General features: G+C 70.1%; 53 protein-coding genes and 1 pseudogene. 20 read left to right on the top strand and 34 right to left on the bottom strand.

The features are described from left to right. Positions 1-176: 176 nt before the first annotated feature. From tyrS to ON29_RS11205, 6 genes are all read right to left on the bottom strand, one after another. Complete coding sequence (gene tyrS, locus ON29_RS11230; protein ID WP_040866148.1) at positions 177-1466, bottom strand: tyrosine--tRNA ligase; 1290 nt, start codon at positions 1464-1466, stop codon at positions 177-179. 163 nt (positions 1467-1629) lie between these two features. Continuing rightward, positions 1630-1908 carry a DoxX family protein gene (locus tag ON29_RS36980; protein ID WP_245548906.1) on the bottom strand — a complete coding sequence of 93 codons (279 nt, stop codon included), beginning with the start codon at positions 1906-1908 and terminating at the stop codon, positions 1630-1632. Positions 1909-2165: 257 nt separating this feature from the next. Then, positions 2166-2807 (bottom strand): DNA-3-methyladenine glycosylase, encoded by a 642-nt coding sequence (locus ON29_RS11220; RefSeq protein WP_040866147.1) that lies wholly within the window; start codon positions 2805-2807, stop codon positions 2166-2168. Positions 2808-3157: 350 nt separating this feature from the next. Further along, a complete protein-coding gene (locus ON29_RS11215; RefSeq protein WP_040866146.1) occupies positions 3158-4303 on the bottom strand; it encodes a low temperature requirement protein A in 1146 nt (381 codons plus the stop codon). Between the two features lie 24 nt (positions 4304-4327). Then, positions 4328-5218 (bottom strand): RNA polymerase sigma-70 factor, encoded by an 891-nt coding sequence (locus tag ON29_RS11210; protein ID WP_040866145.1) that lies wholly within the window; start codon positions 5216-5218, stop codon positions 4328-4330. A 2-nt stretch (positions 5219-5220) separates the two neighbouring features. Beyond that, a complete protein-coding gene (locus tag ON29_RS11205) occupies positions 5221-6393 on the bottom strand; it encodes an NAD(P)/FAD-dependent oxidoreductase (RefSeq protein ID WP_040866144.1) in 1173 nt (390 codons plus the stop codon). A 244-nt stretch (positions 6394-6637) separates the two neighbouring features. Between ON29_RS11205 and ON29_RS11200 the strand changes: the two genes are divergently transcribed. From ON29_RS11200 to ON29_RS11185, 4 genes are all read left to right on the top strand, one after another. Next, entirely contained in the window at positions 6638-8152 is a 1515-nt protein-coding gene (locus ON29_RS11200) for a multicopper oxidase family protein (RefSeq protein WP_040866143.1), read from the top strand. An 88-nt stretch (positions 8153-8240) separates the two neighbouring features. Continuing rightward, the gene (locus tag ON29_RS11195) at positions 8241-8972 is read left to right on the top strand and encodes an ABC transporter ATP-binding protein (RefSeq protein ID WP_040866142.1); all 732 of its coding nucleotides are present in this window, start codon (positions 8241-8243) and stop codon (positions 8970-8972) included. After that, the gene (locus ON29_RS11190; protein WP_051175091.1) at positions 8969-9763 is read left to right on the top strand and encodes an ABC transporter permease; all 795 of its coding nucleotides are present in this window, start codon (positions 8969-8971) and stop codon (positions 9761-9763) included. Before ON29_RS11195 ends, ON29_RS11190 begins: the two co-directional genes overlap by 4 nt. Beyond that, positions 9760-10404, top strand: coding sequence for a TetR/AcrR family transcriptional regulator (locus tag ON29_RS11185; protein ID WP_040866141.1), 645 nt, complete (start codon positions 9760-9762; stop codon positions 10402-10404). The genes ON29_RS11190 and ON29_RS11185 overlap by 4 nt, the downstream gene beginning before the upstream one ends. A 31-nt stretch (positions 10405-10435) precedes the next feature. On the opposite strand, the gene ON29_RS11180 is transcribed toward ON29_RS11185, so the two are convergent. The 6 genes from ON29_RS11180 to ON29_RS11155 form a co-directional block, all read right to left on the bottom strand. Continuing rightward, a complete protein-coding gene (locus ON29_RS11180; protein WP_051175090.1) occupies positions 10436-10945 on the bottom strand; it encodes a L,D-transpeptidase in 510 nt (169 codons plus the stop codon). A gap of 200 nt (positions 10946-11145) precedes the next feature. After that, a complete protein-coding gene (locus ON29_RS11175) occupies positions 11146-11376 on the bottom strand; it encodes a Trm112 family protein (protein ID WP_040866139.1) in 231 nt (76 codons plus the stop codon). A gap of 9 nt (positions 11377-11385) precedes the next feature. Further along, the gene (locus ON29_RS11170; protein WP_083863364.1) at positions 11386-11967 is read right to left on the bottom strand and encodes a GtrA family protein; all 582 of its coding nucleotides are present in this window, start codon (positions 11965-11967) and stop codon (positions 11386-11388) included. Continuing rightward, a complete protein-coding gene (locus tag ON29_RS11165) occupies positions 11964-14216 on the bottom strand; it encodes a membrane protein (protein WP_040866138.1) in 2253 nt (750 codons plus the stop codon). Before ON29_RS11165 ends, ON29_RS11170 begins: the two co-directional genes overlap by 4 nt. A 71-nt stretch (positions 14217-14287) precedes the next feature. Continuing rightward, a complete protein-coding gene (locus ON29_RS11160) occupies positions 14288-14773 on the bottom strand; it encodes a GtrA family protein (RefSeq protein ID WP_040866137.1) in 486 nt (161 codons plus the stop codon). A gap of 2 nt (positions 14774-14775) precedes the next feature. Beyond that, positions 14776-16947: a hypothetical protein gene (locus ON29_RS11155; RefSeq protein WP_063825294.1), complete on the bottom strand. Its 2172-nt coding sequence runs from the start codon at positions 16945-16947 to the stop codon at positions 14776-14778. Between the two features lie 269 nt (positions 16948-17216). On the opposite strand from ON29_RS11155, the gene ON29_RS11150 reads away from it, so the two are divergent. Together ON29_RS11150 and rffA are read left to right on the top strand one after the other, a co-directional pair. Further along, entirely contained in the window at positions 17217-18317 is a 1101-nt protein-coding gene (locus ON29_RS11150) for a glycosyltransferase (RefSeq protein ID WP_083863363.1), read from the top strand. Then, on the top strand, positions 18307-19446 hold the full coding sequence (gene rffA, locus ON29_RS11145; RefSeq protein WP_040866136.1) for a dTDP-4-amino-4,6-dideoxygalactose transaminase: 1140 nt from the start codon (positions 18307-18309) through the stop codon (positions 19444-19446). Before ON29_RS11150 ends, rffA begins: the two co-directional genes overlap by 11 nt. Before the next feature lie 30 nt (positions 19447-19476). On the opposite strand, the gene ON29_RS11140 is transcribed toward rffA, so the two are convergent. Further along, complete coding sequence (locus tag ON29_RS11140; RefSeq protein ID WP_040866135.1) at positions 19477-20076, bottom strand: class I SAM-dependent methyltransferase; 600 nt, start codon at positions 20074-20076, stop codon at positions 19477-19479. A 56-nt stretch (positions 20077-20132) separates the two neighbouring features. Then, positions 20133-23084 (bottom strand): acyl-CoA synthetase, encoded by a 2952-nt coding sequence (locus ON29_RS11135; RefSeq protein ID WP_040866134.1) that lies wholly within the window; start codon positions 23082-23084, stop codon positions 20133-20135. Positions 23085-23903: 819 nt separating this feature from the next. On the opposite strand from ON29_RS11135, the gene ON29_RS11130 reads away from it, so the two are divergent. The 6 genes and pseudogenes from ON29_RS11130 (at position 23904) to ilvA (ending at position 30355) form a co-directional block, all read left to right on the top strand. Next, positions 23904-25274 carry a family 2B encapsulin nanocompartment shell protein gene (locus tag ON29_RS11130; protein ID WP_245548905.1) on the top strand — a complete coding sequence of 457 codons (1371 nt, stop codon included), beginning with the start codon at positions 23904-23906 and terminating at the stop codon, positions 25272-25274. Between the two features lie 14 nt (positions 25275-25288). Further along, positions 25289-26809, top strand: a complete 1521-nt coding sequence (locus ON29_RS11125) for a family 2 encapsulin nanocompartment cargo protein terpene cyclase (protein ID WP_083863367.1) — start codon at positions 25289-25291, stop codon at positions 26807-26809. 41 nt (positions 26810-26850) lie between these two features. Next, a complete protein-coding gene (locus ON29_RS11120; protein ID WP_040866131.1) occupies positions 26851-27723 on the top strand; it encodes a geranyl diphosphate 2-C-methyltransferase in 873 nt (290 codons plus the stop codon). Next, the gene (idi, locus tag ON29_RS11115; RefSeq protein WP_040866130.1) at positions 27720-28295 is read left to right on the top strand and encodes an isopentenyl-diphosphate Delta-isomerase; all 576 of its coding nucleotides are present in this window, start codon (positions 27720-27722) and stop codon (positions 28293-28295) included. Before ON29_RS11120 ends, idi begins: the two co-directional genes overlap by 4 nt. 294 nt (positions 28296-28589) lie before the next feature. Beyond that, entirely contained in the window at positions 28590-28940 is a 351-nt protein-coding gene (locus ON29_RS11110; protein WP_040866157.1) for a hypothetical protein, read from the top strand. Between the two features lie 195 nt (positions 28941-29135). Then, a pseudogene (gene ilvA / locus ON29_RS11105) lies at positions 29136-30355 on the top strand (threonine ammonia-lyase). 99 nt (positions 30356-30454) lie between these two features. On the opposite strand, the gene ON29_RS11100 reads toward ilvA, so the two are convergent. Further along, positions 30455-30778, bottom strand: coding sequence for a DMT family transporter (locus ON29_RS11100; protein WP_040866129.1), 324 nt, complete (start codon positions 30776-30778; stop codon positions 30455-30457). Between the two features lie 123 nt (positions 30779-30901). Here ON29_RS11100 and ON29_RS11095 point away from each other — a divergent pair, with 123 nt between their 5' ends. Then, positions 30902-32164: a cytochrome P450 family protein gene (locus ON29_RS11095; RefSeq protein WP_157172740.1), complete on the top strand. Its 1263-nt coding sequence runs from the start codon at positions 30902-30904 to the stop codon at positions 32162-32164. A 27-nt stretch (positions 32165-32191) separates the two neighbouring features. Here the strand turns inward: ON29_RS11095 and argH are convergent, their stop codons facing one another. The 9 genes from argH to ON29_RS11050 all read right to left on the bottom strand — a co-directional run bounded on the left by argH (position 32192) and on the right by ON29_RS11050 (position 42002). Then, on the bottom strand, positions 32192-33607 hold the full coding sequence (gene argH / locus ON29_RS11090; RefSeq protein ID WP_040866127.1) for an argininosuccinate lyase: 1416 nt from the start codon (positions 33605-33607) through the stop codon (positions 32192-32194). Positions 33608-33774: 167 nt separating this feature from the next. Then, entirely contained in the window at positions 33775-34977 is a 1203-nt protein-coding gene (locus tag ON29_RS11085) for an argininosuccinate synthase (RefSeq protein ID WP_040866126.1), read from the bottom strand. 340 nt (positions 34978-35317) lie between these two features. Further along, positions 35318-35833, bottom strand: coding sequence for an arginine repressor (locus ON29_RS11080; protein ID WP_373283866.1), 516 nt, complete (start codon positions 35831-35833; stop codon positions 35318-35320). Then, the gene (gene argF / locus ON29_RS11075) at positions 35815-36759 is read right to left on the bottom strand and encodes an ornithine carbamoyltransferase (RefSeq protein WP_040866124.1); all 945 of its coding nucleotides are present in this window, start codon (positions 36757-36759) and stop codon (positions 35815-35817) included. The genes ON29_RS11080 and argF overlap by 19 nt, the downstream gene beginning before the upstream one ends. Then, positions 36756-37958 (bottom strand): acetylornithine transaminase, encoded by a 1203-nt coding sequence (locus tag ON29_RS11070; RefSeq protein ID WP_040866123.1) that lies wholly within the window; start codon positions 37956-37958, stop codon positions 36756-36758. Before ON29_RS11070 ends, argF begins: the two co-directional genes overlap by 4 nt. Beyond that, a complete protein-coding gene (gene argB, locus ON29_RS11065) occupies positions 37955-38890 on the bottom strand; it encodes an acetylglutamate kinase (RefSeq protein WP_040866122.1) in 936 nt (311 codons plus the stop codon). The genes ON29_RS11070 and argB overlap by 4 nt, the downstream gene beginning before the upstream one ends. Next, on the bottom strand, positions 38887-40104 hold the full coding sequence (argJ, locus tag ON29_RS11060) for a bifunctional glutamate N-acetyltransferase/amino-acid acetyltransferase ArgJ (protein ID WP_040866121.1): 1218 nt from the start codon (positions 40102-40104) through the stop codon (positions 38887-38889). The genes argB and argJ overlap by 4 nt, the downstream gene beginning before the upstream one ends. Next, positions 40101-41159, bottom strand: a complete 1059-nt coding sequence (argC, locus tag ON29_RS11055) for an N-acetyl-gamma-glutamyl-phosphate reductase (RefSeq protein WP_040866120.1) — start codon at positions 41157-41159, stop codon at positions 40101-40103. The genes argJ and argC overlap by 4 nt, the downstream gene beginning before the upstream one ends. A gap of 135 nt (positions 41160-41294) precedes the next feature. Further along, entirely contained in the window at positions 41295-42002 is a 708-nt protein-coding gene (locus ON29_RS11050) for an ArsR/SmtB family transcription factor (RefSeq protein WP_040866156.1), read from the bottom strand. 64 nt (positions 42003-42066) lie between these two features. Here ON29_RS11050 and ON29_RS11045 point away from each other — a divergent pair, with 64 nt between their 5' ends. The 5 genes from ON29_RS11045 to ON29_RS11025 all read left to right on the top strand — a co-directional run bounded on the left by ON29_RS11045 (position 42067) and on the right by ON29_RS11025 (position 45489). Further along, complete coding sequence (locus ON29_RS11045) at positions 42067-42903, top strand: isocitrate lyase/PEP mutase family protein (RefSeq protein WP_083863362.1); 837 nt, start codon at positions 42067-42069, stop codon at positions 42901-42903. A 91-nt stretch (positions 42904-42994) separates the two neighbouring features. Then, positions 42995-43579 carry a dihydrofolate reductase family protein gene (locus ON29_RS11040; RefSeq protein ID WP_040866119.1) on the top strand — a complete coding sequence of 195 codons (585 nt, stop codon included), beginning with the start codon at positions 42995-42997 and terminating at the stop codon, positions 43577-43579. 13 nt (positions 43580-43592) lie between these two features. Continuing rightward, on the top strand, positions 43593-43928 hold the full coding sequence (locus tag ON29_RS11035) for a YciI family protein (RefSeq protein ID WP_040866118.1): 336 nt from the start codon (positions 43593-43595) through the stop codon (positions 43926-43928). A 3-nt stretch (positions 43929-43931) separates the two neighbouring features. Continuing rightward, positions 43932-45173 (top strand): RNA polymerase sigma factor, encoded by a 1242-nt coding sequence (locus ON29_RS11030; protein WP_174371806.1) that lies wholly within the window; start codon positions 43932-43934, stop codon positions 45171-45173. Then, entirely contained in the window at positions 45157-45489 is a 333-nt protein-coding gene (locus tag ON29_RS11025; RefSeq protein WP_157172739.1) for a hypothetical protein, read from the top strand. Before ON29_RS11030 ends, ON29_RS11025 begins: the two co-directional genes overlap by 17 nt. 37 nt (positions 45490-45526) lie before the next feature. Here ON29_RS11025 and ON29_RS11020 read toward each other — a convergent pair whose 3' ends face one another. Next, positions 45527-46018: a pyridoxamine 5'-phosphate oxidase family protein gene (locus ON29_RS11020; RefSeq protein ID WP_040866116.1), complete on the bottom strand. Its 492-nt coding sequence runs from the start codon at positions 46016-46018 to the stop codon at positions 45527-45529. A gap of 63 nt (positions 46019-46081) precedes the next feature. On the opposite strand from ON29_RS11020, the gene ON29_RS11015 reads away from it, so the two are divergent. Beyond that, positions 46082-47092 carry a helix-turn-helix transcriptional regulator gene (locus ON29_RS11015; RefSeq protein ID WP_051175089.1) on the top strand — a complete coding sequence of 337 codons (1011 nt, stop codon included), beginning with the start codon at positions 46082-46084 and terminating at the stop codon, positions 47090-47092. A gap of 10 nt (positions 47093-47102) precedes the next feature. Here ON29_RS11015 and ON29_RS11010 read toward each other — a convergent pair whose 3' ends face one another. Then, positions 47103-48359, bottom strand: coding sequence for an epoxide hydrolase family protein (locus ON29_RS11010; RefSeq protein ID WP_040866152.1), 1257 nt, complete (start codon positions 48357-48359; stop codon positions 47103-47105). Between the two features lie 62 nt (positions 48360-48421). Here ON29_RS11010 and ON29_RS11005 point away from each other — a divergent pair, with 62 nt between their 5' ends. Continuing rightward, complete coding sequence (locus ON29_RS11005; protein ID WP_040866115.1) at positions 48422-49399, top strand: helix-turn-helix transcriptional regulator; 978 nt, start codon at positions 48422-48424, stop codon at positions 49397-49399. On the opposite strand, the gene ON29_RS11000 is transcribed toward ON29_RS11005, so the two are convergent. The 8 genes from ON29_RS11000 to ON29_RS10965 form a co-directional block, all read right to left on the bottom strand. Beyond that, positions 49396-49620, bottom strand: a complete 225-nt coding sequence (locus tag ON29_RS11000) for a hypothetical protein (protein WP_040866114.1) — start codon at positions 49618-49620, stop codon at positions 49396-49398. The genes ON29_RS11005 and ON29_RS11000 overlap by 4 nt on opposite strands. A gap of 43 nt (positions 49621-49663) precedes the next feature. Further along, positions 49664-50959, bottom strand: coding sequence for a type III PLP-dependent enzyme domain-containing protein (locus ON29_RS10995; RefSeq protein WP_444543621.1), 1296 nt, complete (start codon positions 50957-50959; stop codon positions 49664-49666). A 38-nt stretch (positions 50960-50997) separates the two neighbouring features. Then, positions 50998-53769 carry a phosphoenolpyruvate carboxylase gene (gene ppc / locus ON29_RS10990; RefSeq protein WP_373283865.1) on the bottom strand — a complete coding sequence of 924 codons (2772 nt, stop codon included), beginning with the start codon at positions 53767-53769 and terminating at the stop codon, positions 50998-51000. Positions 53770-53835: 66 nt separating this feature from the next. Beyond that, entirely contained in the window at positions 53836-54255 is a 420-nt protein-coding gene (locus ON29_RS10985; protein WP_040866112.1) for a VOC family protein, read from the bottom strand. A gap of 114 nt (positions 54256-54369) precedes the next feature. Continuing rightward, the gene (locus ON29_RS10980; RefSeq protein WP_040866111.1) at positions 54370-54939 is read right to left on the bottom strand and encodes a GTP-binding protein; all 570 of its coding nucleotides are present in this window, start codon (positions 54937-54939) and stop codon (positions 54370-54372) included. A gap of 16 nt (positions 54940-54955) precedes the next feature. Further along, a complete protein-coding gene (locus tag ON29_RS10975) occupies positions 54956-55300 on the bottom strand; it encodes a DUF742 domain-containing protein (protein ID WP_040866110.1) in 345 nt (114 codons plus the stop codon). Beyond that, on the bottom strand, positions 55297-55725 hold the full coding sequence (locus tag ON29_RS10970; RefSeq protein ID WP_051175088.1) for a roadblock/LC7 domain-containing protein: 429 nt from the start codon (positions 55723-55725) through the stop codon (positions 55297-55299). Before ON29_RS10970 ends, ON29_RS10975 begins: the two co-directional genes overlap by 4 nt. Beyond that, the coding region (locus ON29_RS10965; protein ID WP_051175087.1) for a sensor histidine kinase at positions 55722-57671 on the bottom strand (1950 nt) is incomplete at its 5' end. The genes ON29_RS10970 and ON29_RS10965, both read right to left, overlap by 4 nt.

The raw sequence follows: 57671 nt of genomic DNA, 5'->3' as shown, positions 1-57671 counted from the left end.
CGCCTCGCTTCGGCTCCGGGTTGGTGTCCGTGTCGCTCTGACTTGGATAAAGTTACGCGGCGGAAAACGCTACGTCAAATCGCCTGGACAAGCTGGCGCTTCCGCAGGTCAGGAGCATGGGATCGCGGTGATGGCCGGCTTGAATCACACGGATGTGATTCAAGCCACCGCGATCTTCATGCACCTGCCCGCAGAACCCCCGCGAGGTTCTTCTTCCCGCGCCGCAGGACGAGCCAGCGTCCGTGCAGGTAGTCGGCGTCCGCCGGGGTCCACTCGATATCGGAGATCTTCACGTTGTTCACCGAGGCGCCGCCTTCGTTCACCGCACGCCGCGCGGCGCCGCGGCTTTCGGACAGGCCCGTGGCGACGAGCAGATCCACGATGGTGCTCGGCTCGCCGGCTTTGATCTGCGCGACCTCACCGTCGACCGCCGCTTCGCGCAGGGCCGCGCCGAGCGTCGCCTCGTCGAGTTCGCGGAGTTCACCGCGACCGAACAACGCCTGGCTGGCCAGCTGCACCGCGCGGGTATGGGCCTCCCCGTGTACCAGGGTCGTCATCTCGGCGGCGAGCCTGCGCTGCGCTTCCCTGGCATGCGGGCGCTCCGCGGTCGCCCGCTCGAGTTCGTCGAGTTCCTCGCGGGACAGGAAGGTGAACCAGCGCAGGTACCGCACCACGTCGGCGTCGGCCGTGTTCACGAAGTACTGGTACCAGGCGTAGGGGCTGGTCATCTCGGGATCGAGCCACAGGCTGCCGCCGCCGGTGGACTTGCCGAACTTCTTGCCGTCCGCGGAGGTCACCAGCGGAACGGTCAGTGCGTGCACGGACGCGCCGTCCACCCGGCGGTTGAGTTCGACGCCCGCGATGATGTTGCCCCACTGGTCGGAGCCGCCTACCTGGAGCGTGCAGCCGTAGTCGCGGCGTAACTGCAAGTAGTCGTTGGCCTGCAGGAGCATGTAGCTGAACTCGGTGTAGGAGATGCCCTCGCCGTCCAGCCGCCGCTTGATGGTGTCGCGCGCCAGCATGACGTTCACCGAGAAGTGCTTGCCGATATCGCGCAGGAAGTCGACCGCGGACAGCCGCCCGGTCCAGTCCATATTGTCGACGACCACCGCTCCGGTCGGCGAGTCGTCCAGGTCGACGAAGCGCTCCAGCTGAGAGCGGATCCGGTCGGCCCAGCCCGCGACGGTGTCGGTGGAATTCATGGTCCGCTCGCCGACGTCGCGCGGGTCACCGATCAGACCCGTGGCGCCACCGGCCAGCACGACGGGGCGATGTCCGGCGCGCTGGAAACGCTTCAGGGCGAGCAACGGCACCAGGTGTCCCGCGTGCAAGCTGGCTGCGGTGGGATCGAAGCCCGCATACAGGGTCAGCGGCCCGGCGGCCGCCGCCGCGCGCAGGGCATCCAGATCGGTGGACTGCGCGATCAGTCCCCGCCAGGTCAGTTCGTCGATGATGTCGCCGCTCACGCTGTCCTATCTTTCCGCACCGGATCCGGGGCTTCGTGCGCACCTCGGTGTCGCGGCGCGGCGCGGCGTGAGTCGAACGAATCTGCTGTGCACCGACGACCCTGCCGGGGGGCACGACGGTCGGCGGACCGAAGTCCACCGGCCGTGCACGGGGCGCGAGCGCTCACCGCGACAGGGCTTCCCGCACCGCGCCGATGCTGTCGCGCCGCTGGTAGGCGATCCAGGCGAACACCGCGGCCAGTACCAGCGGGAACGGCGCCAAAGCCGGGGCGCCCAGGAGGAAGGCCTGGGTGGCGGCGGCCAGCACCATGGTGATCGACAGTCCGGACGCGGCCGGGCCGCTCAGCCGCGGCACCAGCAGACCGGCGCCGCCTGCGACCTCGACCAGGCCGGTGAGGTAGCGGAACCAGTCGCCGAAGCCGATCTCGTGGAAGATGCGCACGGCGTCGGACTGACCGGCCAGTTTCGGCAGGCCCCGAGGCGATGACCAGGAACAGGCCGAGCAGGATCTGCATCGTCCACAGGGTGCGATCGAGAACCTTGCCCGGCCGGGCGGCGACGGGGGCGGTGCTGGTGGGGGCGACGGCGGTCATGTTTCTGTCCTTCAGCTCGGTCGCGCCGGGGTCAGAGGCGCGTGCACCTGACAGGACGAGGAGCTTCGCGAGAATTCATCGCCGCGGCGAAACCTCCGCAGAGTGCTCAGGCCGACTTCTCGGTGGGCAGTGGAGCACGCGGACTGCGCCGGTAGACCGACACCGCGCGCGAACTCGGAAGCCAGAAACGCCATGGCAGGTCCGCCGCGCTGCTGACCCCGACCCGGGGACCACTGGCGATCTCGGCGTCCGCGATCGGATCGTGCAACTCGAGCCGAATCGGTGACGCCGGATCGAACAGCGGGGTTCCGTAGTCGCTCAACGTGATTCCCAGCGCACTGCCGAGGTTGCCCGGGCCGCGGGCCGAGTCGAGGTCGCTTCGAGCTCCAGGGCGCCGTTCGCGCACCGTCTCCAGCCCCTCGACAACCTCGCCGGAGCGGATCAGCGCGGCGCTGGCGACCCCATCCGGGCCGCTCGTCACGTTGATGCAGGTGTGCATGCCGTAGCTGAGGTAGACGTAAAGCACGCCGGCGGGACCGAACATCACGTCGTTGCGCTTGGTCCGGCCCCGCCCGGAATGCGATGCAGGGTCCGGCCATGGCCCGGCCGGGTCTCCCCCGTAGGCCTCGACTTCGACTATTCGGACACCGACCGGGCCTGACCACAAGGTCGCCCCGAGCAGACGCCGGGCGGCAGCGGGTGGTTCGACCGCGAGTTCCTCGACAGGCTGGGCACACACAGCCGCCATTGTCCTCGACCGCGGCACGGGCGAGTGGCAAGGCTGTCGGTCAGGGCCGTTCCTCGCCTCAGCGCAGGCTGCGGCCCGGCGGCCGCAGGCGCACCGGGTAGTCCGGCGCCGGCCCCGACGAGCGCGATCCACAGCCGCTCGGCGACCGTACCGCCCTCGGCGCGGGCGATCGCGCGGGCAGAAGCAACGCCGAGTGCGCGCACGCGTTCGCGCGCGCAGGCCAGGACACCCGGTGCGGGTAGAAGCGACGCCGAGTGCGCGCACGCGTTCGCGCGCAGGCCGGGACACCCGGTTACGAGCCGAAAACGCAAGTCCGCCCGAAGAAGCCGGACGGACGGCGACCACGGCACTCAGAAGTACGCGCTGTGCTCACCGGACCGCAATGTGAGCAGGTCGTCGGCGATGACCGCGGCGTAGCCCACGCCGACGATCGCGACCAATTGGGCCCACGACACCCAGAAAATGCCGATCGGCGTTGTCGCCGCCACCGCGAGCGCCGCGAGCAAGCGAGCCCATGGGCGCGGCAGCCGCAGGGTCAGGCGGAAGAAGAACTGGCCGAGGAAGTACAGCGCGACGCCGCCGGAGAGCGCGGCGGCCACGGCGACCGAGGTCGCTTCGTCGCCGTGGGCGACGCTCATCTGAATGCCCGCCGCGGCCACGATGACGCCGATGAGCAGCGGGTACAGCGAGTAGCCGTAGGCCAGCACGGCAGGCCGGGAGCGTTCCCGGTCCGGTACCGCGGCCAGCGCGTGCTCGCCACGCTCGTCGTCGACGCCGAAGTACGCCCACCATAGGACGTAGGCCAAGCCGAGACCCAGGCCCACGGTAGCGATCAACTGCGGTGTGATCTTCTCGCCGGCCAGCCCGGCGCCGACGGCGACGATGGATTCGCCGATCGCGACGATCACGACCAGCCCGTGCCGCTCGCAGAAGTGGCCGGCTCGGATCACGAAGTCGCTCGTGTCGACCAGATACGGGCTGAGGATCTGCACCGCGAATGCCACGGCCCAGCAGGCATACTGCATCCAGCCGTGCACGAATCCGCCTGCCAGTACGAACGCCGCGGCCAGGACGTTGAGCGGGCCGTACCGCCGGATCGCGATCGCCGCCGATGCTCCGCCCGCCGAGGCGAACAGCGCGGTGTGCACGGCGATGACCAGGACGTATCCGAAGCCGAACGCGATGCCGGTGCCGTGGAACGCATCCGGGATCGCCAAGGCGAGGACGAAGAACGCGAACATGCCCACCAGCAGCCAGGTCCGCCTGCTGGAACTGTTCGGGGCGACCTCGTTGGTGAGCCAGACGTAGCCGGAGTACATCCACCAGACCAGTCCGAACAGCAGCGCGACCTGGACGAGCGCCGGGAAGCCCGGATGATGCGTGTAGACGTGCGAGAGCTGGGTGATGGTGAGGACGAAGACGAGATCGAAGAACAGTTCGAGCGTCGAGGCCCGCAGCTGCCCGCCGTCGGCGGACAGGGCGCTCTGGTTGGTCACGGCTGGAGCCTAGAACGACCGCCGTCACCCCAGCGTGTCGGTGCCCATGGAGAGGCCCTTCAGCTTGTACGGGTTGACCTGGAACCGGAGGTTCTGGATCCGTCCGTCGGCGATGTCGTAGGTGAACACGGCCACCGGATTCCCATCGATGAGCGCCAGCGCGCCGAGTTCACCGTTGATGTGCGCGGGTTCGAGCACGAACCCGGCGACGATCGGCTTGGCCAGCACGCCGAGTATCCAGCGCGCCACGTGATCGGGTCCGTACAACGGCCTGCGCGCCGCGGTGACCACGCCGCCGCCGTCCGACCACGAGGTGACATCCGGGGCGAGCAGGTCCATCAGCGCGTTGAGGTCGCCGCCGGAACAGGCGGCCATGAACCGGGCGGTGACATGGTCGCGCTCCGCCTTGTCGGTGTCGAAACGCGGTCGGCGGGATTGCACGTGCCGCTTGGCGCGGTGCGCGATCTGCCGGATCGCGGGCTCCGGCCGGTCCAGGGTCTCGGCGATCTCGGCGTGCGTGTAGCCGAAGACCTCGCGCAGCAGGAAGACCGCGCGTTCGACGGGACCGAGTGTTTCCAGGACCACCAGCATCGCCGTGGAGACGGTGTCGGCCAATTCGGTCTCCTCGGCGACGTTCGGTGAGGTGAGCAACGGCTCGGGAAGCCAGGGCCCGACATAGCTCTCGCGAGTGGCCCTGGTCGAGGTGAGCCGGTTGAGCGACAGGTTGGTGACCGCCCGCACCAGGTAGGACTTGGGCTGACGCACCGTGGAGTGGTCGGTCTCGTTCCACTTCAGCCAGGCGTCTTGGAGGACGTCCTCCGCGTCGGTGACGGTGCCCAGCATCCGGTACGCGGTGGCGAACAACAGCCGCCGGTGCTCGAGAAAAGGGTCCTGCTCGGATGTCGGGTCGGTCATGGCTAGATTCTCCTGGTTGCCCGGCCACCTTTGGACAGGGTCACCGACACCGTCATCCGCTTGCTCAGCGTGAAGACCGGCACCGGGCTGCCGCTGACGGCCTCCTTGTAGCGCACGGCGGCGCGTCCGGCCAGGTAGCCGCGGCGCGGACGGTCGTCGGCCTTGGTGAACTGGATGACCGCGTCCTTGCGCCCGATGCTGACCGGCTGGTGGAAATATCCGAAGCGGAACGGCCGCACCCGCTTACCGCGCAGCTGCCGCGCGATGACGTCCGCGGTGTAGGCGGCGGTCGGCATCCCGCTCTGGCAGGTGCCGTGGATCCGCCCCCACGCCTGGCGGACCGCGGCGGCGTCGCCGATGGCGTGAATCGTAGGGTGCGACACCGACTTCAGGGTCGGGTCGACTACGATCAACCCGTGCGGGTCGGTCTCGATCCCAGCCTGCGCGGCCAGTGGGGAGACGCGGACACCGGCTGTCCACAGCGTCAGATCGGTGTGCACGAGTTCGCCGCCGGCCAGTTCGACCGCGTCGGGCAGCACCTTCACCACGGTCCGGCCGGTCTGCCGGGTGACACCGAGCCGATCGAGTGCCCGATGCAGGTAGGCGCGGGCCTTCGTGCCCATCATGGCGCCGGGCTCACCGCTGCTGATCAGGGTGACGCGCGCGCCGGGATGGCTCTCGGCGATCTCGGCCGCCGCCTCGATGCCGGTCAAGCCGCCGCCGCAGACCGCGACCGTGCCGCCGCGCGCCGCCACCTCGGCGAGGCGGCGGCCGAATCGGTGTGCGGTAGCGGGGTTGTCCAGGGTCCACGCGTGGTCGGCGGCGCCGGGCACGATGCTCGTGTCGGCGGTGCTGCCCAGCGCGTAGATCAACTCGTCATAGGGAAGGCGAGTGGTGCCGTCGACGGTGACCTCTCGAGCCATCGGGTCGATGGCCGTGGCCCAGCCCTGGACGAAGGCGACGCCGGTGCCTTCCAGCAGCGCGGGGATCCGGTGGTCCGCCAGCTCTTGGCCCGCGGCCACCTGGTGCATGCGCAGGCGCTCGGTGAAGCGCGCGGAGGGGTTGACCAGCGTGATCCGGACGTCCAGCGCACGGGTGCGCCGGGCCAGCCGCACGGCGGCCAGCATGCCGGTGTAGCCGCCGCCGAGGATGACGATCCGATGTGCGGTGTTCATGACAGTGCTCCAATGGTCGGGTCACCGAGGCAGGGTTGGCGGATGGTGACGACCATGGGACAGCTGAGCGGTCCGGAACGTGACACCCCACTGTGTGTTCCGGGTCACATTCGACGGGCGCGGCCGGACGAGCGAATCCCGCGCGCACCCTGAGGCCGCGGCACGGGTATCAGGGGCGGGATCGGGGAGGAAATCGGGACGCTTCCGGATGTGTTGTGGCACCGCGGATTTCTACCGTCGGTCCATGTCTTCGGATTCCCGGCCGCGCAGGCGGTTGTTCCTCGTTCTCGGCTGCCTCGCGGCACTGCCGGTCCTGATCCTCGGTGGTGTCGCCTGGGTGTACGCCGGGGCGGCCGTATCCACCGTGGGCAAGACGGAATTCCGCAACGAACTGGCCGTACCCGCGCTGGCTCCGTCGCGGGTCGGCGCCGACGGCACGCGCACGTTCGAACTCGACATGCGCGCCGGACAACACGAGTTCCTTCCCGGCCGGGCCACGCCGACCTGGGGGTTCAACGGCGACTATCTCGGTCCGACACTGCGGGCGCGGCGCGGGGAGAAGGTGGCGGTGACCGTGCGCAACACCCTGCCGGAGGCCTCCACCGTGCACTGGCACGGCATGCACCTGCCCGCCGCGATGGATGGCGGCCCGCACCAGACGGTGGCGCCCGGCGCCGCGTGGACGCCGCAGTGGACCGTCGATCAACCCGCCGCGACGCTGTGGTACCACCCGCATCCGCACGGCGCGACCGAAACCCACGTGCGCCGCGGGTTGGCGGGCATGTTCCTGCTCGACGACGACGTGTCCACCTCCCTGGCGCTCCCGTCCACCTACGGCGTGGACGATCTGCCGGTGATCGTGCAGGACGTGAAGTTCAACGGCGCGACGCTGGACTCCTCGCACGGAATGTTCCGCGATGTCGGTTTCCTCGGCGACCGGACGATGGTCAACGGCACGCTCGCGCCGTACCGGAACGTCGGCGACGAACTGGTCCGGCTGCGCCTGCTCAACGCCTCCACCGCGCGGATCTACACCTTCGAATTCTCCGGCGGGCGACCGTTCGCGCTCGTCGCCACCGACGGCGGCTTCACCGAACGGCCGAGCACCCAGGATCGGCTGCGGCTGTCGCCGGGTGAGCGCGCCGAGATCGTGGTGCGGATGCGACCGGGCGAGCGCACCGTACTGCGCTCCGGCGAACTCGACGCCGGACTCGACTTCTGGACACAGCGTTTCGCCGGGGGTGACGACACCTTCGACGTCCTGGAACTGCGCGCGGCCGAGACGCTGCGGCCGTCACCGGAGCTGCCCGCGGCCCTGGCTCCTCCCAGCACCCCGGACGGCGGCGATTCGGTCCGGGAACGGAATTTCGACCTGAACCTCGCCGGGATCAACGGCACCCCGATGGTCATGGACCGGATCGATTTCGCGGTGACGCGCGGCACCACGGAGACGTGGGTGGTGCGCAACGGCGACGGCATGCCGCACAACTTCCACATCCACGACGTGCGATTCCGCGTACTCGCGGTGGACGACGGCCCGCCACCGGCGGCGCTGACCGGCCCGAAGGACACCGTCTTCCTGCCGCCGGGCAGCACGGTGCGATTGGCCATGCGCTTCGACGGCCCGGCCGATCCGGACGCGCCCTACATGTACCACTGCCACCTGCTCTGGCACGAGGACCTCGGAATGATGGGCCAGTTCGTCGTCGTGAACCCGGGCCAGGCACCGGGAACCCCGCCGGCGCACCACGGCCACTGACTCTCCCGACCGACACTCTTGCCTGTTCAGCGCGGGCGCGCTAAATTCATCACATAGTGAATTCAACACTCGATGAATTGAGGCGACCGTGTCGCAAGCCATCCCATCCCCCGCCGTCGAGGTGCGGAACCTGCGGGTCCGTCGCGGCGGCCGCGAAGTACTGCGCGACGTCTCGCTGACCATCCCGCGCGGCTCGATCACCGGGCTGCTGGGCCCGTCGGGCTGCGGCAAGACCACGCTGATGCGCAGCATCGTCGGCACGCAGATCATCGAATCGGGCGACGTCAGCGCGCTCGGACGCCCGGCGGGCTCCGCGGCGCTGCGCCACCTGATCGGCTACGTCACCCAGGCGCCGAGCATCTACAACGACATCAGCGTCCGTGAGAACGTCGCGTACTTCGCCGCGCTCTACGGCCGCGACCGCGCCGACGTCGACGACGCGATCACGGCGGTCGGTCTGACCGATCACGCCCACCAGCGCGGCGACGAGCTCTCCGGCGGGCAGAAGACGCGCGCGTCCCTGGCGTGCGCGCTCGTCGCCCAGCCCGATCTGCTGGTTCTGGACGAACCGACCGTCGGCCTCGATCCCGTGCTGCGCGTCGAGCTGTGGAAGCAGTTCCACGAACTGGCCTCGAACGGGACGACGCTGCTGGTGTCCAGCCACGTCATGGACGAGGCCGAGCACTGCGACCGGCTGTTGCTGATGCGCGAGGGGCAGTTGCTCGCCCAGCTCAGCCCCGACGAACTGCGCGCGCAGACCGGCGAGCAGAACCTGGAGACCGCCTTCCTCACCCTGATCACGATGGGACAGAACGCATGACCGCCACCATGGAGGCCGCGCCCCGGCGGACGCCGACACTGCGCCCCTACGCCGCTACCACCGGCCGCATCCTGCGCCAGCTGCGCAACGACCACCGCACCGTCGCCATGATCCTGGTGGTCCCCGCGCTGCTGATGGCGCTGCTGTATTTCATCTACAGGGACACCCCGACCAACCCGCTGAACCCCGTCTCGCTGTTCGACCGGGTCGGCATCAGCATGCTCGGCATCCTGCCGTTCATCGTGATGTTCCTGATCACCGCGATCGCCATGCAGCGCGAACGCACCTCGGGCACGCTGGAGCGGCTGCTGTCGACGCCGCTGTCGAAACTCGACCTGCTCGCCGGCTACGGCACCGCGTTCTCGCTGGCCGCGGCCGCGCAGGCCGTCGTCGCCTGCCTGGTCTCCTTCGGGCTGCTCGGGCTCGACGCGGCGGGCAGTCCGAGCTGGGTGGTGCTGATCGCGGTGGTCGACGCGGTGTGCGGGGTGGCGCTGGGTCTGCTGGCAAGCGCGTTCGCGCGCACCGAATTCCAGGCCGTACAGTTCATGCCGGTCGTTGTCGCGCCGCAGATCTTCCTGTGCGGCCTGCTCGTTCCCCGCGGCCAGCTGCCCGATTGGCTGGAGGTGATCAGCAACGTGATGCCGTTGAGCTACGCGGTCGACGCGCTGCAGCAGGTTTCGACGCATCCGGAGGTCACCGGCCAGATGTGGCGTGATCTTGCCGTTGTCGCCGGGTTCGCGATCGTCGCCCTGTGCCTGGGCGCTGCCACGCTACGACGGCGGACCACGTGACGGCAGGCAACGGCTCCGGCGGCGCCGAGCGGCCTACCCGCACGGGCCGCCGACCGGGGCAATCGGGCGCCCGCGAGGCCATCCTCGCGGCCGCCCGCGCGCGTTTCGCCGACGCGGGCTTCGACAAGACCTCGGTGCGCGCGGTCGCCACCGACGCGGGGGTGGATCCGGCCCTCGTGCATCACTACTTCGGCACCAAGCAGCAACTTTTCGCCGCGGTGGTGGAATTCCCGGTGAATCCCGAGACGACACTGCGCATCGTCGACGCCGCGCCGCTGGATCGCTTGGGCGAGACCATCATTCGCGCGGTGGTCGGGGTGTGGGACTCCCCCGCGGGGCCCGGCGTCGTCGCCGTGGTGCGCAGCATCCTGGCCGGCAACGACGACCCGTCCCTGGCCAGGAGATTCCTGTTGGAGGTGGTGCTGGAGCGCGTCCGCCTGCGCATCGCCACCCCGGAGGACGACGGCCGGGTCCGGATCGGCCTGGTCGCCTCGCAGATGCTCGGTGTGCTGGTGGGCCGCAAGATCGTCGGGGTCGAACCGCTGGCCTCGATGCCCGTGGCCGACCTGGTCACCGCGGTGGGCCCGACGCTGCAGCGCTATCTCACCGGAGACATCGGCCGGGGACCGGCGTCCCCATGACCGCGGCGATCACCGGGGCACACCGGAGCCGTCACTCCACGACTTCGACGACGTCACCGGGCCAGAGGTATTCGTAGAACGCCTTGGCTCCCTCGTGGGTCATCCGGACGCAGCCGTGCGATTTCTTCTCGATCGGGCCGACGTGGAAGGCGATGTCGCCGTTGAAGAAGGTCGCGTACGGCATCGGAGCGTTGTGCATGGTGCTCCAGTGGAATTCCTTCTTGAACGACACGTGGAAGACTCCGGGCGGTGTCTCGTACCCCGGCATCCCGTGCGAGATCGGCGTGGGGCCGTAGACCACCTTGCCCTCGTCCATCAGCCAGGCTTCGTCGGTGGACAGCCGCATGCACGCGCGGGCCGCCGTGGAGCACGGCGCTACGGGCGGCGGGGGCGGAATCAGCGCGGGCATACCGGGGATGTCCGGGCCGCCCGGCCAGAGCGGTTCGGCCTGGGCCGGCACCGCCATGGCGAATGCCGCCGCCGCGACTCCGCAGGCGATCGCACATCGAGCCGTCCAGTTACGTAAACGCGAAGCGCTCATTACGTTCCCGACCTCTCTCCCATACGCCACCTGTGCCGCTCATCAGGTCGGCCGCAGCGCCCCTTCGCTGGAGCGCGTGGACCGTCGCGAAGTGCAAATGATCATGGCGGACCCGGCTCCAAACGGTCAATGGCCGCAAAACGACCGTGACGCATCCGTTGCCCGGCGGCGGGCGAGTCGTGAGAAGAGAGGTCGGCGGGTCAGGCGTCGGGCTGGGCGGTGAACGCGTCGTGCTCGGCGTCGGTGACGTCCCTCGCCTCGTCGACGAGCAGGACCGGGATGCCGTTCTCGATCGGGTATGCCCGGCGCAGGCGCGGGTTGTAGAGCAGCGCGCTGCCGTCGGCGGCGCGGACCAGCCGCAGCGGGCCCTTGTCCTGCGGGCAGGCCAGCAGGCTCAGCAGTGTGGCGTCCAAAGTGGTGTGCTCAGGCATACGAGGAACCTACCTGCCTGGCGTTCCGGACCGGGAACCGTCCGCGTCGAGTGCGGGCGCGCGGCGAAACGAGATGTGGCGATGCCCGAAGAAGCTGGCGCCCGCCACCAGCGCCATCACCGCGACCGCCGACGGGATGCTCGGCAGGTGCAGCAGCGACACCCCCAGCTGGAGCAGCACCATGTTCAGCACCAGCCCGCCGGAGTTCACCGCGACGAACGCGGCGAAATCCCGCATCAGCCGCCCACGCACGCGGAACACCAGGGTGCGGTGCAGGACGAACGCGACGACCACGCTGATGCTGTAGGCCAGGGCGGGCGCGAGCGCGGCGGGCGCCCGGTTGCCGAGCACCGCCAGCCACATCACCGTCAGCGCCATGCCCAGACCCGTGTTCACCACGCCGACGACGGCGAAGGCGATCTCCTGACGACGCACCAAGCGCAGCAGCGGGCCGGGGTCGGCGGGGAGTTCCGCGGCACGGGGAAGCGGGGCATCCGCCTCGGCGGGCGGTGGCGTGCTCGTCGCGGCCGCGGCATCGCAGGGCCGCACCTCCGATGCCGCCCCCGCTGCGTCCCCCGCGCCCACGCTCATCGGACGACGTCGGCCAAGTCGGTTTCCGGTGTCACGGCGGCATCGGAGGCGGACGGCTCGCCGCTCTCGCTGATCGGCCGGTCGAGCCGCCGCCTGCCACGCAGGTACACCCACTCCAGCAGACCGAGGCCGAGCAGCCCGAGCAGTGCCGCGGCGACGCCGATCCACCAGCCCGGCGGCTGCCAGGACAACTCCAGCTCACCGGAGGCACGGGGCGGGAGATCGACGGCCACGAAGGTTTTCCCTACCAGCGTGGTGGGGATCTCCCGGCCGTCGAGCGTCGCCCGGTAACCGGGCCACCCGAGCCGGGCGAACACGATCCGCCCGCCGTCCGGCGAACTCACCCGCACCCGGCTGGTCGTATCCGATTCGCCGATCGATGTGGCCGTCACGCCCTGGGTGGCCGCCACCCGGCCGTCACGGGTCGAGATCAGGCCGTCGGTGCGCTCCAGGACCGAGATGTACTTCTCGTGCCCCGGATAGTCGACCCATTTCCAGCCGGGGGGCGCGGGCTGGTCGCGTGCGTCCGGGTACAAGGCGCGATGCAGCACCACCCGGTCGACCTTCATCAGGTCGACGATGGTCCGGCCGGTGGTCGGCTCGGTCGCGAACGCGCGGCGGTAGGCATCGGGGCAGACGCTGGTGTCCCAGCGCATGCACAACGTCTCGCCGAACCAGTAGTGCCCGTTGGGGGTGTATCCGCTGACGTAGGTCAGCTCGAGATCCTTCGCGTAGTTGCCGAAGACCAGCGATCCGTACGCCCCGGAAAGGTTCCGTTCCGGCGGCGGGATGAGCATCCGATCCGCGAGTTGCAGCGTGGTGCCGGGGAAATCCGGGAAGGCGGCCTTCATCTCCGACCGCTTCTCCGGCAGATTCCACCCCATCGGAGTCGGTTGCGCGTCCCACACCTGCAGATACGCGATCGGGAACACCGAAACGACGATCAGCGCGCACGCGGCGGCCGCGCCACGGCTGCGACCGAGCCATACCGCGACGGCGCCGAGCGCCGCCACACCGAACGCCGCGATGACATGCCTGATCACCTCGTGGGGTGCGGCCGAGAAGGAGCGCACCCACAGTAGACCGATCAGCACCGCGGCCGCGATGCCGCGCCGCCGCCAGTCCTGAACGGTCGCGAAGCGGCCGAGCAGCACGCAGACGAGCACCAGCAGGCCGAGCGCGACCATCGGCAGCACACGGACGGGCCAGCGCAACGGTCCGATGGCGCCGGGACCGGCCGTCCACATCAGCGCCATCACCGCGAACAGGGCGGGCGCGACGAATTCGCGCGCCGAGCCGAGCGCCCTGCGCCAATCGACGAAGGCCAGCGCCGGAACCAGGAACCACGCGATGTAGACCACCGGCATCGGCTGCACGTAGCCCCACCACGAATTGAACGCGGGCAACGTGCTGGGCAGGCTGGCGTTCAGCGACTCCGACCACGGCACTGTGAGGAACTGGTCGTTGTTGATCTGCGCGGTGCCACGCCAGGTCACCTTCGCCGACAACATGCTCGGCAGGTAGGTCGCCGATCCGGCCACCGCCGCACACGCGGCGACCGTGAGCAGGCGCAGCGACGGGCGCCACACCTTCTGATGGACGAGTTCGCCGATCGCGACGGCACCCACCATCAAACCGGCCTCCACCGCGGGGAAGACGTATTGCACCGAAATGGCCAGATACAAGAAGACGAAGGCGGGAATCGGCCCGCTGCGCCCGCGGGCGTAGCGCACCCCGGAGGCCCACGCGTGCGCCATCCAAGCCGTCCCGGTGAACGCCGTCATCCAGCTGGCCTCGTCGAAGAACAGCAGCCATCCGCTGAACGGTATGGCGGCGCCCGCCACCGCCGCCCACGGCGCCTTCGCTCCGTAGGCCAGGCAGATGCGGTAGACGCCGAGCGCGAGGATGATCGCGAAGATCAGTTTCACCACGGTGGCGTACAGCGCGAGGTTGTCCACCGAGGGCGCGATCAGGTCGATCAGCAGTTGCGGCGGATTCAGCAGCCCGGCTTCTTCGATGGTGTAATTTCCCGCCATCCAGTGCTCGGGCACGAGTGCCGGGAACCGTCCTTCGCGGAGGTAGCGCCCCAGCATCACCCACAGCGGCGCGTACTGCGATTCGGTGTCGTCGGTATAGAAGTGCCGGACGTTGGCCACTAGAACCGCACCGTATCCCGCGATCACCCCGAGCGCCGTGATGACGCCCCAGGTGCGGACTTCTCGCGAAGAAATGGTGCTACGTTCGGCCACGAGTCCCAGACCCTACCCGCACCGGTCCGCCCGTCGGGCAAGCCAGTGCCGGGATGCGGTCCGCGACCGCGCTATCCGGCCCCGCTCGCGGACCCGGCCTCGGGCCCGCGGCGGAACGAGATGTAGCGATGGCCGAAGAAACTGGCGACCGCGACCAAGCCCATCACCACGACCGCCGACGGGATACGCGGCAGGTGCAGCACCGAGACGGCCAGCGACAGCAGCACCGTATTCATCAGCAAGCCACCGGAATTCACCACGACGAAGCCCGCGAAGTCGCGCAACAGCCTGCCGCGGACCCGGAATACGAGGGTCCGGTGCAGGACGAAGGCGACGACGATGCCCACGGCGTAGGCCAGCACCACCGCGACGGCGGGCGGCCACGCGTCACCCAGCACCGCCAGCCACGCGACGGTCAGCCCGATGCCGAGCAGGGTGTTGCACGCGCCGACCATGGCGAACGCGACCTCCTGGCGCCGGACCATCCGAAGCAGAAGCCCCGCCGCAGGCCCGTCGCCCGTCGCGTCGGAATCCACGTCGACCGGCCGCGCGTTCATCTTCACGAAACGACGTCCGCCAGCTCACGATCCGGCTCGGCGCCCGCGGCGTCGCCGGGCTCCTCCGGTTCGTCGCGGCGCCGCGACCGGACCTGGAACCATTGCAGGACGCCGATGCCCAGCACGCCCGCCACCGCGGCGGCGATGCCGATCTTCCACCCGGGCGGGCGCCAGGTCAGCACGAGCTCGGCGTCCTGGGTGCCCGCGGGAACGTCGACCGCGATGAACGATTTGGCGACCGTGGTGATCGGCAGCGACTTCCCGTTCAGCGTGACCCGATATCCCGGCCAGCCCAGCCGGGCGAACACGATCCGGCCGCCTTCGGCCGAGGACACGCGCACGCGGCTGGTGGTGTCGGTCTCGGAGATCGATGTCGCACGCATCTTCGCCGCATCCGTCACGCGGCCGTTGGTCGTCGAGATGGGGCCGCCCACGCGTTCCAGCACCGCGATGAAACGTTCGTGCCCGGGGTAGTCGGCCCACTTCCAGCCCTCGGGCGCCGCCTGGTTCGGCGCGTCCGGGAACAGCGCTCGTTGCAGCACCACGCGGTCCAGGTTCATCAGGTCCACCAGCGGCCGCCCGGTGGTTGGCTCCGGTGCGAACATCCGCCGGTAGGCGTCCGGGCAGACGCTGCCGTCCCAGCGCATGCACAGCAGCTCACCGAAGTAGAAATGGCCGCTGGGGGTGTAGCCGTTGACGTAGTCCAGTTCGAGTCCGCGGGCGTAGTTGCCGAAGACGAGCGACCCGTAGGCGCCCTCGATGCTCTTGTCCTGCGGCTGCAACAGTCCGCGATCGCCCAGCTGGATGGTGTTGCCCGCGAAATCCGGGAACGCCTCTTTCGCCACCGAGCGCTGCACGGGCAGGTTCCACGACATCGGCGTGGGTTGCGCGGCTTCGACCTGGAAATAGGCGATCGGGAACATCGCGACGATGGTCAGCGCGCACGCCGCCGCGGTCCCCTTCGCGCGCCCGAGCCACACCGCCCCGGCCACCAGCGCGGCCAGCGCGAACGCCGCGATCACGTGCCAGATCGCGTCGTGCGGGTCGGCGGAGAACGAGCGCACCCACAGCAGACCGATCAGCACGCCCGCCGCGACGGCGCGATTCTTCGGATCGCGCACCGTCCCGTAGCGGCCGAGCAGCACGCACACCAGCACGAGCAGGCCGATGGCCAGCATCGGGAGTACGCGCGCCGGCCAGCGCAGCGGTCCGATCGAACCGGGGCCCGCGGTCCACATCAGCATCATGATCGCGAAGATCGCGACGGCGCTCAGTTCCCGCCATGCCTCCCTGGCACGGCGCCAGTCGACGAACGCCAGCGCGGGGATCAGGAACCAGGCGATGTAGGTGACCGGCAGCGGCTGCACGTATCCCCACCACGAGCTGAACGCGGGCAGCGAGCTGGGCAGGCTGGCGTTCAGCGACTCCGACCACGGCACCGTGAGGAACTGGTCGTTGTTGATCTGCGCGGTGCCGCGCCAAGTCACCTTCGCCGACAGCATGCTCGGCAGGAACGTCAGCAGGCCGGCGAGCCCGGCGCAGCCCGCCGCGACGGTCAGCCGGAGCACGGGCTGCCACTTGCGCTGGTAGACGAGTTCACCCACGGCCACCGCCAGCAGCATCAGCACCGCTTCGACCGCCGGGAAGATGTACTGCGTCGAGATGGTCAGATACAGGTAGACGAAGACCGGGATGGGGCCGCCCTGTCCTCGCGTGTACCGCACCGAGGCCGCCCAGGCGTGCACCATCCACGCGGTGCCGGTGAGCGCGGTCATCCAGCTGGCTTCGTCGAAGAACAGGAAGAAGCCCGACAGCGGCAGCGCGATACCCGCCACCGCCGACCACGCGGGCCGCCCGCCGTAGACCAGGCAGATCCGGTAGACGCCGAGTGCGGCGATGATCGAGAAGATCAGCTTCACGACGGTGGCGTACAGCGCGACGTTGTCCACCGAGGGCGCGATCAGATCGATCAGCAGCTGCGGCGGGTTGAACAGGCCCGCGTCGTCCATCGTGTTGTTGCCCGACATCCACTGCTCGGGAACCATGACCGGGAACTCACCGGCGCGCAGCGCGCGGCCGAGGCCCACCCACAGCGACGTGTACTGGGATTCGGTGTCGTCGGTGAAGAAATGGCGGGCGTTGGCGAGCAGGACAGCGAGGTAACCCGCGACCACTCCGAGCGCGGTGATGACCCCCCACCGGTAGACCTCTCGCCGCGAATAGACATCCGGCCGCGAGCCGGGCACTGCACTGTCCGTCACGAGTTCCAAACCCTACAGGGCGGCTCTCCGCTTGGCATGGGTCGTGGACGCCACCAAGATGAGGGCATGATCAGCTGCTCCGGTAGCCGGATATCGCACCGTGCTAAAGTCCACACCGGTTCGGGCTCCGCAGTTCCGCGACGAGTACCGGCACGCACCGTCATCGAAAGTCGATCCAGCTGATGCCGATTCCCTCTGCCCGCGCACTCCGTTCCGGCGCCTCCGCGACGAACGGCGCCCCGGCACGGCCCGGCGTGGACCGGCCGCACCGGGTGTCGGTGGTCGTGCCGGTGTATCGGGGCGAGGACACGATCGCCGGTCTGGTCGCCGAGCTGCACGATCTCACCCGCCCCGCCGAGACCCCCGGCGGCACCACGTTCGCCGTCACCGAGATCATCCTGGTGCACGACCACGGTCCCGACCGCTCCGATGTGGTCCTGCAGGAACTGCAACGGACCTATCCCACGGTGCGCGCCGTCTGGCTCAGCCGAAATTTCGGTCAGGACGCCGCGACGATCGCCGGAATGTCCGTCGCGGCCGGTGACTGGATCGTCACCATGGACGAGGACGGCCAGCACGATCCCGGCTTCATCAGCACGTTCCTGGACACGGCCCTGGCGCAGCGAGCCGATCTGGTCTACTCCAAGCCGACCAACACCAGACCCCACGGATTCCTGCGCAATCTGACCTCGCGCGGAGCCAAGCTGGTGCTCGCGACGCTGTTCGCCTTCCCGGATTCCACCCGGTTCGAAAGCTACCGGCTGATCCGCGGGGACATCGGCAGGCAGCTGGCCGAGGTCGCCTCCAACGGCGTCTACCTGGACGTCGCGCTGACCTGGGTGGTCGGCGCCGTCGCGCAGGCACCGGTGACGTTGCGCGCCGAGGGCAGGGAGGAATCCGGCTACAACTACCGCCGCCTGTTCTCCTTGTTCTGGAAGATGGTGCTGTGCAGCGGGACCCGCGGGCTGCGGCTGGTCAGCATGCTCGGCGTCACGCTGGCGCTGGCCGGTGGCGTGATGGCCGCGATCGTCGTGTTCGAAGCGCTGACCACCGACGGCTGGGCGCCCGAGGGCTGGGCGTCCACCATCGTGGTGCTGCTGCTGTGCTCCGGCGCCGTGCTGTTCTCCCTCGGGCTCATCGCCGAGTACCTGGGCGTCGCGTTGCACATCCTGGTGGGCAAGCCGCTCTATCTCACCGTCGAGACGCCGACACCGCGTCCGGCCGACACTTCGGAACCGACCGCGACCGCAGCCAGCAGGGGGACCGACCGGGTTGAGCACTGACCGCGTCATCTTCAGCCGCCCGTACCGGGCGCGCCGGGAATTAGCGAACCTGGAGGCCGTGCTCGCCTCCGATCACAGCCACGGCGACGGACAGTTCACCGCGTCGGCCACCGCGAAGCTGAAGGCGATCACGGGCGCGCCGCACGCCCTGCTCACCACCTCCTGCACGTCCGCGCTGGAAATGGCGGGCCTGCTGCTGGAGCTGGGCCCCGACGACGAAGTGATCGTGCCCAGCTTCGCGTTCACCTCCACCGCCACCTCGATGGCGCTGCGCGGCGCGACCTGCGTTTTCGGCGACATCGATCCGGCCACCGGGAACCTGGACCCGCAGTCGGTGGCGGCCCTGATCACCGAGCGGACGAAGGCCGTGGTGGTGATCCACTACGGGGGCGTCGCCGCCGATATGGCCGGCCTGCTCGACCTGGCCGGCGCGCACGGCTTCGCCGTCGTGGAGGACAACGCGCACGGGCTCGGCGGCAGCTGGCGCGGCAGGAAACTGGGCACCATCGGCACGATGGGCACGCTCAGTTTCCACGACACCAAGAACGTGCACTGCGGCGAGGGCGGCGCGCTGCTGCTCACCGACGAGATCCTGATGGCGCGCGCCGAGATCATCCGGGAGAAGGGCACCGACCGGGCCAGGTTCCTGCGCGGAGCCGTGGACAAGTACTCCTGGCAGGACATCGGCTCCAGCTACTTGCCGAGCGAGTTGAACGCGGCCGTGCTCGACGCCCAATTGGACGAGTTCGACACCATTCAGGCCGGACGGCACCGGGTATGGGACGCCTACGCCGCCGCCCTGCCGGATTGGGCCCGCCGCAACGACGTGCGCCTGATGTCCGTGCCCGCCGATCGCGAGCACACCGCCCACCTGTACTACTTGCGGACCCCGACCGAGCGCCGCCGCGACGACCTCATCGCGCATCTCGCCGCACACGGCATCTCCGCGCCGTTCCACTACATCCCGCTCGACTCCAGCCCGGCCGGCTTCAAGCTCGGCCGCACGCCGCGGGCGTGTGTGCGCAGCGCCGAGTTCTCCGGAACGGTCGTGCGCCTGCCGCTGTGGCCGGATCTGACCGACGCGCAGGTAGCCCGCGTCGTGGACGCGGTTACCGCCTTCACCGTGTGAGCGCGCCGGTCCGGCGCGCGACATCCGGCCTCACGCGGTGAGGACGTAGAGCTTCTCCCTGCCGCCCGCGATCAGTGACTGCCGGGCGACCCGCGGCCGGTACGGCGTGAAGAACTCGTCGAGCGTGCGCTCGGTGAAGCGATGCGCCTGCTCGCCGTCGCCCGCGTCGGTGAACCGCTTGCCGATCGTGGCGAGGAACGGATTGGCGCTGCTGGCCAGGTTGCGCACCGGCTCGGCGACGATCACCCGCTCGGTGGCCGCCGCGAGCATCCGATCGAGCAGGGGGCCCGGCTCGGGCAGGAAGTGATAGAGGCTGGCCTGCATGACGACATAATCTGCCGCGGGCAGCGCGTCACCGGAACGCAGGTTCCACACCCGCCCGCGCCCGCCCGCTTCGTTCACGCGTGCGACGAAGCGTTCGTTCAGATCGAGGCCGGTGTAGTCGACCGACTTGTGGCGCAGGTAGCGGGTGTAGAGCGTCGCGGGTCCGCAGCACAGATCGACCACGCTCGCACCCTCCGGGACGAGTTCCGCGATAGCGCGATACCGAGCCGCGTAGTGCCTGCCGTACAACCCGCGCATCAGGACCTCGTAGACGGTCCCGTTGCGGTAGATGAGGCTCGTTCTCACAGGCACAAACTATGCCATCGGTCGGCGAATCCGGTGTTTCGGCAACAGGAATCGCGTCAGCCGCCGAACAGGATGCTCGCTCGGTCCTCGGTGAGGATCTCGTAGGCGTCCGAGGCGCGGTTGTACCACCAGGTGTCCGGTCCCGGCTCCGGCCGCTCGGCCGCCTGCACCGCACGGGCGGAGGGGCGGAACGACGGGCTGCGCGGGATATCGTCCACCACGTAGACCAGATCGGGCCGCTGGTCCGGTTCCAACACCCGCAACGCCTCGGTGACATCCTTCGGTTCCAGGCGGAAGCCTTCGCGCACGCTCACCGCGGCCACCGCGAGGCAGTGGTCACCGACATTGAGCCCGTAGGTGACTTCCATGTCGACGGCGGTGACGTCGTTGAGCACGTCGACGATCGGCTGGCCGAAGACCGGTCCGCGCCGGGTGTGGATCACCGTGTCCGTGCGGTCGACCAGCCAGTAGTCGCCGTCGCCGTCGCGGCGGAACAGATTCTCCGTCGGCATCCAGGAGTCGCCCGCCGTGAAGACCCCGCGCAGGCCGCCCGCGGAGATGTCGACGCCGTCGGACGCCTTGCCGATCAACAGGCCCACCTCGTTGTCCGCGCAACGCCTGGCGAAGCCGGATCCGTCCACCAGGATGCGTTCGGTGAGCGGGTCGTAGGCGACCAGCTCCACCTTCGCGGTGCCGGGAACCGGCCTGCCCTTGCACCCGCGCTTCACTCCGGCCACGTTGGCCAGCACCACGTCACCCTCGATCGAGGCGTAGAACTCCAGCACGCGGGCCGGGTCGAACTGCTCGACGGTGCGCCGCCACAGCCCGGCGGGCATACCGGAGCCGATGAACAACCGGATCGGATGGCGATGGCCGGCCGGGAACACCTCGGCATCGAGGATGTCGCGCAGCATGGTCCAGGTGTAGGTGACCACGGTGACGCCGTAGCGGTGCACCTCCTCGGCGAAGCGCTGCGGGTCCAGCGACCGGGCCAACGCGATCCGGCTTCCGCCCGCGACCGCCCCGCCGAGACTGACCAGCAGCCCGGACGAATGATGCAGCGGAGCGAGGCAGTACACCGTGTCCTTGCGATCGAGGTCGGCCGTGGTCGCGGTGCCGAACGCCGACAGCGCCCAGCGGTGGTTGCTGATGTACTTCGTCTCCAGCCGCTCGCCGGTGCCGGTGACGAGCACGAACGCCAGCTCCCGCGCCAGGCCCGGATCGGGCCGGTACCAGGCGGGTACCCGCACCCGCGCCGGGTCGATCTGCTCGAGGTCGATCAAGCGGTCGCTCGTGGGCAGCGCCAGCTCCCTGGTGTCGCCACCGCCGAGCACCAGCACCCTGGCGCCGGTCTCGGCGGCCCGCCGCAGATTCTCCGGGTCGGCGATCAGGGTCTCCACCCCGGTCAGCTCGATCGCGCGGCTCAGTTCGCCGTTCGGGGCCAGCAGGACCGCCACCGCGCCGAGACGCGACAGCGCCGCGACGGAGGCCAGCGCGCTGGGCCGGGTCTCCATCACCACGCCGACCCGCATGGCGGGGCGCACGCCGACCGAGATGAGGCCGCGCACCACGTTGTCGATGCGTTGGTTGACCGCCTCGTTGGTGTGCACACGGTCGTCGAACAGGAACAGGTCGCGCTGCGGCGCGCGCCGCGCCTGTTCGGTGAGCAACCGGCCGAGCGATACCCGGGTGTGCGGCTGGATCATGCCGAGGCGGGTCAGCCGGGGCAGTGCCCGCGCCGCTTCGCCCGCCAGTTCGATCGAACCGCGCACCGTGCTGTTCGCGATGCCCTCGAGGGCCTTGCCCACGCCGGTGCCCGCCTCCGCCAGCGACGCGGCGGTGTGCACCACCCTGGTGGCCGCCGACCGGGGGCGATTGCTCGCCACGTGCTCGGCCATCGGCACGATCTCGGGCGGCAGCGGCTTGTCGCCGTTCATCCATCCGACCCACTGCCGCACCAGCGGCCAGGTGTGCTTGGTGGCCGTGCTCCCGGCCACCAGGCCGAAGTGTCCCGCGACCAGCGTCGCCTCGTAGACCTCCGCGTTCGGCGCGGCCCGCACGATGCCGCGCACCGCGGCGGGCTGTCCGATGTCGTCGACCTCACCGACGAACGCCAGGATCGGGCACTTCAGCTCGGCCAGCGAGATCGGATGATCTCGGATCACGAAACCGCCGAGCATCAGCCGGTTGTGCGCGACGAACTGCTTGAGCAGATCCGCCGCGGCCGGGCCCGCGTAACCGACCCAGCCGTCGCTGTTGAGGAAGCGGCGCTGGCGCTCCTTGGGCAGCAGCGCTTCACGGTCGTGCAATTGCCGGAGGAAATCGATTCTGGACTTGGCAGTCTTCACCGGGTCGAGCAGCTGGAAGCCGATTCGCACCATGGAATCGGTGATCGGCAGCCGGGTGACCACATGATCGGCCAGGAAGTCGGCGAGGTCGGAGACCATGCCGTAGGGCAGCCCGAACGGCATGCCCGCGACGATGTCGACCGGGCTGCCGAAGGTCACGATGCTGTCCACGCCCTTGCCGTACCGGTAGGCGGCGGTCTGGTAGGCGAACATGCCGCCCTGCGAGTAACCCATCAGGTGCACGCCGGAGCCGGTGGCCTCGTTGACGGTGTCGATGGCGCTGTTGACGGCCAGCACGTGATCGGCGAGGTCGCGCTGCCAGCCGCCCTCCTCGCTCGCCGGCGAGCCGAAGTCCACCACCCAGCAGTCGACTCCGCCGCGGTGCAGGATCCCGACCGCGCCGTCCTCGGCGTTCACATCCCAGATGTCGGCGTTGACCATCAGCGGCGGCACCAGCAGCGCCACCGGCCGCCCCGGGGTCGTGTCGTCGGGGAAGTAATGGCGCAGCCGGTACATGCGTCTGCGTTCCACCACCTCGAACGGCGAGGACACGACGTCGTGGGTCAGCCCGCCGAAGCGGATGACCTCCAGGCCGTTCTGCGCGGTCGCCATCAACCGCTGCACCGAGCCCACCACAACATTCGCGTTCAACTTCACCATCGCTCCTGGCCTACCCTAGAACGTGACCCGCATCACACACCGCGAGGTGTTCAGACGAGCTTCCCATACCACCTGTCCATTATGTGTCCGCTGTGACACGTCGCATGCCAGGTTGCCACGGTCGGCTCCCCCTCGGCATTCCCCTCCCGACCCCGAGCACACCCCCGCGAACGCTCGAGCCGCCGGCGCCCGGCGCAACCGTGCGCGTCCGCCTCGGCCGACTCCCGCGTAGCGAATAGGGGTCGATGTCCACTGGGGACGCGATCACGTACCCGGCTCGACCGAGGAGCGACACTACACGCCCGGCTTCGGCCGAACGTCTCATCGCTTTCCGGCGGCCGGACGCGACGTCCTCGGCGACCACCCGGCGCGGCTCCGATGGATCGCCCCGGCTCTCGGACCGATCGGCATGAGCGCGGGACGAGCGCCCACGGGGAGGCCAGGAGACCGCTCCGCACGCCAGCTAATTCTTCGCTACTAGAACGTAATTGCGGGCTCCGCCACCCGCCGTTACCGGAATCGACCGCGTGTCGTGACCATCCGCGGGCCACCGGGACGATCTTCGAAATTTTCCTGCGCACAGCGGCTTTCGGCGTCTACCATCGAACACGTCTGGAACGCCGTGGCGCGTAGGCAATTTCGTTCGATGAGCTCTCCGCGGGCATGCCCGCTGCTGTTTGATGTGAACACCCAGCGACTCTGAACTATCGACGACTTCTCGATTTCCCCTGCCCCAAAACCCGTCACCATCTCTCGGTGGCCGTCTCGAGGTGAGGACCACGCATGACCATAGAAATGCCAGTCCAAACGGAAAACAACGTGCGCAAGAGCCTGAGTACCAGCACGGCCGGCCTGCTCGCGCACACCACCAAATCCGAACCGCAGATGCAGGGCATCAGCTCGCGGTGGCTCACGCGCGCGCTGCCATGGACGCAGGTCAACGGCGGGGTGTACCGCGTGAACCGCCGCCTGACCCACACGGTGGGCAACGGCGAGGTGGAATTCGTCATCGACGGGTCCACCGCTCGGGTCATTCCCCTCGAATTGCAAGAGCTTCCGGCGCTGCGCGGATTCGACGACGAGGACGTGTTGCGCGGCCTCGCAGACCGTTTCGAACAGCGCGATCTCGAACCGGGCACCGTGGTAGCGGAATTCGGAAATCCGATGGATCAGGTTCTGCTGATCGTGCACGGCAAATTGAGCAAGATCGGGTCGGGTGAGTACGGCGAGCAGACGAAACTCGGCATCCTGGGTGGCGGCGACTTCTTCGGCGATACGATACTCACCGAGCCATCGGCGATCTGGCCGGTCACGATCAAGACGGTCACGCCGACGACCATGCTGGTCCTCCCGCGGCGATCGCTGACCGAGTACATCGACAGTGCTCCGGCACTACGCGAGCAACTCTCCCGCGTCGCCTCCGCGCCCACGCGTCCGCAGAACCACAAAGGCGAGGCGGACATCGAGGTCGCCTCGGGTCACTCCGGCGAGCCGCTGCTGGAAGGCACGTTCGTCGACTACGACGCCTCCCCGCGCCAGTACGAACTCAGCCTCGCGCAGAGCGTGCTGCGGGTGCACACCCGCGTCGCCGATCTGTTCAACGACCCGATGAACCAGGTCGAGCAGCAGCTGCGCCTGACCATCGAAGCGCTCTACGAACGGCGCGAATACGACCTGGTGAACAACCCCGACTTCGGTCTGCTGCACAACTGCGACCTGAAACAGCGCATCTACGCCGAGTCCGGCGCGCCCACCCCGGACGACATGGACGAACTGCTCAGCATGCGGCGCAGCACGAAATTGTTCCTGGCCCATCCGAAGGCGATCGCCGCGTTCGGACGCGAATGCACCAAGCGGGGGCTCTACCCCGACCCGGTCGAGGTGGACGGGCACCGCGTTCCCGCATGGCGGGGCGTGCCGATCTTCCCCTGCGGCAAGATCCCGATCAGCGACACGCAGACCACCTCGATCCTGGCCATGCGCACCGGCGAGAAGGACCAGGGCGTCATCGGCCTGCACCAGACCGGGATCCCGGACGAATACGAGCCGAGCCTCAACGTGCGCTTCAAGGGCATCGACGACCAGTCGATCATCTCCTACCTGGTCAGCTGCTATTACTCGGCGGCCGTCCTGGTACCGGATGCCCTCGGCGTGCTCGGCAACGTCCTGGTCGCCCGGCAGGCCGACTGACCGGGGGGATGGGCATGTCGGTGCTCTCCCGCGCCGCGGCGGCGCATGCCACCGATGAGGTGGCCGCCACCGTCGTCGCGCTACTCACCAATACCCGGACGACCGCTCCGTCCGAGCTCTTCTCGCCGAAAGCAACTGAGCCGCACGGTGTTTCTTCCACGGATGGACCATCGGGTGTGACGCCTCGCGGGCTGCTCGGCCCGTCCGGCCTTGGTTCCGCCGCGCTGCTTCTTCCGGGCAGCCCGGACCGTGCCACGACGCCCGGCGTCACACCGGCCGCTGCCACCGACGGCCTGGGGGTAGCGCCGGGACCGATTCCGGTAGCGGGACGGACACCGTCGCCGACCGCGCCACGCCTTCCGGCCGGCCCCACCGGGCTCGGCACCGCGTCGGCGTTCCTCGGACGACATGGCATCGCCGCAAGACCACGCACGGCCCCGCATACGGCGCCCGCCCCGCGAACCGGGTCGGACTCCGCTCGCGGTCCCGCACTTGTTCCGCGGGGGCCGAGCGGCCCGGGCACCGCGACGGTGAACCGGGACCGCCCGGATCCGATTCCGCCGCTGTACTGCCCGCCGCCGCTGCGGGACGATCCGGCGCTCGCAGAGGCGGTCAACACCGGGATCGTGGACTGGGCCGAAGAGATCGGGCTGTACGAGGGCCGGCTGGACGAACTGCGCGACGCCGATTTCGGCCGGCTGATCATGCTCGCCCACCCGGACTGCGACGACGCCGATCGCCTGCTGGCGGCGGCGAAGTGCGCGGTCTCGGAATGGTCGGTGGACGACTACTACTGCGAGGAGGATGCCGACGACCGGGCTCCCGACGGCACCCCCTCCAGCGCCGAGGCGGAGTTGGGTCCGCGGCTCGAATTGGCCGCCGCGGCCATGGATCCGGTCCACCTCCCCGCGCGTTACGTCGCCGAACTCGAGGCGGCCCTCGAAGCCGACCCGATCCTGCGCGCGTTTCGCACGTCCTTCGACCATATGGCTCGCTACGCGCGCCCGGCGCAGCTGGCCCGGTTGCGCACCGAGATCGCGGGCTGGTTCATCGCGCTCGGCGCGGAAGCGGGGTGGCGCGCGGCCGGGCGGATGCCGCCGGTATGGGAGTACCTCACCAACCGGCAACCGCACAGCTTCCTGCCCTGCATGGCACCGACCGACGTGCTGGGCGGCTACGAGCTGCAGGCCGCGGAGTACACCGCCCCCGCGGTGCGCCGCGTCGTCACCACGGCGGCGCTGGCCAGCCAGATGGTCAACGACCTGTACTCGATGGCCCGCGAGGACCTGTCCAACGGCAGGGAGTTCAATCTGCCTACCGTCCTCGCCGCCGAGGAGCGCTGCTCGCGCCGCGAGGCCGTGCTGCACACCGCCGAGGTGCACGACGAGCTGGTGCACCGGTTCGAACGGGAGGCGGCGCCATTGGCCGCAGCGGGGTCGCCGGAACTACGCCGCTTCCTCACCGGCCTGTGGGCGTGGATGGGAGGAAACCGCGCCTGGCACGCCGACAGCAAACGCTATCGCGACCCGCAGTGAAAGCAATGAAGCAGTACCGCACCGAGAGAGGATGATCGCGCATGACCATGCTCAACCCGGAGACCGGGACCGTTCTGCGTACCAGCTACCAGAAGTCTGTCGCCGCGTACTGGAACAACAACCCGAACGACGACCGGGTCAACACCAAACTCGGTGAGGTCGACGGGCTCTATCACCATCACTACGGCATCGGCGACCCGGACCTGTCGGTGCTGACCGGTCCGGAGGACACCCGCGAGGAACGTCTCGTCACCGAACTGCATCGACTGGAGACCGCACAGGCCGATTTCCTGCTCGACCATCTCGGCGACGTCCGGCCGGGCGACCGGCTGATGGACGGCGGCTCCGGCCGCGGCGGCACCAGCTTCATGGCCAATCAGCGCTTCGGCTGTCAGGTCGACGGAGTGACCATCTCCGAGTATCAGGTGGGCTTCGCCAACGACCAGGCCGTGCATCGCGGCGTCGCGGACAAGGTGGGGTTCCACTTCCGCAACATGCTGGACACCGGCTTCGAGTCCGGTTCCATGCGCGGCATCTGGACCAACGAGACCACCATGTACGTGGACCTGTTCGATCTGTTCCGCGAGTTCTCCCGGCTGCTGGAGCCGGGCGGGCGCTACGTGTGCATCACCGGCTGCTCCAACGACGTGACCGGTGGCCGATCGTCCTCGGTGAGCTGGATCGACGCGCACTACGGCTGCATGATCCACCCGCGCAGCGAGTACTTCCGCGCCATGGCCCAGAACAACCTGGTGCCCATCGCCGTGACCGACCTCACCGCGGCGACCATCCCGTACTGGGAGCTGCGCACGAAATCCGAGCTCGCCACGGGTGTCGAGAAGCCGTTCCTGACCGCCTATCGGGAGGGCAGCTTCCAGTACCTGCTCATAGCCGCCGATAAGGTGGGAAGGTGACCGACGCCCTCGCCCAGCCGCACACCGACCGCGAGGCCCTGCCCGTCGAGCTCGTCGACGACGTGGGCCGCGCGGTCGGCGCGTGCTCGGTCGCGGAGGCCCACCTGGCCCCGGGACGGCTGCACCGCGCGTTCTCCGTGTTGCTGTTCGACTCGGCGGGCCGCGTGCTGCTGCAGCAGCGCGCAGCGGTGAAGACCAGGTTCCCCTCGCTGTGGGCCAACACCTGCTGCGGCCACCCCGCACCGGGTGAACCGGTCGCTACCGCGGCGGGCCTGCGGCTGACGGAGGAAATGGGCCTGACCATCGCGCTCACCGAGGCGGGGATCTACCGCTACCACGCGGCAGACCTCCGCACCGGCCGCGTCGAGTCCGAATGGGACCACGTCCTGATCGGGCGGCTGGACATCGGCGCGCCCCGTCCGGACCCGGCCGAGGTCGCCGATTTCGCTTGGATTCACCCGGACGCGCTACGGGACGCGCTGGCCGACAATCCGGACGCCTACACGCCGTGGCTGGCCGGTGTTCTCGACGTCGCGGAGCACGCGCAGGGCAGGAGAATCCCAGCCCCCTGATCGTCGGCGTTCACCAGTTTTCTGGTCCGAGGCAGTCGAGCGCGTCATCGACTGCGGCCGCGCGGCTGCCTCGGCCCAGCTTCGGAGTTCGGGAGGGTCTCCCTTCCCTGCTGTGTTGCGGCTCGAGTCGCCTCTGTCGCCCTGACTCCCGGACCTGGCCACATCCATAGATGCGCATATTTCTGTAACACCATGGACGGAAACTGAGAGAACTCAAAGGAACGGCACAGGCTGTGGCCAGGACCGTTCGGCATCGTTGACGTTGTAAGAGTTCTCGGTGAAGTGAGGTGCGTGATGGTGGAATTCGAAGTCACCGGAACGAGGGTGACCGTGCACGTACTCGGTACCCATCAACTGCTGGCGCTGCGCGACCAGCTGACCTTCGACCTGTCCGACATCACCGCGCTCGGCGTGGCCGGGGTCGACCGCCGCCCGCCGTGGGTGCGCACGCCCGGCACCTTCTTCCCCGGCGTGATCGCGGCCGGGACATTCCGCGGCAAGGGCCGCAAGGAATTCTGGGACACGCGCTTCGACGGGCACGCCATCCGTATCGACTTGGCGGGCGCTGATGTCACACGGCTCGTGGTCGACGTGGCCGACCCGGACTCCGAGTTGCGCAAGCTCGCCACCGCGGTGGCTGCCTGACCCGTTCGAGCGCCACCTGCTCGCAGCGGGCCGGTGTGCGGCGGGGCGGCGGGGCGGACTCTCGCTCTGACTCACGCAGATCCGCCCCCGCCGTTTCCCGGCGCGTTCGGTGACACTTCCGCACATCCGGTCCGGGGCCTGCGAGCGCGTGAGCGGTTGCCTCCGGTCCCGCTTGCCGGATGGCAGCATGACGGTATGGAGTCGGTCGATATGTCCCGGATCGAGGCGGCCGCGCGGCTGCTCGCCCCGGTGATCCGGCGCACACCGCTGCTGGCCTCGCGGGTGCTGTCCGAACGTACGGGTGCCGAGGTGTGGCTGAAGTGTGAGAACTTGCAGCGCACCGGTTCGTTCAAGCCGCGCGGCGCCTACAACCGGATCGCGAATCTGCCGCAGGAGGCGCGGGAACGCGGCGTCGTGGCCGCGAGCGCGGGTAACCATGCGCAAGGGGTCGCGTGGTCGGCGGCGGCGCTCGGCCTCACGTCGACGGTGTTCATGCCGATCGGGCGTCGCTGCCGAAACTGATGGCCACCAAGGCGTACGGGGCGCAGGTCCGCCAAGTCGGCGAGACCATCGACGAGGCACTGGACGCCGCGCTGGAGTTCGCCGATCGGTCCGGCGCGACGCTCATCCACCCGTTCGACCATCCCGATATCGTGGCCGGTCAGGCCACCGTCGGCACGGAGATCGCGGAGCAGTTGCCGGAGGTGGGGACGGTCCTCGTACCCACCGGCGGTGGTGGGCTCTTGGCCGGCGTCGCGGTCGCGCTGCGACATCTCGCCCCGGACGTGCGCGTCATCGGGGTGCAGGCGGCGGAAGCGGCTGCCTGGCCGGACTCGCTGGCGGCGGGGCGGCCCGTCCGGGTGGAGCGGATGGCCACGATGGCCGACGGCATCGCGGTCGGCCAACCGGGCGTGGTGCCGTTCTCCCACGTGGCGCAGCATGTTTCGGGCATCGTGACGGTAGACGAGGAAGCCCTGTCGCAGGCGTTGCTGCTGTGTCTGGAACGCGCGAAGCTGATCGTCGAGCCCGCGGGCGCCGCGGCGGTCGCCGCCCTGATGAGTCACACGCCGGAGGAACTCGGCCTGCGTGGGCCGGTCTGCGCGATCCTGTCCGGCGGCAACATCGACCCGTTGCTACTGACCAGGGTGATCGGGCACGGGCTGAGCGCGGCAGGCCGCTACCTAGCGGTGCGGGTGACGATTTCCGATCGCCCTGGTGCGCTGGGGGCACTGCTCGCGGTGATCGGCAAGACCAGCGCCAGCGTGGTCGACGTGGCGCACTCGCGCACCGGGACCTGGCTGGCGGTGGACGAGGTCGAGGTAGCGCTCACGCTGGAAACGCGCGGTTCCGACCATCGCGACGAGGTACTCACCGCCCTCGCGAACGCGGGATACGCGGTCCGCGCCGCGGATTGACCGCGATACCGCCCGCAGGGGCGAACCTGATCGGCCCGCGACACGGCGCCCTCGCGTCGCCCAGACGGCTTCGGGTCGCGTGAGTGCGCCGCTAGGAAGTCAGTGCGCTCCCCCGAGTTCCAAGGCCAGTACGCCGAGTATCACCAGTGCGATGCCGCCGAGTTGCACGAGGGTGAGCCGCTCCTCCAAGAACAGCACGCCGATCAGGGCGATCGCGGCGACACCGACCGCCGACCAGATGCCGTAGGCCACGCCGATCGGCATGCCCCGCTTCAACGCCTGGGCCAGGAAGAAGAACGCGGCGCAATAGCCGACGACCACCACGATCGAGGGGACGAGCTTGGCGAATCCGTCGGATAGTTTCAGCGAAACGGTCGCGGTCACCTCGGAAGCGATGGCCAAGGCGAGCAGGAGCAAGGTCATTTTCGCAGCGTAGCCAGAGTCGCGGGGCAAGCACAGCGGCACTCGGCCACCGGCGCAGCCGCTCCCCAGCCCCGGGGATTCGCGGCCCGGTCGCCGTGGACTGCGCGTCGATACGATCGGCCGATGCGTAGCTCGGGCGTTGCGGTGACCGGTTTTCCATTCGATGAGGTGACGTGCAACGAGTTGCCGTACGCCGAGCGCGACGAACGGTATCGGCGATTGCACGAGTGGCCCGAGCCGAGCTATGCGCATCGGTCCGGGCTGCGGATGATCTGGAAGTACGCCGACGCGCGCGAGGTGCTGGAGGCGGCCACGCCCGGCATCTCCAACGCGAATTCGCTGGACCCGCTCGTGGGTTACGCGCGGATCGCCGCGACACCGCGAGCCATCCCGCCGTTCGTCCGGCACCTGATCCCGCCGCCCGCGAAGGCTACCGCCAACCTGGCCGACGACCGGTTGCACAAGCGCGTGTGGAACACCATGGCCGGGCCGTCGGGACACTTCACCATCTCCCCGGCCGATCGTCCCGCCCGGGCCGCGGCGATGGCCGAGTACTTCCACGAGGCTGTGCGCGATACGGGGTTCCGCAGCGGGGCTCCGTTGGACGTGACCGCGTTATCGATCGGCTACGCGGCCCGGACCGTCGGTGCGGCGGTCGGCCTGCCCGCCGCGGACTGGCCGCAGGTGGCCGCCTGGAGCGGAGCGCAGTCGGGACTGCTCGGCCGGGTGATGCGCGGACGCGAACTGGCCGACGCGGTGAGCGCGCTCGGCTGGTTGTTCACGGTGAGCGGAGCGGCGGTGCGGGAGGGCCGGGGCAGCGAGGCGACCGGGTTCGCCCGCAGGCTGCGCGACGCCGGGCTCTCCCATCGGATCGCGGTGTCGGCCATGGCGAATTCGCTCGCCGCGGGAGTGCACACGGTCAGCGGCAGCATCCAGCAAGGCGTCCAGCGCTTGCTCGGTGATCCGGACCGCGTGTGGTGGGACCTGCTCGCCGAGCCGGACGGCGGCACCCGGGTGGCGGCGAAGATCCTGCAACTGGATCCCGGGTTGGTGGCGTGGAAACGTCAGGCCAGGACGCCGGTCGTGCTGTCGAGCGGCACGCGGCTGCCCGCGGGACCGGTGCTCGTGCTGTTCGCCGCGGCCAACCGTGACCCGGACGCCTTCCCCGACTGCCTGGCCCTGGACGGGACCGGCAAGTTGCCGTTGACCTTCGGCTTCGGCAGGCACGTGTGCCCCGGCAAGAGCATGGCGACGTTGGCCGTCGAAGTATTTCTGCGGCAGTTGCGCGAGCTGGTTCCGGAGGCCGACCTGCTGCCGGATTCCAGTGGTCGCCAGCGGCGCAGCGATCTGCTGTTCAGCGGCGCCGATATCACTGTCACCGGGTAGGTTGCCGACAGCGATTCCCGACCGGCGTCAGCCCAGCCAGTCCCGCGCCGCGGCCGCCGCCGCACGCACCTCGGCGAGTTGCGCCGCGACCTGAACACCGGCCGTGCCGCCTCGGGCGTTGCGGGACGCGATGGACCCCTGGACGGTGAGGACCTCGCGCACCTTCCCGGTCAGCGCCGGGTCGACGGCGGCGAACTCCTCGTCGGTGAGCTCGTCGAGGCCGACGCCGCGGGACTCGGCGGCGCGCACGCACGCGCCCGCCGCCTCGTGCGCGACTCGGAACGGAACGCCTTGGCGCACAAGCCATTCGGCGATATCGGTGGCCAGGGTGAAGCCCGCGGGTGCGAGTTCGGCCATGCGGTCGGTGTGGAAGGTGAGCGTCGAGACCAGGCCCGCGATGGCCGGCAGCAGCAGTTCCAGTTGCGCGACCGAGTCGAAGAGGGGTTCTTTGTCTTCTTGCAGATCGCGGTTGTAGGCCAGCGGCTGCGCCTTGAGGGTGGCCAGCAGGCCGGTGAGATTGCCGATCAACCGGCCCGCCTTGCCGCGGGTCAGCTCGGAGACGTCCGGATTCTTCTTCTGCGGCATGATCGATGAGCCGGTCGACCAGGCGTCGGCCAGCGTGACGTAGCCGAATTCCGGGGTGCTCCAGATGATCACCTCTTCGGCCATCCGGCTCAGGTCGACGCCGATCATGGCCAGCACGAACGCGGCCTCGGCGGCGAAGTCCCGCGCCGAGGTGGCGTCGATGGAGTTGGCGGCCGACGCGTCGAAATCCAGTTCCGCGGCGATCGCCTCCGGGTCGAGTCCGAGCGAGGAACCCGCGAGCGCGCCGGAACCGTAGGGCGACACCGCCGCCCGGCGGTCGAAGTCGCGCAGCCGGTCGAGGTCGCGCAGCAGCGGATGGGCGTGCGCGAGCAGATGGTGCGCCAGCAGCACCGGCTGCGCCGCCTGCAGGTGCGTCTTGCCCGGCATCACCGCGTCCGGGTGCGCGGCGGCCTGCTCGACCAGTGCGTCGATCACCGCGAGCACGCCCGCGGCCACCCGGCGCACCCCGTCGCGCAGCCACATCCGGAACAGCGTGGCCACCTGGTCGTTGCGGGAACGTCCCGCCCGCAGACGTCCACCGAGCTCCGCGCCGACCCGTTCGATCAGGCCGCGTTCCAGCGCGCCGTGCACGTCCTCGTCCGACTCGACGGGGCCGAACGCGCCGGAGGCCACGTCCGCCGCGAGGCGGTCCAGTCCGTCCAGCATGCCGGACAGATCGGTGTCCGACAGCAGGCCCGCCTTGTGCAGTACCCGCGCGTGCGCCTTCGAGGCTCGGATGTCGTAGGGGGCCAGCGCCCAGTCGAAATGCGTCGACTTGCTCAGCGCGGCCATGGCCTCGGCCGGGCCGGAGGCGAATCGCCCGCCCCACAGCGCGCCTTGGTTCGTGCCGCCACTCATGCTCGTCCGCCTCTCCGAGTTTTCCGGCCGTACCAGTCGGGTGACCGGGGGGGTTGCGTTCATGTCCTGCGCAAGATGCCGCTCGGGTTCTGGGCATGCCATCTCGAGGCAGCGGGCGCAGGCCGTCGGTGTGCCGGTGCGTGTCAGGGCACCGGCACGCCCGGTGCCTACTTCTGGTTGAGGTCGCGGCGGGCGGCGACCTTGGAGGACAGGCCGTGGATCTGGACGAAGCCCTTGGCCAGCGACTGGTCGAAGGTGTCGCCCTCGTCGTAAGTGGCCAGGTTGAAGTCGTAGAGCGACTGCTCCGAGCGGCGGCCGTTGACCACTGCGGAGCCGCCGTGCAGGACCATCCGGATGTCGCCGGACACGTGCTGCTGGGTGTCGCCGATGAAGGCGTCCAGCGCCCGCTTGAGCGGGGAGAACCACAGGCCGTCGTAGGCCAGCTCGCCCCAGCGCTGCTCGACCTGGCGCTTGTAGCGGCCCAGCTCGCGCTCGATGGTGACGTGCTCGAGCGCCTGGTGCGCGGTGATCAGCGCGAGGGCGCCCGGCGCCTCGTAGATCTCGCGGCTCTTGATGCCGACCAGGCGGTCCTCGACCATGTCCAGCCGGCCCACGCCCTGGCGGCCCGCACGCTTGTTCAGTTCGACGATCGCCTCCAGCACACTCACCTGGCGGCCGTCGATGGCCACCGGCACACCCTTGTCGAAGGTGACGATCAGTTCGTCCGGGGCCTCGAAGTTGACGGTGGGGTCGGAGGTGTAGTCGTAGACGTCCTTGGTCGGGGCGTTCCACAGGTCCTCGAGGAACCCGGTTTCGACCGCGCGGCCCCAGACGTTCTGGTCGATGGAGAACGGCGACTTCTTGGTGACGTTGATCGGCAGCGAGTTCTCCTCGGCGAAGGCGATGGCCTTCTCCCGGGTCCACGCGTAGTCGCGAACCGGGGCGATCACGTTGAGATCGGGCGCGAGCGCGCCGATGCCGACCTCGAAACGGACCTGGTCGTTGCCCTTGCCGGTGCAGCCGTGCGCGACGGTGCTCGCGCCGTGGAACTTCGCGGCTTCGACCAGATGCTTGACGATGAGCGGGCGGCTGATCGCCGACACCAGCGGGTACTGGCCCATGTACAGCGCGTTGGCCTGGATGGTGGGCAGGCAGTACTGCTCGGCGAACTCGTCGCGGGCGTCGATCACGATCGCCTCGACGGCGCCGCAATCCAGGGCGCGCTGGCGCACCACGTTCATGTCCTCGCCGCCTTGGCCGAGGTCGATGGCCACGGCCACCACTTCGGCGCCGGTCTCCTTGCCGATCCAGCTGATCGCGACGGAGGTGTCCAGCCCACCGGAGTAGGCGAGTACGACGCGCTCGGACATGTTCTGTGTGCTCCTCGATGGTTCGTGTGCGTGATACGGACCGGCTTCCCGCCACAGCGGCCCGCACGTCCTGCAAATGATTATGCACGACGATGCAAGCCCATTCATAATCGGGTGGGGCGTTGCCCTGTGCTGGGACAACAGCTCCGTCTACACCCTCGCACAGCCGCCGTCCTTCGCGCTCGCGATGCCTACCCGTGGGCGAAAAGGAGCCGAAACCGCGCGTCCCGCCAGAAGGTCAGCGCCCGAGATTCAGGCCGAGCGAACCGCGTATCGGGCTGTCTATCGCTGCACGTCGCGGACTCAGCGAACATTGGCGTGTCGCACGGACGCGCCCGGCTCAGGCGAGCTGTTCGATCTTCGTGGCTACTTCGGCCCCGCTCAGCGGCTCGCGGGCGATGACGGCGATGGTGTCGTCGCCCGCGATGGTGCCGACGATGTACGGCAAGGCGGCGCGGTCGAGGGCGCTGGCCAAGTAGTGCGCCGCGCCGGGCGGGGTGCGCAGGACGGCGATGTTGCCGCTGGCGTCGGTGGAGACCAGCAGGTCGCCGAGCAGCTTGGACAACCGGTCGGTGCCGCCGGTGACGCCGCGGACGGGGCTGCCGTCCTCGGGCACCACGTAGACGCCCGCGCCGCCGTCGGCGGCGCGCAGCTTCACCGCGCCGAGTTCGTCCAGGTCCCGCGACAGCGTCGCCTGGGTGATCTCGATGCCCTCGGCCGCGAGCAGCGCCGCAAGCTCGGTCTGGCTGCGCACCGCGTGCGCCGACAGCAGTTCGATGATCCGCGACTGCCGCCCGGCACGGGTGCGCGCGATGGCCGGGCCGCTTCTGACCTCGGTCACGCCGCTCCCCCGGATCGTCGCTCGAGCAGCCAGACCAGCAGCGCTTTCTGCGCGTGCAGGCGGTTCTCCGCCTCGTCCCACACCAGGCTGTGCGGCCCGTCGAGCACCTCGTCGGTGACCTCTTCGCCGCGGTGCGCGGGCAGGCAGTGCAGCACCACCGCGTCCGGCTTGGCGTGGGCGAGCAGATCGGCGTTGAGCTGGAACGGCCGGAACGGACCGACTCGGTCCAGGCCGTCGTTCTCCTGTCCCATGGAGGTCCAGGTATCGGTGACCAGCGCATCGGCGCCCCATGCGGCGGCGACCGGGTCGCCGGTCACCGTGACGGTGGCGCCGGTCTCGGCGGCCCGCTTGCGCGCGGCCTCCACCACCCACGGCTGGGGCTCGAACCCGGCGGGCGCGGCGATGGTCACGTTCAGCCCCGCCGTGACGCCGCCGAGCAGCAGCGAATGCGCCATGTTGTTGGCGCCGTCGCCGAAGTAGGCGAGTTCGCGTCCGGTCAGGTCGCCCTTGTGCTCGGCGAGCGTCTGCAGGTCCGCGAGCACCTGGCAGGGATGGAACTCGTCGGACAGCGCGTTGACCACCGGCACCGTCGCGGTGGCGGCCATCTCGTCCAGCCGGGACTGCTCGAAGGTGCGCCACACGATGGCGTCCACGTACCGGGACAGCACCCGGCCGGTGTCGCCGAGCGTCTCCTCCCGGCCCAGCTGGGTGTCGCGGCCGTCGACGACCACGGCGTGCCCGCCGAGCTGGGCGATGCCCATCTCGAAGGAGAACCGGGTGCGGGTGGAGTTCTTCTCGAAGATCACCCCGACGCCGCGCGGGCCCTCGAGCGGGCGCCGCGCGAAAGGTGATTTCTTGAGTTCGGCGGCGAGGGCGAGGATCTCGGCCTGCTCGGCCGGGCTGACATCGTCGTCACGCAGGAAGTGCCTGATAAGTCTCATTGCGCCGCAGCCCCTTTCGCGTCCGCGAGCGCGGCGTCGAGGATTTCCGGCAGGTCGGCGACGAAGTTGTCCGCCTGGGTCTCGGTGAGCACCAGCGGCGGCGCCAGCCGGATCACGTCGGACTTGGCCGGGTTGACGAGATAGCCCGCCTCCCGCGCCCGCGCCTCGACGTGCGCGGAGACCTCGTCGGTGAGCACGATGCCCAGCAGCAGGCCCGCACCGCGCACCTGGTCGATGAGCGGGTGCTCGAGCAGCTCGATCCCGTCGCTGAGCCGCTTGCCGACCGACTCGACGTGCGAGAGCAGATCCGTCTCGTCGATCGTGCGCAGCACCGCGAGCGCCGCCGCCGCGCACACCGGATTGCCGCCGAAGGTGGTGCCGTGCATGCCGGGGGTGAGCAGATCGGCCGCGCGGCCGTTGGCCAGCACCGCGCCGATGGGCAGTCCGCCGCCGAGGCCCTTGGCCAGCGTGATCACGTCGGGCACGATGCCGACGGCCTGGTGGGCGTAGAACTTCCCGGTCCGGCCGATGCCGGTCTGCACCTCGTCGAGCACCAGCAGCGCCCCGTGACGCGCCGTGATCTGGCGCGCCTTGGCCAGGTAGTCGAACGGCGGTACCACCACGCCGCTCTCCCCCATCATCGGTTCGAGGAACACCGCCGCGGTGTCCTCGTCGACCGCGGCTTCCAGTGCCGCGGCGTCACCGTAGGGCACGTGCACGACGCCGGGCGGCATCGGTTCGAAGGGGGTGCGCTTGGACGGCTGGCCGGTGAGGGCGAGCGCGCCCATGGTGCGGCCGTGGAACGCCTCCTCGCAGGCGACGATCTTGGGCCGCCCGGTGAGCCGGGCGATCTTGAACGCCGCTTCGACGGCCTCGGTGCCGGAGTTGCAGAAGAACGCCCGGCCCTCGCCGTCGCCGAAGTGCGCGAGCAACCGCTCGGCCAGTTCGACGACCGGCTCGCTGGCGTACAGATTCGACACGTGCCCGAGCGTGCCGAGCTGTTGGGTGACCGCCTCCAGGATCGCCGGGTGGGCGTGGCCGAGGCTGTTGACCGCGATGCCGCCGAGGAAGTCGACGTAGCGCTTGCCGTCCGCGTCGTAGACCACGGCCCCCGCGCCGCGCACCAGCGCGACCTTCGGCGTGCCGTAGTTGTTCATCAGCGCGGCGGACCACCGCTTCTGCAGTTCAGCTGTGCTCATTGTTTCGTTCCGTTCGGTGCGCCGGACCCGTTCGGGATGAGCGGGGCGGGGGTCACCATCGTTCCGATTCCTTCTCCGGTGAACAGTTCCAGCAGCACCGCGTGCGGCACCCGGCCGTCGATGACATGCGCGGTCGGTACACCGGCCGACACCGCGCGCAGACAGGCTTCCATTTTGGGCACCATGCCCGCATCCAGACGCGGGAGCAACTCGGCCAGCGCGGCCGTATCGATGCTGGAGGTGAGCGAGGACCGGTCCGGCCAGTTCGTGTACAGGCCCTCGACGTCGGTGAGCACCACCAGTTTCTCGGCGCCGATGCCCTCGGCGAGCGCCGCGGCGGCGGTGTCGGCGTTGATGTTGTGCACCACGCCCTCGGCGTCCGGCGCGATGGTCGACACCACCGGGATGCGGCCCGCGCCGATCAGGTCCAGCACGGCGTCCGGGTTCACCTCGGTGACGTCGCCGACCAGGCCGATGTCGGTGGGCTCGCCGTCCACCTCGACGGTGCGGCGGGTCGCGGTGAACAGCCCGGCGTCCTCACCGGAGATGCCGACCGCGTACGGGCCGTGCGAGTTGATCAGGCCGACCAGTTCGCGACCGACCTGACCGAACAGCACCATCCGCACCACGTCCATCACCTCCGGGGTGGTCACCCGGAAGCCGCCGCGGAATTCGCCTTGCAGGCCGAGCTTCTTCAGCATCGCGCTGATCTGCGGGCCGCCGCCGTGCACCACCACCGGGTGCACGCCGACCGTGCGCAGGAACGCCATGTCGGCGGCGAAGGCCCGCTTGAGGTGATCGTCGATCATGGCGTTGCCGCCGTACTTCACGACGACGATCTTGTCCCGGAACTTCTGCAACCACGGCAGGGCGTCGGCCAGGACGTGCGCCTTGTCCAGCGCGGAGAGCGAATGCAGCACCTGACTGGTCATGAGCTGTAGGCCGAGTTCTCTTCGACGTAACCGTGCGACAGGTCGGTGGTGCGGATGCTCGCGCTCGCCGGTCCGACGTTCAGCTCGATCAGCACCTCGATGTCGGTGCCGGACAGGTCGACCGCGCGGGCGCCGGGCGCGCCGACGCCATCGATGCACACCGGCTTGCCGTTGAACGACACCGAGATCCGGTTCGGGTCGAGCGTGACCGGCGCCATGCCGACCGCGGCGAGCACCCGGCCCCAGTTCGGGTCCGACCCGAACAGCGCCGTCTTGACCAGGCTGTCGCGGGCGACGGTGCGCGCCGCGGCCACGGCCTCGTCCTCGGTGGCCGCGCCCGCCACGGTGACCAGCACCCGCTTGGTGACGCCCTCGGCGTCGGCCATCAGCTGGGCGGCCAGGTCGTCGCAGACCGCGAGCACGGCGGCGTCGAGTTCCTCCTGGCCGGGCGTGACTTCGCTGGCGCCGCTGGCCAGCAGCAGCACGGTGTCGTTGGTGGAGCAGGAACCGTCCACGTCGAGCCGGTCGAAGGTTCGCGCGGTGGCGTTGCGCAGCGCTCGGTCGAGCTGCTCGGCGGTCACCGCGGCGTCGGTGGTGAGCACCACCAGCATGGTGGCCAGCGAGGGCGCGAGCATGCCCGCGCCCTTCGCCATGCCGCCGACGTTCCACTTGTCGCGGTGGTGGAACGCCGCCTCCTTGGGCACGGTGTCGGTGGTCATGATGGCCCAGGCGGCATCCGAGCCGCCGGACAGTCCGCCGCCCATCTCGTGCACGATCTCGGTGACGGCGGGGAGCAGTTTGTCCATCGGGAGCCGGTCGCCGATCAGTCCGGTCGAGCAGACGGCGATCTCACCCGCGCCGGTCTCGGTGCCCCAATTGCTCAACGCGGCGGCGAGTTCCTCGGCGGTCTTGTGGGTGTCCTGGAATCCGCCCGGGCCGGTGCAGGCATTGGCGCCGCCCGAGTTCAGGATCACCGCGCGCAGCCGCTTGCCGGTCAGCACTTGCTGAGACCACAGCACCGGAGCGGCCTTCACCTTGTTGCGGGTGAACACGCCCGCGGCCGGGTACTCCGGGCCTTCGTTGAACACCAGCGCCAGATCGGGCTTGCCGCTGGCCTTGATGCCCGCGGCGATGCCCGCCGCGCGGAAGCCGAGCGGGGCGGTCACGCCCTGCGTCCGGACCAGCTTGCCGTCGGCGATGTCGACTGTCGTCACGGTGCCACTCCTACGGTGGAAAGTCCTTCGGTCTCCTCGAATCCGAGGGCCAGGTTCATCGATTGGACCGCGGCGCCCGCGGTGCCCTTGGTCAAGTTGTCGATCGCGCCGATCACCACCAGCTGGCCCGCGTCGGCGTCCACCGCGACCTGCAGGGTGACGGCGTTGGAGCCGAGCACCGAACCGGTCTGCGGCAGCGTGCCCTCCGGCAGCAGGTGCACGAAAGGCTCGTCGGCATAGGCCTTCTCGTAGACGGCGCGGGCCTGCGCGGCGTCCACGCGCGTGGGCGCGGTGCAGGTGGCGAGGATGCCGCGCGGCATCGGCGCGAGGACCGGCGTGAACGACACCGCGACGTCCGTGCCGCCCGCCGCCGTCAGGTTCTGCGCGATCTCCGGTGTGTGCCGGTGCGCGCCCGCGATCCCATAGGCCCGCGCCGACCCCATCACCTCCGACCCCAGCAGGCCGATGTCCAGCTTGCGGCCCGCGCCGGAGGCGCCGCTCACCGCGACCACGTGCACGGCGGGCTCCACGATGCCCGCGGCGACGGCGGGAGCCAGCGCGAGGCTGGCGACGGTCGGATAGCAGCCGGGGACCGCGATCCGCGTCGCGCCGCGCAGTTTCTCCCGGCCGCCGGGCAGTTCGGGCAGACCGTAGGGCCAGCTGCCCGCGTGCGGGCTGCCGTAGTATTTCTCCCAGGCCTTCGGGTCGGTGAGGCGGAAGTCGGCGCCGCAGTCGATGACCACCGTGGACTCGGGGAGCTCGGCGGCGATGGCCGCCGACTGACCGTGCGGCAGGCCGAGGAAGACCACATCGTGTCCGGCCAGTTCGGCGGTCGTGGTCGGTGCGAGCACCCGGTCGGCCAGCGGCAGCAGATGCGGCTGCAACTCTCCCAGCGCGGTGCCCGCGTTCGAGCCCGCGGTCAGCGCCCCGATGACGAGGCGCCCGGTTCGGTAGGCCGGATGCCCCAGCAGCAGACGCAACACTTCGCCGCCCGCGTACCCGCTGGCACCGGCTACCGCGCCCCGAACGACGGGTCCGACCGAGGAATCAACCATGTGATTATTATGCATGACTATGCAAGCTCATTCACAGCCTGGTCGCCGCGAGCTGGTCACGAGGACCTGATACCCACCCGGTCCACGCGCAAACGGCATGGCGGGCCGCATCCCGCCGAGCCGGGCCGCCGCAGGTCAGCGCAGTGCGAGCGGGTCGATGTCCAGCGCTTGCGCCAGTCCGGCTTCGCCCAGCGCGGTGACGCGCACGGCGCGTCCGGTGCCGACGCTCTCGATCCACCGCAGCTCTTTCAGGCGGCGGCACAGCTGCGCGCCCGCCGAGCCGCCCAGATGGACTCGGCGTTCGGTCCAATCGAGACAGGGCCGCGCCACCGGGCGGCGCGTGGCGCGCAACGCGGCAGGGTCGATGCCCATCGGCCCGGTGAGCCACGCCGCGCCGGACCCGGTGAGGGCGAAACCACTGTCACCGCTGAGCAGACCGCGCGCTGTCATGGCGTCGGTCACGGCCACGCCCAGGCGCCCCGCGAGATGGTCGTAGCAGGTGCGGCCCCGGGCCAGCCCGGCGGCGACGGTGGCGGTGCGCAGCCCGGTGACCGGTGCGGCGGACGGACCGAGATGGGCGACCATGGTCTCCAGCAACTCCGCGACCTGCGGGCCGGCCAGCCGCAGATAGCGGTGCCTGCCCTGCCGGTGCTCGACGACCAGCCCGCCGTCGCGCAGGCGGTCCAGATGCTCGGTGGCGGTGGACGGCGCGACGCCGGTGTGGCGCGCGAGCTCACCCGCGGTCCAGGCCCGCCCGTCCACGAGCGCCAGGCAGATGTCGGCGCGGGTGCGGTCGGCGAGCAGTGCGGCCAAGCCCGCCAGTTCGGTTCCTCTGGTCGGCACCACACCATCATGGCGGGCCGTCGTTTCGGCGCTCACCGAAATGTCCCGTGGCTACGGTCGCGGCATGACTTCGCCTTCCGCGGCGGCGACCCCGCCGGCCATGTTCGAGATCTTCCGCGGCCTGCACCACCGCGACCGTCCCCTCGTGCTGCCGAACGCCTGGGACTTCGCCTCGGCCGCCCTGCTGGCCGACGAGGGATTCGCGGCGATCGGCACCACCAGCTTGGGCGTGGCCGCCGCGGCCGGGCGCACCGACGGCGCGGGCGTCACGAAGGCGGAGACGTTCGCCTCGGCCCGGCGCCTCGCGACGCTGCCGATCCCGGTCACCGTGGACATCGAGGCCGGGTTCGACGAGCGGCCCGGCGCGGTCGCGGATTTCGCCGGACAGCTCGCGGCCTGCGGGATCGCGGGCGTCAACCTGGAAGACGGTCGCCTCGGATCGGCGCTCGCCGCGCCAGAGCACCAGGCCGCGCTGATCGCGGCGGTCAAGGAGCGCGCACCGGAACTGTTCGTCAACGCTCGCGTCGACACCTACTGGCTGGGGCTGGATCACGGCTCGACCCACGATCGGGTACGCCGGTACGCCGCGGCCGGAGCCGACGGCGTCTTCGTGCCCGGCCTGACCGACCCGGCGCGTATCGAGCGGGTCGTGGCGGCGAGCGAAGTGCCTGTGAACGTCCTCTATTCGGCCGAGGGCCCGGGCCTCGCGACGCTGACCGAGCTGGGCGTGCGCCGGATCAGTACCGGGTCGCTGCTGTACCGGGCGGCGCTGTCGGCTGCGCTGGACGTCGCACGCGCTGTGCGGCACGACGCCTCCGTTCCGCCGGGAATCATCAGCTATGCCGAGATCCAACGTCTCTTGCCCGCACCCGTCGAGGCTTCCCGCGGCTGTTCGTCCTGAGCGACGATTTTCGGTGACGCTGTCGATCCGCCGGGGGCCCGTTCGTGTAGATGGTGCGACCGGCGCCGCGCCGGTCCCGGAAGGAGCGGAGATGAGCAAGATCATCGCGGTGGAGCACCTGACGCTGGACGGCGTCATGCAGGCGCCCGGGCGGACGGACGAGGACACCCGAGACGGATTCGCGCACGGCGGCTGGGCGCACCGGCACGACGACCCGGTGCAGGCCGAGGTCATGGGCAGGCACATGGCCGCGAACCGCGGCGCGCTGCTGCTCGGCAGGCGCACCTACGAGGACTTCGCGGGATACTGGCCGCGACAGGTCGGCAACCCGATGGCCGATGCGCTGGACAAGACCGAGAAGTTCGTCGCTTCCCGCACCGGAAGCGGGCCGCTGGCCTGGCAGAACTCGACATGGCTCTGCGGCGACGCGGTGAGGGCGGTCCCCGAGTTGCGGTGGCGGGAACCGGACCGGAATCTGGTGGTGCTGGGCAGTGGTGTCCTGGTGCGCTCGCTGATGCGCCACGATCTGGTGGACGAGTACCTCCTGCTGATCCACCCCTTGGTACTCGGTTCCGGCCGCCGATTGTTCGACGGCGTGGAGCTGGGCGGCTTACGGATGACCGACACGGTGACGACCGGAACCGGTGTCGTCATCATCACCTACCGGCGCGGATGAGGAGGATGACGCGATGAAGCACTACTTGCTCAGCATCTACCAGCCCGACGCAGGCGTGCCGGACAACCTGGACGAGATCATGCGTGAACTCGGCGCGCTGAACGACGAGATGCGGGCGGCGGGAACCTGGGTGTTCGCCGCCGGTCTGCACGCGCCCGGCACCGCGACCGTATTGCATGCCCGCGGCGAGGACGTGCTGATCACCGACGGCCCGTACGTCGAAGGCAAGGAACACATCGGCGGGTTCACCGTCATCCGCGCCGCCGATCTCGACGAAGCGCTGGAATGGGGCCGCAAGCTCACCGCCGTCGTCGGCCTGCCCGTCGAGGTCCGTCCGATCCAGGACTGACCGATGGGCGAACCCGTGACCGGCTCGGTGATCGAAACGGTCTTCGCGCAGCATTACGGCCGTGCGGTCGCGAGCCTGATCCGCGTCTTCGGCGACATCGGCGTCGCCGAGGACGCGGTGCAGGACGCCTTCACCGCCGCCGTCCAGCGTTGGCCCGCCGACGGTCTCCCGCCGAGCCCGCCCGGCTGGATCATCACCACCGCGCGTAACCGGGCCATCGACCGCCTGCGCCGCGAGGCCTCCCGCGCGGACCGGCACGCGCAGGCCGCCCTCCTGCACGCCGAGGACGAGCCGGAGTGGGCGGTCAGCGCCGTGCGCGACGACCGGCTGCGGTTGATCTTCACCTGCTGTCACCCCGCTCTGGGGCCGGAGGCGCAGGTGGCGCTGACTCTGCGGCTGCTCGGGGGGTTGAGCACCGCCGAGATCGCCCGCGCGTTCCTGGTCTCAGAAACGACCATGGCGCAGCGCCTCGTTCGCGCCAAAGGCAAGATCCGCGACGCCCGCATCCCGTACCGGGTGCCCGCCGACGCGGACCTGCCCGCCCGGCTGCGCGCGGTACTCGCCGTCGTGTACCTGATCTTCACCGAGGGACACACGGCCTCCTCCGGTGCACAGCTGGTCAAGGCCGATCTCTGCGCCGAGGCGATTCGCCTGGGCCGCTTGCTGGCAGAGCTGATGCCGGACGAGCCCGAGGTGACCGGCCTGCTCGCACTGATGCTGCTCAGCGAGTCCCGCCGGTCCGCGCGCACCGGCCTCGACGGCTCCCTGATCCCCCTCGCGGAACAGGATCGCAGCCGGTGGGACCGCGACCTCGTCGCCGAGGGGCACGCGCTCGTCCGGGAGTGCCTGCGCCGCAACCGGCCGGGGCCGTATCAGTTGCAGGCGGCGATCAACGCGGTGCACGCCGACGCCCCCGTCGCGGCGGCCACCGACTGGACCCAGATCCTGCGCCTCTACGACCAGCTCACCCCGCTCACACCGAGCCCGGTCGTCGCCCTCAACCGCGCGGTGGCAGTCGCCGAAGTGGACGGTCCCGCGACGGCATTGGAATTGGTGGACGCCCTCGCTCTCGAGCGATACCACCTGTTCCACGCCGTCCGCGCGAGCCTGCTGGCCCGTATCGGGCGCATCGCCGACGCCGTCGCCGCCTACGACGCCGCCCTCGACCGCACCGACAACGCGGCCGAACGAAATTTCCTGACGCGTCGGCGCTCCGAGCTCGGCGAAGGTGAACCGAACCGGTAGCGCCTCGGCGAGGAAACTCACCGCGCCATTGGTCGTAGCCATCACCGTCCGTCCCCGCGCGGGCCGCCACGCGGCTACTCCGGAGAACAGCAGCAGCGCTCCGCCCGGCCTGATCCGGGCGCCGAAGTGCTTGCCGAGCAGGATCGGGCCGATCACCTCGGCGTCGAAGGCCCGCACGATCGCCGCCCGAGCCAGCTCCGCCACGGACCCGTTCGCGTGGGACGCGGCCACCCCGGGCGATCCCTCGTCCGCCGATTCCGCACCGACCCGCACCGCCGCGGCGTCCCGGTTCCGAGCCCGATCGCCGCTCAACTGACGGCGCGGGAGTGAGGTCGTCGCGCCGAGCCGCCGGCTCAGTGCTTGCGCACCACGCGCTCCCCTTCGCCGGGCTTCCATATGGTGATGTCGAGGTGGTCGCCGTCGACCTCCACCGTCGACGCCCCGGTGAGATCGGCGACGTAGAAGTGGTCGAACTCCCGGCCGCGGATGTCGAAACCGGTCTCGTCGAACAGGTGCTGGGCGAAGCGCGCGTGTACGTCCCGGTCGGGCAGGTCGACGACGGCGCCGAAGAGTTTGGCGTCACCGTCGGACACGTTCGTGTCCACGGTGGCGGTGTGCAGGCAGAAGCGTGGATCGCGAGCCAGATCGCGGAACTTGGTCGTGCCCGGCATTCCCGCGATCACCAGGAACTCCTCGAAGACGCGTGGTTCGACCGGGCTGATCCGCGGTGATCCGTCGGCCCGGATGGTGCCGAGCATGCAGAGATTGCCCGCCGCGCGGTGCCTGCGCGCGAAGACCTCGGCGACGTGCGGTGCTTCTTCGGTGAATCGGCTCCAAGTGGTCATGACGAGGACGGTACGGCGAAACCCTGCCGTCTCGTGTCAAGGTTTGCGGCTAGTGTCGCCTGCATGCGGGCGAGTCGGCTGGTGCAACTGCTTCTGCTGTTGCAGACCCGAGGCCGGCTCACCGCGCCCGAACTGGCCAGGGAACTGGAAGTGTCGGTGCGCACCGTCTATCGCGATGTCGAGGCTCTTTCGGCGGCCGGTGTCCCGGTCTACAGCGAACCGGGCCGGGCAGGCGGCGTCCGGCTGGTGGACGGCTATCGCACCCGGCTCACGGGCCTGACCACCGACGAGGCCGACGCGGTGCTGCTGACCGGTTTGCCCGGCGCCGCCGCCGATCTCGGCCTCGGCACCGTGCTGGCCACCGCGCAGTTGAAAATGCTCGCCGCGCTGCCGCCGGAATTGCGCGGGCGGGCGACGCGCATCGCCGAGCGAGTGCATGTCGACGCGCCGGGCTGGTTCCACCGGCCGGACGAGACGCCGACGCTCGCGACGATCGCCGACGCGCTCTGGCACGATCGCAGGCTGCGCGTGCGCTACGCCCGCAAGGACCAGGAGGTCGAACGCCTGCTCGACCCACTCGGCCTGGTGCTCAAGGCCGGCACCTGGTACCTCGTCGCCCGCAGCGGGCACACGCCCCGCTCGTATCGGGTGGGCCGGATCCTCTCCGCCGAGACGACCGGCGAATCCTTCGCCCGCCCGGCCGGTTTCGATCTGCGGGCGCACTGGACCGACGCCGCCGACGATTTCGCGCGTTCGATGCTGCGCGTCCGGGCGCGCTGCCGGATCGCCGCCACCCACCTGCGGTTGCTGCGGCTGATGAACGATCCGGCGGCGGTCACCGAAGCACTGGCCTCCGCCGGGCCGCCCGATGCCGAGGGGTGGGTGGAGGTGGTCGTGCCGTCGGAGTCCTACGAGGTGCTCGCGCACGGCCTGCTGCCGCTCGGCGAGTTCGTCGAAGTGCTGGACCCGCCGCAGCTGCGCGCACGGCTCGCGGCGACAGCCGCCGCCATGCACGCGCGCTACTCCACGAACTCCGGCCACCCGGGCTCGGCTGCCCGGCAACCCGGCGGGTAGGCGCGCGGTCCTACCGCGTCCTGTCCGATGACGCCGATGACGGCAGGGCCGCGTCGCAGCGCAGCGTGCGGAAGAACTCGCGCACGTCCGCGATCAACAGATCCGGCGCCTCCATCGCCGCGAAATGCCCGCCACGATCGAACTCCGTCCACCGGACGATGTTGTGCGCCTGTTCGGCGAGCTTGCGAACGGACATGTCGCCGGGAAAGATCGCCGCCGCGGTCGGCACATCGGACTTCACCACCGGCGCGCCCCAGGCCGCGGATTCGCTGTAGAGCCGCAGCGAGGAGGCGAAGGTTCCGGTGAACCAGTACAGGCTGACGTTGGTCAGCAGCGCGTCCCGGCCCACCGCGTCGTCCGGCAGTTCGATCGCCGGGTTCGTGTACTGCCGGAACAGGTCGGCGATCCAGGACAGCAGCCCGGCGGGCGAATCCTGCAGGCCGATCGCCAGCGTGTGCGGGCGGTTGCCCTGCACGGTCGCGTAGTCGTAGCGGGCGTAGCTCTCCGGGCCGGTCAGCGTCGCCAGCCTCGCCTGGTCCTCCGGGCTGTACTCGGCCTCCGATGCGTCCGGGGACCACTCGGCCGAAGCGGACGCCGCCGTCCCCCACGATTCGCCGTCGCCACTGTCCCAGGAGGGAATCGTGATCGGGCCGTTCACGTGTAGGCCCACGACGTGTTCCCGAGCGATATGGCCCAGCTGTGCGGCGATGAAGTATCCGGCGTCGCCGCCCTGCACGCCGTAGCGGTCGTAGCCCAGGCGCGCCATGAGTGCCGCGACCACCTCCGCGAACCGCTCGGTCGAGCCCGCACCCGGATCCGGGGACACCTCGGAGAACGCGAAACCCGGCAGCGAGGGAACGACCAGGTGGAACGCGTCGGCGGGGTCACCACCGTGGGCACGCGGATCGCTCAGCGGCCCGAGCACGTCCAGGAACTCGACGAACGACGCGGGCCAGCCGTGACCGAGCACCAGTGGCAGCGCATCCGGCTCCGGCGAGCGAACGTGCAGGAAGTGCACCCGCTGCCCGTCGATGGCGGTGACGAACTGCGGCAGCTCGTTCAGCGTCGCCTCGACCGCGCGCCAGTCGAATTCGGTCCGCCAGTACTCGGCCAGCGGCCGCAGGTAGGACACCCGCATGCCCTTGTCCCATCCCACGCCGGGCAGGTCGCTCGGCCAGGCCGTCTCGGCGAGACGTCGGCGCAGGTGGTCGATCTTCTCCTGGGGGATGTCGATGCGGAAAGGGCGAATGTCCGGTTCGGTTGTCATGTCGGCCACGGTAGGAAGCGCTTAGGACGGGATCGTTCCTATCTTTCCGGCATTCTGGTGTGATGCTGGAAACGTCGGCTCGCCTGCTCGCCCTGCTGACTCTGTTGCAGACCCGTCCCGACTGGACCGGCGCCGAACTGGCCGCACGACTCGGCGTCACCGGTCGAACCGTTCGCCGTGACATCGATCGGCTGCGCGAACTCGGCTATCCGGTGCATGCCACGCGGGGCGCCGCGGGATACCGGCTCGGCGCGGGCGCCGCATTGCCACCGCTGCTGTTGGACGACGACGAAGCGGTCGCGGTGGCGGTCGGGCTGCGCAGCGCCGCCGGTGGCAGCGTGACCGGACTCGAGGAGGCGTCACTGCGCGCACTGAGCAAGCTGGAGCAGGTACTGCCGCCCCGGTTGCGCCACCGGGTCCGCACGCTGCGCGGCGTCACCCTGCGCGTCGCGGCGCCGGTGCCCGAGGTCCATCCGGACACGCTCATGGCCATCGCCGAGGCGTGTCAGCGCCACGAACGGCTGCGGTTCGACTATCGCGCGCACAACGGAGCACTGGGCCTGCGCACCGTCGAGCCGCACACCCTCGTGCACTTCAGCAGGCACTGGTACCTGGTCGCCTGGGACGTGGAACGCACCGACTGGCGCACTTTCCGGGCGGACCGGATCACCCCGCGGATTCCGACCGGCCCCCGCTTCGCACCGCGCGAGCCGCCGGAAGGCGATGTCGCGGCGTATCTTTCGATGCGGTTGTCGACCCGTGCGTGGCCGCATCAGGCGACGGTGCTCCTGCACCGCTCGGCCGATGACGCCGCCGATCGCGTGTGGCCGGGCACCGGCGTCCTGGAAGCCGTCGACGAGCACAGCTGCCGCCTGCACGTCGGCAGCGAGTCGCCGGAGCAGCTGGTGTGGATGATCACCTCGGTCGATCTCGACTTCACCCTGCTCGACGGCCCACCGGAACTCGTCGAGGCGCTGCGCGCCCAGGCCGCCCGCTGCGTGCGCGCCGTGCGCGACTACCGCGGCGAGCCCACCGGCTAGCCGCGCCGATCCAGGACGGCGGCGAGCGATCCGAGTTGCACCGAGCCGGCGACCGCCCGCACCAAAGGCATGACGCCGGTGCGCAGCGCCGCCGCCGGTATCGCGGAGCGCAGGATGTGCACCAGGTCGGCGCGGTGCAGCACGACCGGGCTACCGTACCGAGCCCGGATCGCCTCGGCGTCCATCCTGGTCAGCCACCGTCCGGCGCGAGCGCCCGGCATCGCTGGGGCCGAAGCTTCTCGTATACCGGGAAACCGCCTCGCCCTAGAAGAACGTGTGCAGCAGATCGACCACCCGGGGCGTCCGGGCGTCGGCGTCGTCGATCACCGGGATCAGGCGCCATTTGTCGAAGGCGGTGCACGGGTGCGACAGCCCGAGCCGCACGACCGACCCGACGGGCAACTCCGCGGCGCCGACCGGAAGCCGGAGGAAGGCGTGCTGGTCGTTGAGCGCGGAGACCGTCGCGCCCGCGTCCAGCGCACCGCCCGCGGGCCCCGCGACGCGTTGCGGAATCGGCAGCCCCTCGTCGAAAGGCAGATCGCGTTTGCCCGCGTCCAGCAGGGCGAGCTTCGGCTCAGGGCGCGAGAGGGTGCGGGCCCAGCCGTGCATCGCCGAGCGCAACGGCCGCGCGCATCCGGGGGCCGCCAGCGGCGACATGCTCGCGTAGAAGCCGTCGTCGTGGATGACGTACGCACCCGAGCGCAGGACGACCGTCGTCGCGACACCCTGCCCGCCCTGCTCGTCGGACAGCGGGGCGAGGTATTCGAGCGCCAGCTCCGGGTAGGCGCTGCCACCGGCGGTGACGACGGCCGGACCGCGGTATCGCCCCGCCGCGAGGAGTTCCCGGTGCAGACGGGCGAGTTCGCCGAGGTAGTCGCGCACCGCGCGCACGCCGCTCGCGGTGCGGTCGTGGGCGAGCGCGCCCTCGTAACCACCGACGCCGGCGAGCGTCAGCCGGGACGCCGCGCCGATCGCCCGCGCCACGGCATGTGCCTGTTCCACCGTGCGCGCACCGGTTCGGCCGTGCGGGCCGCCGAGTTCCACCAGCACCCGGATCCGCGCCGACTCCGGTGCGGTGCGCAGGTGCGCGTCCATCAGCGCGACCGTCTCGACGCTGTCGGCCCAGCAGACGAACTCGAAGGACGGGTCGCGCGCCGATTCCGCCGCGACCCAGCGCAATCCGACCGGATCGACCAGCGCGTTGGCCAGCAGCACCCGGGCGACGCCGAACGATCGCGCCACCTGGGTCTGCCAGATGGTGGCCAGTGTGATGCCCCACGAGCCCGCCGCCAGCTGGTCGGCCCACACCTGTGGCGCCATCGTGGTCTTGCCGTGCGGCGCCAACCGCACACCGGCCGCGCGCACCCAGTCGGCCATGACCGCGATGTTCGTCCGCAAGGCCGCGCGGTCGACGGTGAGCACCGGCGTCTCCAGCGAGTCGAGCGGCACAGCGCCGGTGCGGAATTCCCGGACGGTCAGCCCCCAGGATTCGGGTGGCATGCCCTTGTGCTCGGGACCGATCCGGCGGTCCGCGAGCGCCGCGACGGCGGCTTCATCGATCGACACGACATTCCTTCCCGGCCCGGGGCCTCGGCGGCTCAGCCCGAGTTGCGCAGCGCGGTGGCCAGACCGTTCATGGTCAGCAGGATCCCGCGTTTCACCAGTTCGGAATCGTCCCCGGCGCGCAGGCGGCGCAGCAGCTGCACCTGCATCTGGTTGAGCGGTTCCAGGTAGGGGAAGCGGTTGTGGATGGACTCCGCCAGCGACGGGTTGTCGGCCAGCAGGTGATCGTTGCCGGTGATCGCGGCGTGCATGCGGACGGTGCGGGCGTGCTCGTCGCGGATCATGCCGAAGATCTGCTCGCGCAACGCCACGTCGTCCACGAGTTCGGCGTAGCGCGCGGCGATGTCGAGATCGCTCTTGGCCATCACCTGGGCCAGGTTGGACAGCACCGTGCGGAAGAACGGCCAGCGCCGGTACAGGTCCGCCAAGGTGGCCAGGCGTTGCGGGTCGCCGCCGATCCACTCCTCCAGGGCGGCGCCGGTGCCGTACCAGCCCGGCAGCATCACCCGCGCCTGACTCCAGGACATCACCCACGGGATGGCCCGCAGGTCCGCGACCGAATTCGTCGGCTTGCGCGAAGCGGGCCTGCTGCCGATGTTCAGGTCCCCCACCTCGGCGACCGGCGTGGACTGCCGGAAATATTCGACGAATCCGGGGGTTTCGTGCACCAGCCGCGCGTAGGCGGCGCGGGCGCGGGCCGCGAGATCGTCCATGATCCCGTAGGACGGCTCGGCGTCGGCGCCGAGGCCCTCCACGTCCAGCAGGGTCGATTCCAGGGTGCCCGCGATCAGCGACTCCAGATTGCGGTGCGCGCTACCGGGTTCGGCGTATTTCGCGGCGATCACCTCGCCCTGCTCGGTGAGCCGCAGCGAGCCGCGCACCGCCCCGGCAGGCTGGGCGAGGATCGCGTCGTAGCTGCGGCCGCCGCCGCGGCCTACCGTGCCGCCGCGGCCGTGGAACAGCCGCAGCCGGATCCCGGTCTTGCGGGCGACCTCGATCAGATCCAGCTCGGCCCGGTACAGCGCCCAGTTCGCCGCGAGGTATCCGCCGTCCTTGTTGGAGTCGGAATAGCCGAGCATCACCTCTTGGCGCATGCCTTGCGCGGCGACCAGATCGCGATAGACCCCCACCTCCAGCGCCGCGGACAGTGTCGCCGCCCCCGCGCCCAGGTCCTCGATGGTCTCGAACAGCGGGACGATGCCCACCGGGCAGCTGGGCGGCCCGTCCGGCTCCCCCGGGTCGAGCAGCCCGCCTTCCTTGAGCAGCAGGGCCGCCTCGAGCAGATCGCTGACCGAAGTGCACATGCTGATGATGTAGTTCGGCACCGCGGCCGCGCCGAGCGTGTCCACCACATCCCGCGCGGCGCGCACGATGCCGAGTTCTTTGGCGGCCGACTCGCTCAGCCGCGCGTGCGGGCCGAGCAGCGGGCGGCGGGTGCGCAGCTCGGCGGCCAGCAGTTCCACCCGGCGCTCCTCCGGCAGGCTCGCGTAGTCGGGGTGGACCCCCGCCCAGGCCAGCAGTTCGGCGACGACCTGCTCGTGCACTTCGGAGTTCTGCCGCAGGTCCAGACTCTGTAGGTGGAAGCCGAAGGTCTCGATGGCGTGACGCAACGCGGCGAGGCGATCGTCGGCGAGCAAGCCGTCACCGCTGCCCCGCAGCGAGGCGTCTATCGCGTCCAGGTCGTCCAGCACCGCCTGCGGAGTCGGATAGGGCCGCGCACCGGCATCCAGGCCGTTCGGCGGAACCTCGCCGAGCGCCGCCTGCGCGGTGGCGGTCAGCCGGGCCCGGACGTGGTGCAGCGCCCGGCGATACGGCTCGTCGGCATGCGCCGCCGGATCGGGGTATCCCGTCTCGGCCAGCGCGGCGACCTCGGGCGTCACGGTGACCAGCCGGGCCGACAGCGACAGCGTCTTCTCCAGTTCCACCAGCTCGCGCAGGTAGCGCTCGAACGCGACGCCCGCGGCGCGGAAAGCGGCCTGACGCACCACATCGGCGGTGACGTACGGGTTCCCGTCCCGGTCGCCGCCGATCCACGAGCCGGGACGCAGCATCGGGCGCGGCAGCAACTCGACGCCCGGCCAGCGCGAGCGAAGCGCGGCGCGCACTTCGGCGTTGATCGCCGGGATCACGTCGAACAGGGTGAGGTCGTAGTAGCGCAGACCCACCGAGATCTCGTCCTGGATGCGCAAGCGGGCCAGGCGGATCAGCGCGGTACGCCACAGGCTCAGCACCTGACGGCGGATCCGCAGTTCGAGGTCGGCCCGCTCACGCTCGTTCTCGGCGTAGCGCAAGCGCAGGCGCATCAACTCGGTGATCCGGGCCTGCGCGTCGAACACGGTGCGGCGGCGCGTTTCGGTCGGGTGCGCGGTGATCACCGGCGACACCAGCGCGTCGGCCAGCAGCTCCGCGACCCGCGATCCGTCGAGCGCCGCCGCGTCCAGTTTGCGGTAGGTGGCCGCCAGCGACGAGTCCTGTGGCGGTTCGCCCGCCGCCTCGTGCGCGGCGCGGCGGCGGTCGCGTTGGATGTCCTCGGCCAGATTGGCCAGCAGCACGAAGTAGCTGAACGCGCGGATGAGCGGCAGGGCGACCGCGATGTCCACACCGTCGAGCATCTCCGCGACGGCGCTGCGCTCGACCTCCTCGCGTCGCACCCGGAACGCCTCGATGCGCACCCGCTCGATGAGGTCGAAGACCTCCGGACCCTCGTGGTCGCGAATGGTGTCGCCGAGTACGCCGCCGAGGAAACGGATGTCGTCGCGCAGCGGCCGGATGGCGTCCTGTTCGATCTCGCTCATCGATTCGCCCATGATCAGACAGTATTGCCCTCCGGGCCGCGCGGGTATGCGACGCGGCCCACACCGGCCGCGATCAGCTCAGCCGGGCAGCTGGGAGAAGCGCAGATGATTGCCCCACGGGTCGCGGAAACCGCAGTCGCGCACGCCGTACGGCTGGGAGATCGGCTCCTGCGTCACCTCGACACCGGCGTCACGCAGCTGGGCGAAGGTGGCGTCCACGTCGTCGGTGGTGAAGATCAGCGTGCCCTGCGCGCCGTTGGCCAGCCGTGCCCGCGCCGCCGCGCCGGCCGCCTCGTCCGGCACCATCTCCGGGGTCTCCAGGATGAACTCGAGGCCCGGTTGCTTCGCCGGGCCGACGGTCACCCAGCGCCCACCGGCGAACGGCATGTCGGCCCGTACCTCGAGGCCGATCACGTCGCGGTAGAACTCCAGGGCCTTGTCCTGGTCGGCGACCAGGACGCCGATGTGGGTGAGGGCGAGATCCGCGCCGTTGCTCATGCTGCTGCTCCTTGTATTTCGTCAGGGTCGGGCAACAGAACAGACGACGCACGCGCGGCGAATTCATCGGCGGGCGCCGGCGTGCTGTCGCAGCCGGGCCCCTCGACCCCTACCTCAGCCCGCGTCTCGGGCGGTGAGGTGATCCGCACGGTGCGACAGGACCTGTTCGAGCAGCGACACCAGCACCTGCTTCACCGAATCACGTCGTCTGGCATCGCATTCCAGCACCGGGATCCAGGTCTCGAGTTCGAGTGCCTCACGGACCTCGTCGAGAGCGAAACGGGTGCCGCCGTCGAAGCGGTTGACCGCCACGACGAAGGGCGTGCCGCGCGCCTCGAAGTAGTCCAGCACCGGATAGCAGTCGTCGACACGGCTGGTGTCCACCACGATCACCGCACCCAGCGCGCCGTCGACCAGGTCGTCCCATAGGAAGACGAAACGGTCCTGGCCCGGCGTGCCGAACAGGTACAGCAGCAGTGCGCTGTCCAGGGTGATGCGCCCGAAGTCGAGTGCGACGGTGGTCTGTGTCTTGTCCGCCCCGTGCCCCGCGTCGTCCACGCCGACCGCCACCTCGGTCATCGCCGCCTCGGTCACCAGGGGCTCGATTTCCGAGATGGCCCCGATGAACGTCGTCTTCCCGACGCCGAATCCGCCGCTGACCACGATTTTCACCGAGGACGGCATGGCAGGCGTGCGTGTGTCAGAGTGCCCGGACAAGGTCCCTGATCCTCTCGATGGCGGCGGCGGTGAGCTGATCGGCGGCGCGCACGGTCACGTGTCCGGTGGCGGCCAGGTCGCTCACGACGACCTTGGCGACTCCGATCGGGACGCCGAGCGCGGTGCCGATCTCGGCGATGGAATGCGGCCGCTGACACAAGCGCACGAGGGTGCGCTGCTCGAAGCGCAGCGGTGCGGACAGCGCGGCGGGCTCGGCCCGCACCAACGTCTCGACGCGCAGTCCGTCCAACAGCGGTGTGGTGCGTCCGGCGGTGACCACGAAGGGACGCACGAATCGGTCGTCGCCCGGAGCCGGTTCGTGTCTCATCGCCGCAGCGACTCGCGCAGCTCGGCGATGAGCGCGGGGTCCAGCAGCGCACCCGCACGGTCGGCGAGCACCGCCATCTCGTAGCCGACCAGTCCGACATCGCAGCCGCTGTCGGCGATCACGCCGAGACAGCTGCCGCTGCCCATGGCGGACACCAGGAGGAATCCGCGTTTCATCTCGATCATGATCAACTTCAGCCCGTCGAAGGAATAACTGCGCGATGCGCTTCTGGCGAGCCCGACCAGCCCGGACACCATGGCGGCGAGCCGGTCGGCAGAAGCACGGTCCAAGCCGTCGGACATGGCGATGAGCAAGCCGTCCGAGGAGACCGCGACCGCCTCGCGCACACCGTCGGTGCCGCGGACGAAGTTGGCCAGCAGCCAGTCGAACGTGTGCTGGTCGGCGCTCGATATGGGGGTGGTCACCGGATCTCCTCTGTCATGGTCGCTGCGGGTTGGAGTTCGTGCGCCGAGTCGGCCGCGGGCAGGCGGTGGTCACGTTCGGCGGCGTGCCGCGCGGGCGCGCCACGCTGATGGCCCGATCGGAAGGCCGAGAGCATGCCGCGGATCTGCTCGGGTGAGCGTTCGACCGCGAGGGCGGGCTCCGGCCGTGGTACCGGATCGGGACGAACGCCGGTAGCGGCGGCGCGGGCTTTCTTGTTGCGTTTGACCAGGCCGTTCTCGGTGCGCCGCACGGCGTCTTCGTCCGCATCGGATCCCGTTGCCGCGCGGAGTGTTTCGGCTGCGCCGAGGCTTGTCGCGGGCTCGGATCGTGCGGTGTGAACTCCGGCAGTCCGAGTGGGGCGCGCCATCGGCGAACTGGAATCGCCCTGCCTGGTGGAGCGCGGCGCGAGCTCACGCGGGTCGCACTGTTCCTGCTCCGTCTCGAGCATCCCCGGCGGCAGCGTCAGGCGCGCGACGATGCCGCTCACCGGCGACACGCTCAACTCGACCGCGATGCCGAGCCGATCGGCGAGCCTGCCGACCACGTAGTGACCGAGATTACGGGTCGGCGCGACGATGAAATCCTGCTCGCCGCGCAGTCGCGCGTTGGCCTGGGCCAAGTGGCCCGCAGGCATGCCGACACCGTGGTCGACCACCGCGAGCAGGTATCCGTTCGGTCCGGCACGCCCGTAGATCTCCACGTCGAGATCCGGCGGGGAGAACGCCAGCCCGTTCTCGATCAGCTCGGCGAGCATGTGTGCCAGTTCGCTCGCCACGGCACCCACGACCAGGACATCGTCCATCCGGCGCAGCACCACCCTGCGGTAGTCGTCGACCTCGGACAAGCCGGCGCGGATCACGTCGCTGAGCGGGATCGGTCCGGCCCAGCTGCGCGGACCGGCCTCGCCGACCAGCACGAGCAAGCTCTCGGCGTTGCGGCGCATCCTGGTGGCAAGATGGTCGAGTTCGAACAGATTCGACAGCGCCTTGGGATCGAGCTCTTCGCGCTCGAATTCGCTGATCAGACCGAGCTGGCGACGCACGAGGTTCTGGCTACGGCGGGCCAGGCTGACCATCGACTCGGTGGTGTTGCGGCGCACCAGCGCCTGCTCCGACGCGAGGTCGAACGCGGTGGACTGCACGCGATCCAGCGCTCGGGCCACGGCGGCGATCTCGATGCCCGCGCCCGGCGGCGCTCGCACCGGGGCGGGCGGGTCCGGCGGCCGGGCGTCGGCGCCGGCGCGCCAGGCGGAGATCACCTCGGGCAGTCGGCGGCCGGCCACGTCGTCGGCGTCCGCCGCCAGCGTGGCCAGCGGCCGGACGATCGCGCGCACCGCGGCGACGACCAGCGCCACTTCTCCCGCGATCGCCGCCAGCGCGGCCAGCGCGAACGCGCCGAGGATCAGGGCGGCGTTGCGGCGCAGCGCCTCCGCCCGCTGCCGGACGTCGTCGCCGACCGCCTGTTGTACGGTGCGCTGCTCGTCGATGACCGCGGTCATCCGGGCCCACCAGGTGATCGGATCGACCGGTCGTGCCATCGGTCCGGCATTGGAGGCGATCGCGATGTTCTCCGACTCGGCGGCCGCGATTGCGTCCGCACCGTCCAGTACGGCGTCCAGAAGCGCCTGTTGAGCCGGGGTCGCGTCGCGGGCGAACGCGGCCAGACCGGCCAGCTTGGCCGCCCGGATGTCGAGGAACTGCACGTACTCGCCCGGCCCGAAGACATCCGAGGCGAAAACGCCGTTCAGGAAGCCGCGTTCGCGGGCCGTCTGCTCCTTCGCCTCGCCCAGCGCGTGCAGCGCTTGCAGCCCGTGCCGGACCGCCGGGTCGGCGGCCTGGTCGAGACCGAGGGACAGACGGTTCAGCCCATCGATGGCGTCGGTGTAGAACTGGAACGCCACCTGCCGGGAGGTGCGCTGCGCATCGAT

Origin of the sequence: Nocardia exalbida NBRC 100660, assembly GCF_000308575.1 — a bacterium.
Lineage (GTDB): Bacteria > Actinomycetota > Actinomycetes > Mycobacteriales > Mycobacteriaceae > Nocardia > Nocardia exalbida.
Note: the sequence above shows the minus strand (reverse complement) of the source record. Positions and strands in the feature narration are given on the sequence as shown.

Bases quoted from the DNA above. Each gene is read 5' to 3' on its own strand.
- ON29_RS11190 (WP_051175091.1), top strand. From the start codon at position 8,969: ATGACCGCCACCATGGAGGCCGCGCCCCGGCGGACGCCGACACTGCGC.
- ON29_RS11020 (WP_040866116.1), bottom strand. From the start codon at position 46,018: ATGACCACTTGGAGCCGATTCACCGAAGAAGCACCGCACGTCGCCGAG.
- ON29_RS11205 (WP_040866144.1), bottom strand. From the start codon at position 6,393: ATGAACACCGCACATCGGATCGTCATCCTCGGCGGCGGCTACACCGGC.
- ON29_RS11015 (WP_051175089.1), top strand. From the start codon at position 46,082: ATGCGGGCGAGTCGGCTGGTGCAACTGCTTCTGCTGTTGCAGACCCGA.
- ON29_RS11045 (WP_083863362.1), top strand. From the start codon at position 42,067: ATGACTTCGCCTTCCGCGGCGGCGACCCCGCCGGCCATGTTCGAGATC.
- ON29_RS10975 (WP_040866110.1), bottom strand. From the start codon at position 55,300: ATGAGACACGAACCGGCTCCGGGCGACGACCGATTCGTGCGTCCCTTC.
- ON29_RS10980 (WP_040866111.1), bottom strand. From the start codon at position 54,939: ATGCCGTCCTCGGTGAAAATCGTGGTCAGCGGCGGATTCGGCGTCGGG.
- ON29_RS11035 (WP_040866118.1), top strand. From the start codon at position 43,593: ATGAAGCACTACTTGCTCAGCATCTACCAGCCCGACGCAGGCGTGCCG.
- ON29_RS11170 (WP_083863364.1), bottom strand. From the start codon at position 11,967: ATGAGCGTGGGCGCGGGGGACGCAGCGGGGGCGGCATCGGAGGTGCGG.
- ON29_RS11175 (WP_040866139.1), bottom strand. From the start codon at position 11,376: ATGCCTGAGCACACCACTTTGGACGCCACACTGCTGAGCCTGCTGGCC.
- ON29_RS11005 (WP_040866115.1), top strand. From the start codon at position 48,422: ATGCTGGAAACGTCGGCTCGCCTGCTCGCCCTGCTGACTCTGTTGCAG.
- argB (WP_040866122.1), bottom strand. From the start codon at position 38,890: ATGACCAGTCAGGTGCTGCATTCGCTCTCCGCGCTGGACAAGGCGCAC.
- argH (WP_040866127.1), bottom strand. From the start codon at position 33,607: ATGAGTGGCGGCACGAACCAAGGCGCGCTGTGGGGCGGGCGATTCGCC.
- ON29_RS11200 (WP_040866143.1), top strand. From the start codon at position 6,638: ATGTCTTCGGATTCCCGGCCGCGCAGGCGGTTGTTCCTCGTTCTCGGC.
- ON29_RS11125 (WP_083863367.1), top strand. From the start codon at position 25,289: ATGTCGGTGCTCTCCCGCGCCGCGGCGGCGCATGCCACCGATGAGGTG.
- ON29_RS11070 (WP_040866123.1), bottom strand. From the start codon at position 37,958: ATGAGCACAGCTGAACTGCAGAAGCGGTGGTCCGCCGCGCTGATGAAC.
- ON29_RS10985 (WP_040866112.1), bottom strand. From the start codon at position 54,255: ATGAGCAACGGCGCGGATCTCGCCCTCACCCACATCGGCGTCCTGGTC.
- ON29_RS11110 (WP_040866157.1), top strand. From the start codon at position 28,590: ATGGTGGAATTCGAAGTCACCGGAACGAGGGTGACCGTGCACGTACTC.
- ON29_RS11030 (WP_174371806.1), top strand. From the start codon at position 43,932: ATGGGCGAACCCGTGACCGGCTCGGTGATCGAAACGGTCTTCGCGCAG.
- ON29_RS11010 (WP_040866152.1), bottom strand. From the start codon at position 48,359: ATGACAACCGAACCGGACATTCGCCCTTTCCGCATCGACATCCCCCAG.
- ON29_RS11095 (WP_157172740.1), top strand. From the start codon at position 30,902: ATGCGTAGCTCGGGCGTTGCGGTGACCGGTTTTCCATTCGATGAGGTG.
- ON29_RS11085 (WP_040866126.1), bottom strand. From the start codon at position 34,977: ATGTCCGAGCGCGTCGTACTCGCCTACTCCGGTGGGCTGGACACCTCC.
- ON29_RS11000 (WP_040866114.1), bottom strand. From the start codon at position 49,620: ATGCCGGGCGCTCGCGCCGGACGGTGGCTGACCAGGATGGACGCCGAG.
- ON29_RS11135 (WP_040866134.1), bottom strand. From the start codon at position 23,084: ATGGTGAAGTTGAACGCGAATGTTGTGGTGGGCTCGGTGCAGCGGTTG.
- ON29_RS11100 (WP_040866129.1), bottom strand. From the start codon at position 30,778: ATGACCTTGCTCCTGCTCGCCTTGGCCATCGCTTCCGAGGTGACCGCG.
- ppc (WP_373283865.1), bottom strand. From the start codon at position 53,769: ATGGGCGAATCGATGAGCGAGATCGAACAGGACGCCATCCGGCCGCTG.
- ON29_RS11220 (WP_040866147.1), bottom strand. From the start codon at position 2,807: ATGGCGGCTGTGTGTGCCCAGCCTGTCGAGGAACTCGCGGTCGAACCA.
- argC (WP_040866120.1), bottom strand. From the start codon at position 41,159: ATGGTTGATTCCTCGGTCGGACCCGTCGTTCGGGGCGCGGTAGCCGGT.
- ON29_RS11120 (WP_040866131.1), top strand. From the start codon at position 26,851: ATGACCATGCTCAACCCGGAGACCGGGACCGTTCTGCGTACCAGCTAC.
- ON29_RS11210 (WP_040866145.1), bottom strand. From the start codon at position 5,218: ATGACCGACCCGACATCCGAGCAGGACCCTTTTCTCGAGCACCGGCGG.
- ON29_RS11150 (WP_083863363.1), top strand. From the start codon at position 17,217: ATGCCGATTCCCTCTGCCCGCGCACTCCGTTCCGGCGCCTCCGCGACG.
- argF (WP_040866124.1), bottom strand. From the start codon at position 36,759: ATGAGACTTATCAGGCACTTCCTGCGTGACGACGATGTCAGCCCGGCC.
- ON29_RS11180 (WP_051175090.1), bottom strand. From the start codon at position 10,945: ATGAGCGCTTCGCGTTTACGTAACTGGACGGCTCGATGTGCGATCGCC.
- ON29_RS11160 (WP_040866137.1), bottom strand. From the start codon at position 14,773: ATGAACGCGCGGCCGGTCGACGTGGATTCCGACGCGACGGGCGACGGG.
- ON29_RS11040 (WP_040866119.1), top strand. From the start codon at position 42,995: ATGAGCAAGATCATCGCGGTGGAGCACCTGACGCTGGACGGCGTCATG.